Origin of the sequence: Psychrobacter sp. TAE2020, assembly GCF_018919485.1 — a bacterium.
In the GTDB taxonomy this organism is placed as follows: Bacteria; Pseudomonadota; Gammaproteobacteria; order Pseudomonadales; family Moraxellaceae; genus Psychrobacter.
This window is the reverse complement of sequence record NZ_JAHLMU010000001.1, coordinates 1,323,684-1,381,354: the sequence shown is the minus strand read 5'-3', so window position 1 is coordinate 1,381,354 and position 57,671 is coordinate 1,323,684. Positions and strand designations below refer to the sequence as shown.

46 protein-coding genes, 2 tRNA genes, 3 rRNA genes and 1 pseudogene (1 of these 52 only partly in view) are annotated in these 57,671 nt (G+C 41.8%); 38 read left to right on the top strand and 14 right to left on the bottom strand.

Annotation, left to right across the window (positions count from 1 at the left end; genetic code table 11):
* Positions 1 to 350: the 5' portion of a CoA transferase subunit B gene (locus tag KPY62_RS05505; protein WP_216581154.1), read on the bottom strand. The gene continues 280 nt to the left of window position 1, outside the view; only the first 350 of its 630 coding nucleotides appear in the window; it begins with the start codon at positions 348 to 350; its stop codon lies off the left edge, out of view.
* Positions 351 to 396: 46 nt separating this feature from the next.
* Positions 397 to 1,110 carry a CoA transferase subunit A gene (locus KPY62_RS05500; protein WP_216581153.1) on the bottom strand — a complete coding sequence of 238 codons (714 nt, stop codon included), beginning with the start codon at positions 1,108 to 1,110 and terminating at the stop codon, positions 397 to 399.
* 346 nt (positions 1,111 to 1,456) lie between these two features.
* Here KPY62_RS05500 and KPY62_RS05495 point away from each other — a divergent pair, with 346 nt between their 5' ends.
* From KPY62_RS05495 to lysM, 8 genes are all read left to right on the top strand, one after another.
* A complete protein-coding gene (locus KPY62_RS05495; RefSeq protein ID WP_216581152.1) occupies positions 1,457 to 2,938 on the top strand; it encodes a GntP family permease in 1,482 nt (493 codons plus the stop codon).
* A gap of 282 nt (positions 2,939 to 3,220) precedes the next feature.
* Entirely contained in the window at positions 3,221 to 4,540 is a 1,320-nt protein-coding gene (locus KPY62_RS05490; protein WP_216581151.1) for a short-chain fatty acid transporter, read from the top strand.
* Positions 4,541 to 4,858: 318 nt separating this feature from the next.
* Positions 4,859 to 5,449, top strand: coding sequence for a YceD family protein (locus tag KPY62_RS05485; protein WP_216581150.1), 591 nt, complete (start codon positions 4,859 to 4,861; stop codon positions 5,447 to 5,449).
* 341 nt (positions 5,450 to 5,790) lie between these two features.
* Entirely contained in the window at positions 5,791 to 5,973 is a 183-nt protein-coding gene (gene rpmF, locus KPY62_RS05480) for a 50S ribosomal protein L32 (protein ID WP_201623035.1), read from the top strand.
* Positions 5,974 to 6,421: 448 nt separating this feature from the next.
* Positions 6,422 to 7,387, top strand: coding sequence for an ACP S-malonyltransferase (gene fabD / locus KPY62_RS05475; RefSeq protein WP_216581149.1), 966 nt, complete (start codon positions 6,422 to 6,424; stop codon positions 7,385 to 7,387).
* Positions 7,384 to 8,112, top strand: coding sequence for a 3-oxoacyl-ACP reductase FabG (gene fabG / locus KPY62_RS05470; RefSeq protein ID WP_216581148.1), 729 nt, complete (start codon positions 7,384 to 7,386; stop codon positions 8,110 to 8,112). The genes fabD and fabG overlap by 4 nt, the downstream gene beginning before the upstream one ends.
* A gap of 265 nt (positions 8,113 to 8,377) precedes the next feature.
* Positions 8,378 to 8,614, top strand: a complete 237-nt coding sequence (acpP, locus tag KPY62_RS05465) for an acyl carrier protein (protein WP_201623038.1) — start codon at positions 8,378 to 8,380, stop codon at positions 8,612 to 8,614.
* A 230-nt stretch (positions 8,615 to 8,844) separates the two neighbouring features.
* Positions 8,845 to 9,354, top strand: coding sequence for a peptidoglycan-binding protein LysM (lysM, locus tag KPY62_RS05460; protein ID WP_216581147.1), 510 nt, complete (start codon positions 8,845 to 8,847; stop codon positions 9,352 to 9,354).
* A 292-nt stretch (positions 9,355 to 9,646) separates the two neighbouring features.
* On the opposite strand, the gene queG is transcribed toward lysM, so the two are convergent.
* Complete coding sequence (gene queG / locus KPY62_RS05455; RefSeq protein ID WP_228730736.1) at positions 9,647 to 10,777, bottom strand: tRNA epoxyqueuosine(34) reductase QueG; 1,131 nt, start codon at positions 10,775 to 10,777, stop codon at positions 9,647 to 9,649.
* A 281-nt stretch (positions 10,778 to 11,058) separates the two neighbouring features.
* Between queG and KPY62_RS05450 the strand changes: the two genes are divergently transcribed.
* The gene (locus KPY62_RS05450) at positions 11,059 to 12,897 is read left to right on the top strand and encodes an NAD(P)H-hydrate dehydratase (protein ID WP_216581145.1); all 1,839 of its coding nucleotides are present in this window, start codon (positions 11,059 to 11,061) and stop codon (positions 12,895 to 12,897) included.
* A 79-nt stretch (positions 12,898 to 12,976) separates the two neighbouring features.
* On the opposite strand, the gene KPY62_RS05445 is transcribed toward KPY62_RS05450, so the two are convergent.
* Positions 12,977 to 13,468: a DUF4124 domain-containing protein gene (locus KPY62_RS05445; protein ID WP_216581144.1), complete on the bottom strand. Its 492-nt coding sequence runs from the start codon at positions 13,466 to 13,468 to the stop codon at positions 12,977 to 12,979.
* A 1,068-nt stretch (positions 13,469 to 14,536) separates the two neighbouring features.
* On the opposite strand from KPY62_RS05445, the gene KPY62_RS05440 reads away from it, so the two are divergent.
* The 9 genes from KPY62_RS05440 (at position 14,537) to KPY62_RS05400 (ending at position 23,999) form a co-directional block, all read left to right on the top strand.
* The gene (locus KPY62_RS05440; RefSeq protein ID WP_216583162.1) at positions 14,537 to 16,249 is read left to right on the top strand and encodes an acetolactate synthase 3 large subunit; all 1,713 of its coding nucleotides are present in this window, start codon (positions 14,537 to 14,539) and stop codon (positions 16,247 to 16,249) included.
* Positions 16,249 to 16,743, top strand: a complete 495-nt coding sequence (gene ilvN / locus KPY62_RS05435; protein WP_216581143.1) for an acetolactate synthase small subunit — start codon at positions 16,249 to 16,251, stop codon at positions 16,741 to 16,743. Before KPY62_RS05440 ends, ilvN begins: the two co-directional genes overlap by 1 nt.
* A 149-nt stretch (positions 16,744 to 16,892) precedes the next feature.
* Complete coding sequence (gene ilvC, locus KPY62_RS05430; RefSeq protein WP_216581142.1) at positions 16,893 to 17,909, top strand: ketol-acid reductoisomerase; 1,017 nt, start codon at positions 16,893 to 16,895, stop codon at positions 17,907 to 17,909.
* A gap of 386 nt (positions 17,910 to 18,295) precedes the next feature.
* Entirely contained in the window at positions 18,296 to 18,715 is a 420-nt protein-coding gene (locus tag KPY62_RS05425; protein ID WP_216581141.1) for a hypothetical protein, read from the top strand.
* A 433-nt stretch (positions 18,716 to 19,148) separates the two neighbouring features.
* Positions 19,149 to 19,361 (top strand): cold-shock protein, encoded by a 213-nt coding sequence (locus KPY62_RS05420; RefSeq protein WP_201623046.1) that lies wholly within the window; start codon positions 19,149 to 19,151, stop codon positions 19,359 to 19,361.
* A 259-nt stretch (positions 19,362 to 19,620) separates the two neighbouring features.
* A complete protein-coding gene (locus tag KPY62_RS05415) occupies positions 19,621 to 20,199 on the top strand; it encodes a DUF421 domain-containing protein (protein ID WP_216581140.1) in 579 nt (192 codons plus the stop codon).
* Between the two features lie 361 nt (positions 20,200 to 20,560).
* The gene (locus KPY62_RS05410; RefSeq protein WP_216581139.1) at positions 20,561 to 21,310 is read left to right on the top strand and encodes an electron transfer flavoprotein subunit beta/FixA family protein; all 750 of its coding nucleotides are present in this window, start codon (positions 20,561 to 20,563) and stop codon (positions 21,308 to 21,310) included.
* 53 nt (positions 21,311 to 21,363) lie between these two features.
* Entirely contained in the window at positions 21,364 to 22,296 is a 933-nt protein-coding gene (locus tag KPY62_RS05405) for an electron transfer flavoprotein subunit alpha/FixB family protein (protein WP_216581138.1), read from the top strand.
* A gap of 497 nt (positions 22,297 to 22,793) precedes the next feature.
* Positions 22,794 to 23,999: a cupin-like domain-containing protein gene (locus KPY62_RS05400; protein ID WP_216581137.1), complete on the top strand. Its 1,206-nt coding sequence runs from the start codon at positions 22,794 to 22,796 to the stop codon at positions 23,997 to 23,999.
* A gap of 184 nt (positions 24,000 to 24,183) precedes the next feature.
* Here the strand turns inward: KPY62_RS05400 and KPY62_RS05395 are convergent, their stop codons facing one another.
* Together KPY62_RS05395 and KPY62_RS05390 are read right to left on the bottom strand one after the other, a co-directional pair.
* Positions 24,184 to 24,987, bottom strand: a complete 804-nt coding sequence (locus KPY62_RS05395) for a TrmH family RNA methyltransferase (protein ID WP_216581136.1) — start codon at positions 24,985 to 24,987, stop codon at positions 24,184 to 24,186.
* 131 nt (positions 24,988 to 25,118) lie between these two features.
* Positions 25,119 to 26,108, bottom strand: a complete 990-nt coding sequence (locus KPY62_RS05390) for a class 1 fructose-bisphosphatase (RefSeq protein WP_216581135.1) — start codon at positions 26,106 to 26,108, stop codon at positions 25,119 to 25,121.
* A 757-nt stretch (positions 26,109 to 26,865) separates the two neighbouring features.
* Between KPY62_RS05390 and KPY62_RS05385 the strand changes: the two genes are divergently transcribed.
* From KPY62_RS05385 to KPY62_RS05375, 3 genes are all read left to right on the top strand, one after another.
* The gene (locus KPY62_RS05385; RefSeq protein ID WP_201623052.1) at positions 26,866 to 27,933 is read left to right on the top strand and encodes an aspartate carbamoyltransferase catalytic subunit; all 1,068 of its coding nucleotides are present in this window, start codon (positions 26,866 to 26,868) and stop codon (positions 27,931 to 27,933) included.
* 105 nt (positions 27,934 to 28,038) lie between these two features.
* Positions 28,039 to 29,250, top strand: a complete 1,212-nt coding sequence (locus KPY62_RS05380) for a dihydroorotase (RefSeq protein ID WP_216581134.1) — start codon at positions 28,039 to 28,041, stop codon at positions 29,248 to 29,250.
* The gene (locus KPY62_RS05375; protein ID WP_228730582.1) at positions 29,243 to 29,749 is read left to right on the top strand and encodes a DUF2127 domain-containing protein; all 507 of its coding nucleotides are present in this window, start codon (positions 29,243 to 29,245) and stop codon (positions 29,747 to 29,749) included. The genes KPY62_RS05380 and KPY62_RS05375 overlap by 8 nt, the downstream gene beginning before the upstream one ends.
* 237 nt (positions 29,750 to 29,986) lie before the next feature.
* On the opposite strand, the gene KPY62_RS05370 is transcribed toward KPY62_RS05375, so the two are convergent.
* The 3 genes from KPY62_RS05370 to KPY62_RS05360 form a co-directional block, all read right to left on the bottom strand.
* A complete protein-coding gene (locus tag KPY62_RS05370; RefSeq protein ID WP_216581133.1) occupies positions 29,987 to 31,252 on the bottom strand; it encodes a cation:proton antiporter in 1,266 nt (421 codons plus the stop codon).
* A gap of 38 nt (positions 31,253 to 31,290) precedes the next feature.
* Complete coding sequence (locus KPY62_RS05365) at positions 31,291 to 32,904, bottom strand: DUF2254 domain-containing protein (protein ID WP_216581132.1); 1,614 nt, start codon at positions 32,902 to 32,904, stop codon at positions 31,291 to 31,293.
* Between the two features lie 110 nt (positions 32,905 to 33,014).
* Positions 33,015 to 34,604: a YihY/virulence factor BrkB family protein gene (locus KPY62_RS05360; protein ID WP_216581131.1), complete on the bottom strand. Its 1,590-nt coding sequence runs from the start codon at positions 34,602 to 34,604 to the stop codon at positions 33,015 to 33,017.
* A 253-nt stretch (positions 34,605 to 34,857) separates the two neighbouring features.
* On the opposite strand from KPY62_RS05360, the gene wrbA reads away from it, so the two are divergent.
* Positions 34,858 to 35,475: an NAD(P)H:quinone oxidoreductase gene (gene wrbA, locus KPY62_RS05355; RefSeq protein WP_201623058.1), complete on the top strand. Its 618-nt coding sequence runs from the start codon at positions 34,858 to 34,860 to the stop codon at positions 35,473 to 35,475.
* A gap of 115 nt (positions 35,476 to 35,590) precedes the next feature.
* Complete coding sequence (locus tag KPY62_RS13960; protein ID WP_324033851.1) at positions 35,591 to 36,217, top strand: hypothetical protein; 627 nt, start codon at positions 35,591 to 35,593, stop codon at positions 36,215 to 36,217.
* A 173-nt stretch (positions 36,218 to 36,390) separates the two neighbouring features.
* Here KPY62_RS13960 and KPY62_RS05345 read toward each other — a convergent pair whose 3' ends face one another.
* Complete coding sequence (locus KPY62_RS05345) at positions 36,391 to 37,146, bottom strand: DUF3108 domain-containing protein (protein ID WP_216581130.1); 756 nt, start codon at positions 37,144 to 37,146, stop codon at positions 36,391 to 36,393.
* Positions 37,147 to 37,759: 613 nt separating this feature from the next.
* Between KPY62_RS05345 and KPY62_RS05340 the strand changes: the two genes are divergently transcribed.
* On the top strand, positions 37,760 to 38,050 hold the full coding sequence (locus tag KPY62_RS05340) for a co-chaperone GroES (protein WP_201623060.1): 291 nt from the start codon (positions 37,760 to 37,762) through the stop codon (positions 38,048 to 38,050).
* A gap of 77 nt (positions 38,051 to 38,127) precedes the next feature.
* Positions 38,128 to 39,774 (top strand): chaperonin GroEL, encoded by a 1,647-nt coding sequence (groL, locus tag KPY62_RS05335; protein WP_216581129.1) that lies wholly within the window; start codon positions 38,128 to 38,130, stop codon positions 39,772 to 39,774.
* Positions 39,775 to 39,931: 157 nt separating this feature from the next.
* Here the strand turns inward: groL and yaaA are convergent, their stop codons facing one another.
* The gene (gene yaaA / locus KPY62_RS05330; protein ID WP_216581128.1) at positions 39,932 to 40,720 is read right to left on the bottom strand and encodes a peroxide stress protein YaaA; all 789 of its coding nucleotides are present in this window, start codon (positions 40,718 to 40,720) and stop codon (positions 39,932 to 39,934) included.
* Positions 40,721 to 41,187: 467 nt separating this feature from the next.
* Between yaaA and KPY62_RS05325 the strand changes: the two genes are divergently transcribed.
* The 6 genes from KPY62_RS05325 to KPY62_RS05300 all read left to right on the top strand — a co-directional run bounded on the left by KPY62_RS05325 (position 41,188) and on the right by KPY62_RS05300 (position 45,966).
* Complete coding sequence (locus KPY62_RS05325; RefSeq protein ID WP_216581127.1) at positions 41,188 to 42,342, top strand: NAD(P) transhydrogenase subunit alpha; 1,155 nt, start codon at positions 41,188 to 41,190, stop codon at positions 42,340 to 42,342.
* 54 nt (positions 42,343 to 42,396) lie between these two features.
* Complete coding sequence (locus KPY62_RS05320) at positions 42,397 to 42,786, top strand: proton-translocating transhydrogenase family protein (protein WP_416384027.1); 390 nt, start codon at positions 42,397 to 42,399, stop codon at positions 42,784 to 42,786.
* Between the two features lie 14 nt (positions 42,787 to 42,800).
* On the top strand, positions 42,801 to 44,183 hold the full coding sequence (locus tag KPY62_RS05315) for an NAD(P)(+) transhydrogenase (Re/Si-specific) subunit beta (protein ID WP_216583154.1): 1,383 nt from the start codon (positions 42,801 to 42,803) through the stop codon (positions 44,181 to 44,183).
* A 229-nt stretch (positions 44,184 to 44,412) separates the two neighbouring features.
* Positions 44,413 to 44,952 carry a thioesterase family protein gene (locus KPY62_RS05310; protein WP_216581126.1) on the top strand — a complete coding sequence of 180 codons (540 nt, stop codon included), beginning with the start codon at positions 44,413 to 44,415 and terminating at the stop codon, positions 44,950 to 44,952.
* A 209-nt stretch (positions 44,953 to 45,161) separates the two neighbouring features.
* Positions 45,162 to 45,371 carry a Fe-S cluster assembly protein IscX gene (gene iscX, locus KPY62_RS05305; RefSeq protein WP_201623065.1) on the top strand — a complete coding sequence of 70 codons (210 nt, stop codon included), beginning with the start codon at positions 45,162 to 45,164 and terminating at the stop codon, positions 45,369 to 45,371.
* Positions 45,372 to 45,456: 85 nt separating this feature from the next.
* Complete coding sequence (locus KPY62_RS05300; protein ID WP_216581125.1) at positions 45,457 to 45,966, top strand: GyrI-like domain-containing protein; 510 nt, start codon at positions 45,457 to 45,459, stop codon at positions 45,964 to 45,966.
* Between the two features lie 203 nt (positions 45,967 to 46,169).
* Here the strand turns inward: KPY62_RS05300 and KPY62_RS05295 are convergent.
* From KPY62_RS05295 to KPY62_RS05285, 3 genes and pseudogenes are all read right to left on the bottom strand, one after another.
* Positions 46,170 to 47,099: pseudogene (locus KPY62_RS05295) on the bottom strand (TonB-dependent receptor domain-containing protein); the annotation flags it as partial.
* A gap of 327 nt (positions 47,100 to 47,426) precedes the next feature.
* Complete coding sequence (gene dapE, locus KPY62_RS05290) at positions 47,427 to 48,632, bottom strand: succinyl-diaminopimelate desuccinylase (RefSeq protein WP_216581124.1); 1,206 nt, start codon at positions 48,630 to 48,632, stop codon at positions 47,427 to 47,429.
* A gap of 121 nt (positions 48,633 to 48,753) precedes the next feature.
* The gene (locus KPY62_RS05285) at positions 48,754 to 49,584 is read right to left on the bottom strand and encodes a 2OG-Fe(II) oxygenase (protein ID WP_216581123.1); all 831 of its coding nucleotides are present in this window, start codon (positions 49,582 to 49,584) and stop codon (positions 48,754 to 48,756) included.
* A gap of 140 nt (positions 49,585 to 49,724) precedes the next feature.
* Here KPY62_RS05285 and KPY62_RS05280 point away from each other — a divergent pair, with 140 nt between their 5' ends.
* The 7 genes from KPY62_RS05280 to rrf all read left to right on the top strand — a co-directional run bounded on the left by KPY62_RS05280 (position 49,725) and on the right by rrf (position 57,662).
* Entirely contained in the window at positions 49,725 to 50,600 is an 876-nt protein-coding gene (locus KPY62_RS05280) for a 23S rRNA (adenine(2030)-N(6))-methyltransferase RlmJ (protein WP_216581122.1), read from the top strand.
* A gap of 18 nt (positions 50,601 to 50,618) precedes the next feature.
* Entirely contained in the window at positions 50,619 to 51,500 is an 882-nt protein-coding gene (pssA, locus tag KPY62_RS05275; protein ID WP_216581121.1) for a CDP-diacylglycerol--serine O-phosphatidyltransferase, read from the top strand.
* A gap of 877 nt (positions 51,501 to 52,377) precedes the next feature.
* A 16S ribosomal RNA gene (locus KPY62_RS05270) occupies positions 52,378 to 53,916 on the top strand.
* Between the two features lie 76 nt (positions 53,917 to 53,992).
* Positions 53,993 to 54,069, top strand: a tRNA-Ile gene (locus tag KPY62_RS05265).
* 8 nt (positions 54,070 to 54,077) lie between these two features.
* Positions 54,078 to 54,153 (top strand) — tRNA-Ala (locus KPY62_RS05260).
* A gap of 349 nt (positions 54,154 to 54,502) precedes the next feature.
* Positions 54,503 to 57,364: ribosomal RNA gene (locus KPY62_RS05255) — 23S ribosomal RNA — on the top strand.
* Between the two features lie 183 nt (positions 57,365 to 57,547).
* Positions 57,548 to 57,662 (top strand): 5S ribosomal RNA (gene rrf / locus KPY62_RS05250).
* The 16S, 23S and 5S rRNA genes sit together here with 2 tRNA genes alongside, the layout of an rRNA operon.
* Positions 57,663 to 57,671: the final 9 nt, after the last annotated feature.

Genomic DNA, 57,671 nt, shown 5'->3' with positions numbered 1-57,671 from the left:
ATCCAGTTAGCTAAGTCACCTTTCTCTGAAACTTCCATCGCCCCTAATATCGCAAGGTTAACGTGACCACCGCGAATCATTGCAAATGACTCAGAGCTGCTAAAGTAACTGGCACCTAGTGCCGTCGTAACAGTCTGCTTACCAGCATTTATTAGATCAGCATCGACATTTTCTGGCGTTGGGAACTCACCAATACCTAATAGGCCATTTTCTGATTGTAACCATACATCCATACCTTCTGGAATATAGTTAGCAACTAGAGTTGGCAGACCAATACCCAAATTCACATAATAACCGTCTTGTAGTTCTTGCGCTGCACGCTGCGCCATCTGCTCTCTTGTCCAAGCCATAGTATCTTCCTTAATTTTTATAATATTCACTTGTCTGTAGCATGAATTAAACGCTCTCAACCGCTTTAGTCGTTATCTTTTCAATACGCTTTTCAGGGCTGCTATTTAGCACAATACGCTGCACAAAAATGCCTGGTAGATGAATTTCGTCAGGGTCAAGTGCACCAATCTCTACGATTTCTTCGACTTCAGCAATAGTAATCTTGCCTGCCATTGCACAGTCTGGGTTAAAGTTACGCGCAGTTTTATTAAAGATTAAGTTACCTGCCTTATCTGCTTTTTGCGCTTTAATTAGAGAGACATCGGCACGTAATGAATGCTCAAGCACATAAGTACGACCGTCAAATTCACGGGTTTCTTTACCTTCAGCGACTAAGGTGCCGACGCCGGTTGCGGTATAAAATGCCGGAATACCTGCACCACCTGCACGCAGTCTTTCAGCAAGGGTGCCTTGCGGGGTGAGCTCCACTTCCAGTTCACCAGCTAAGTACTGACGCTCAAACTCTTTATTTTCGCCTACGTAAGAGGAAATCATTTTTTTTATTTGCCGAGTCTGTAGCAATAGACCAAGACCGAATTCATCAACTCCTGCATTATTACTGACGCAGGTCAAATCTTTAACCTCACTATCACGCAGTGCTTCAATCAATGCTTCAGGAATACCGCATAGACCAAAACCACCGATTGCGAGCGTTTGTCCGTCACGCACAACACCACCCAGCGCCGCTTCTGCGCTGTGATACACCTTTGATTGACTCATGCTTATCTCCTTGCAAGTCTCATTTTTATTATTTACATTGATTTATTATGGGTTTTGCTCATTCAAGCAAATACTAGATTACTAATTAGTCTTACATTTAAAGTAATAAATTTTATATCGCTATAGAATACAGAGTATAGCCGTAATAACTTAACATATAATTCTAGTAGCGACTAGAGGATAGTATGAAGCGCCTACAAGGTAGAGCAGCTTGATTAATATAGGGGAGGTAATTACACTATTTAGCTAGAATAACGTTGGATAAAATACGTTAAGTTTAATCTTATTGACCTATTTTTCTATGCACTGCATACTCTCAGGCTTAACTTAGCCAAGGAGGGCGGTCATGTTTAGCACACTTGCTATCGTAATTACTTTGTTATTATTGATGTTCTTTGCCTACCGCGGTTATTCAGTGCTAATTCTAGCACCGATTATGGCTGCTTTAGCCGTCTTATTTTCAGGTGATTTTTTAAGCAGTATTCCTGCCTATACTGATGTCTTTATGGGCGCATTGAGTGGTTTCCTACTCAAATTCTTTCCTATATTCTTACTGGGTGCACTGTTTGGCCGCTTGATGGCAGACTCTGGAGCGGCAACAGCGATCGCTAACAGTGTAGTCAACAAACTGGGCGCAAACAAAGCTATTCTTGCCGTAATTTTGGTTTGTGCCATTTTAACTTATGGCGGTGTCTCTCTATTCGTTGTAGCCTTTGCCATCTATCCTATCGCTAAAGACCTATTTAAAGCTGCTGATATTCCTAAACGCTTGATTCCAGCCGCTATTGCCTTAGGCTCGTTCACCTTTACCATGACGGCACTACCAGGTACACCAGCGATTCAGAATGCTATTCCTATTCCTTACTATAATACCAACGTCTTCGCCGCGCCTATCTTAGGCATCATTGGTGGGACGATTATGTTTATGCTTGGCTGGTTATGGCTACAGTCACGGGCGCGAAAAGCCAGTGCTATGGGTGAAGGCTACGGTGAGCATAATGACGATGCAGATTTGGGTAGTATTGATATTGAAAAAAAATCTGCTAACGATATGCATAATAACGATGTCAAAAATCATAATGTGCAAAGCAATCCAGCAGCTACTGCTGAAGCACGGGATACTCATCACACTTCGTTCATAGTTGCTATGATACCGCTAACACTAGTCATTATTCTTAATGCTCTTCTTACTTATGCCCTCTTTCCTTCAATGGATTTCAGTGATTTGCAAACTCAGTTCCCTGATCTTAATATCGCAGGATCACTGGGACTATGGTCTATTATTATCTCGTTGGTCGTTGCCTCTATAGTATTGATTGTGATGCGTATCGGTCATTGGAACGATCTACAAAAAACCATTAACCGTGGTACTTATGATTCAATGCTGCCTATTTTTAACACGGCCTCAGAAGTGGGTTATGGTGCTGTTATTGCCTCACTTGCTGGTTTCATTATTATTCGTGACAGTATCTTGAATTTAAGTCCTGAAAACCCGTTAATTTCAGAAGCGGTAGCAATGACCACTCTTGCTGGTATTACTGGTTCATCTTCTGGTGGTCTAAGTATTGCGCTATCAACGTTAGGTGAGGATTATTTGCAGATGGCGCTCAAAGCTGGTATTGATCCAGAGCTCATGCACCGCGTGGCTGTCATGGCCGCAGGTGGACTTGATACCTTACCGCATAGTGGTGCAGTTATCACTTTGCTAGCCATTTGTGGCTTGAGCCATAGACAGTCTTATCTCAACATTGCTATGGTCACTATGGCAATCCCGCTTGTTGCCGTAGTGGTAGTGATTACTTTAGGTACGCTGTTTGGTTCGTTTTAACTATCAACTGCGTTTTACAGCCTATATAAATAAAAAATAGTTAAATAAAAAGTATTTAGATAATGATAGGTAGCTAATTACTATCTGTTCTTATATAAGAATGACTGCAAATGTTTGCAGAGCAATATAACTCTACAAAGACTTTTTCTGTTGAAAGATAATAAGGGTAATTTGAGAAGTCAACCTAGTGTTAGAAAAACGAATTTTTATTGAATAATTAGTAATAAAAAATTAGCCAGCACTAACAAGGAAGTGGCAACTTTGACAAAAGGGAGTTAGGAAATGAAAGGAATTACACGGTTCTCAAATAATTTGATGGAAAGGTATTTACCGGATCCTTTCTTATTCGTCATTATTTTAACGGTAGTCATCTTTGGGTTAGGCTTAGGCTTAACCGATTCTTCAGCTGTACAGATGGTGGCTTTTTGGGGTGAAGGGTTTTGGGCGTTATTGGCGTTCTCAATGCAAATGGTGCTGGTGCTAGTTACTGGTTTTGTCTTGGCAAGTAGTCCAATATTTAAAACAGGATTAGGCAAATTGGCAAGTTTCGCCAATTCGCCAGGTAGTGCGATTATCTTGGTAACCTTAGTATCGCTTGCAGCGAGCTGGATCAACTGGGGGTTTGGATTGGTTATTGGTGCGTTATTCGCAAAGGAATTAGCGAAGCGTGTTGAAAATGTCGATTACCGTTTGTTGATTGCCAGTGCTTATTCTGGATTTATAATCTGGCATGCTGGGTTTTCCGGATCGATTCCATTGTCCATTGCGACAGAAGGACATCCGTTCGTTGATAAGATTGGTATCATTCCAACAAGCGCAACCATTTTTGCTAGCTATAACTTAATCATCGTTGTTGTATTAGTTATTACTGTACCCTTATTAAACCGTTTGATGATGCCGAGCAAAGAAGATACGGTCACAGTAGACCCCAAAGTCCTTATGGATCCAGTCATTGAGGAACTCCCTACAAAATCGGCTATGACACCAGCAGAGCGTATAGAAAACAGCTGGGTCTTATCAATGCTTATTGGCGCAATGGGCATTGCTTTTATCATTTATTATTTTGTGCAAAATGGATTTGCGTTAACGCTCGACTTAGTTAACTTTATGTTTTTGTTCCTAGGTATTATATTCCATGGAACGCCTCGCAAATATCTGATTGCGGTTCAAGAAGCGGTCAAAGGAGCGGGCGCCATCATCGTTCAATTTCCGTTTTATGCCGGAATTATGGGTATGATGACAGCATCCGGTTTGGCCGGAGTCATGTCAGACGCGTTCGTCAGTGTTTCGACAACGGACACCCTACCGCTTTTTGCCTTCCTAAGTGCAGGACTCGTCAACTTCTTCGTCCCTTCAGGTGGTGGACAGTGGGCTGTTCAAGCACCCATTATGTTAGAAGCTGCCGAAATGCTTGGCAGTGACCCGGCGAAAGTTGCCATGGCTGTTGCATGGGGCGATGCTTGGACCAATATGATTCAGCCGTTCTGGGCCTTGCCAGCACTGGCAATAGCTGGACTCAAAGCCAAGGATATCATGGGATTTTGTGTGATTGTACTGGTTGTCAGCGGAGTAATCATTGGTTTGGGGTTATTGTTTTTATAAATAAATACTAGCGTTTTAGCCTTGCCTATTTTATGGGTGAGGCCTTTTTGTGAATATAAATTGATATACAGAAAAAAGTAGTTTGATTCTAAGCTTTGTGGTCTAGATTTTAAAAAACCAGCGCTATCGCTAGTTAATAAAGTAGTAAAATCAGGAAGCAGTACTATCTAATAATATTGAGCTGTAACTTGTCCTTATAGCCTGAAATCAGCCACTGTCAGTGGTAAAAATCGTAACATACTAGCGCTAGCGTCAAGAGACAGTTTCCGTTAGTATGGCAGGCAATATTATACTCCTTTTTGATCGTTGAGACCGCTTATGTCAAACCCTAAAGCTAGCATTGCAGCTGATGTTCGTCCTGACAGCAGCCAAGCGCTTGACTCAGCAACTATGCCTGAAACTATCTCGTTAGATAAGTGGGCAGATAGTGGATTTGAGTGGACAGGAGAGGTAGCGCCTGCGACCTTTAGTCGTCTTACCACGCTATTAAGTGATGAGCACCAACAGAGCAATTTACAACTAAACGCGACGCTATACCGTCGTAATAATGTGCTGCACTTGGCCTTCACCTTAACTGGTGAAGTATGGCTTACGTGTCAGCGTTGTCTGCAACCGATAGCTATAGATCTGACTGATAACTACAATATCGCGCTGTTGGATGATGAAAGCCAAATAAACATGGTTAATGAAGAGCAAGATTACTTAGTGCTAGACGAAGTCATTACTGAGCCTGCGCCTGAACGTTTACTGCCCTTTAAAAAGTTAGTCGAAGATGAAATATTGCTTAAAGCACCAATGGCCCCCAAGCATGACGATTGCGAAATGGGTGTCGAGCAAGTAGGTGATATTCCTGAAGAAGAGACCGAAAATCCTTTTGCCGCTCTAGGAGCACTAAAAGGTAAGCTATAAGCGCTATACTTCGATTTACTACTAGCTAATAAAGTCTCGAGAGACCTTTTGTCGTCTTTCTATAAAAGTGTTGCTGGCAGGGCTTTATTATTTAGTTAAACATGCGTATAATGTCCGGTTTATTGCATACTGACAATACCCTGTTTGCCAAGCACTACTGATTGAACGGATTTATCCATAGAGTTTAGATTCGATCAGCGGTTTATTGCAAGTAGTCACCCTTTTAATTCAATGGTAGGTCAGCTGGTGATAATTGTGATATAAATTATCATATAAGCCCAAGCCAATATCCATTAAAGCTGAATTTCAAGCTTACCCTTTTTAAGCATAGGAGCTATATCATGGCTGTTCAAAAAAGTCGTAAAAGCCGTTCTCGTCGTGACATGCGCCGTTCACATCACCGCATGGAAATTGCAGAGCTAAGCATAGATGCCACTACTGGTGAAAAACATCGTCGTCATCACATGACTAAAGATGGTTTCTACCGTGGTCGTCAATTGTTTAAAGTCAGTCAAGAAGCTTAGTTTATTGACTTAACGATAGTCTAGGCGGTTAGTTCATAAGGTGTCTATCATCATTTGTAACTGCTGCTTATTACTATAGTAAAGTCATAGCTATTGAGCTAATAAAAGCCAAGTTATTTCGCTACCATATATTATGTGGCTGGATAACTTGGCTTTTTATTATGTTTAATTTGTCCCCTTTAGTATTTATTACCGATACCTAGTTATTATTGTTACTATCATGAATAGTAGGTGCAGGTCATAAACAGCGAATTTTTTATATAGTTATTGTTCCTAGGCTAGCTAGACTAGGAGAATAGCGCTCAGCAGTGTATAGTTTGCTACTAAGCAGTTACTATAATTCTCTTGCACCTATCTCGTTAATTGTTATACCTAAATATGCAGTACACCTAATAAGATAGCAGATCTGTTCTAGTTATCTGCTCAATTTACTTAAGGAATATTGGCTATGGCATCGGCACTCGATACAGCACTACCGGCACCACGCATTGCGGTAATCTTCCCTGGACAAGGCTCACAAGCTTTAGGAATGACTGCCGAGTTGAGCGAACTTTACCCACAAATTAAGGAAACATTCGCTGAGGCCAGCCAAGCGCTTGGTGAAGATTTGTGGGCGATCTGCCAAGATGAAGAGCTACTCAATCAAACTCAATATACTCAGCCAGCCTTACTAGCAGCTAGTATTGCCATTTGGCGAGTTTTGCAAACTAAAATGACTGAAATGCCATGCTACTTTGCTGGGCATTCTTTAGGCGAATATAGCGCGCTATGTGCCTCTGGAGTAATCTCTTTTGCCGATGCGATACAGCTAGTACATAAGCGTGGTCAGTTGATGCAAGACGCCGTTGTCGGTATTGATACAGCGATGGCTGCAGTATTAGGCCTTGAGGATAGTAGAGTTGTCACTTTATGTGAGCAGGCTACTGAACATGTAGAAGAGGCTATAGTCGGGGCGGCGAACTTTAATAGTCCAGGACAAGTAGTGGTTTCCGGTAATACCGCAGGGGTGAACGCCGTTATAGATAAAGTGCAGAACACTGGCAAAAAGGCTATAGCGTTAAAGGTAAGTGTGCCTTCACATTGCGCCTTGATGCAGCCCGCAAGTCAAGCACTCGCTGAAGCTTTGGCTAAAATAAAATTTGATCAAGCTACTATTCCCGTTATTCAGAACCGTCACGCTCATGTTGAAACCAGCGCTGCAGGTATTAAGCAAGCCTTAACTGAGCAGCTTAGTGAGCCGGTATTATGGTCGAAAACTATGCAAGAGCTGGCTGATAAGCAAATTAATATTTTAATAGAATGTGGCAGTGGTAATGTGTTGAGTAACTTAGCTAAGCGCCAAGCTCATCCTATCGCCAGCTACCCAACCGACAAACCTGTTCGCTTAGACAAATTAATAGAGGTATTATCATGAGTCGTACGATCACATTAGTTACTGGTGCCAGTCGTGGTATCGGAAAAGCAGTGGCCAAACGCTTTGCTAAAGAAGGTCATTTTGTTATAGGTACTGCCACCAGTGAGAAAGGTGCAACGCTTATCAATGAGTATCTACATGATTCTGGTGGTATTGGTCGAGTGTTGGATGTGCGTGATGGTGCTCAGATTGAAAAGCTGTTCGAAGAGATTGAAAGCGTTTATGGTGCGGTACAAGTACTGATTAATAATGCAGGCATCACTCAAGATGGCTTGTTAATGCGCATGAAAGATGAAGATTGGGATAATGTCATCGATACTAACTTATCATCAGTATATCGCATGAGTAAGCGTGCTATCCGTGGCATGATGAAAGCGCGTCGTGGTCGTATTATTAATATCAGTTCAGTAGTTGCCCAAATGGGTAATGCTGGCCAAGCTAACTATGCTGCTACTAAAGCTGGTGTCGAAGGTTTCAGCCGTACGCTGGCTCGTGAAATCGGTTCACGCCAAATCACCGTCAATAGTGTGGCTCCTGGACTTATCGAAACTGATATGACGGATGAGATGGATGAGCGTTTGCTCAACTCTATGCTGGACGCTGTGCCTATCGGTCGTTTGGGGCAGCCAGAAGATATTGCCGCTGCAGTGTTATTCTTAGCCAGCGATGAGGCTAGTTATATTACTGGCGCTGTAATACCAGTCAATGGCGGCATGTATATGTAGAGTGAATAACAAGTTACATTCAATCAACAAAAATTTGTGTGAACGAGTGTAAACTATAAACAATGGTGATATAATAACGGACACTTTTATGTCAAACCCTGTATTATAACAAGGTCTCAACTGACATCAAGTGTGCCATAAAACCGTTGAAGCAAGTTGAGATTATTAATCTGACATAATTTGCCAAATTCTATATATGCCATCGACTCATCTAAGCAGTCAGATGGTTATTTTTAAAAGTGATAAATAAAAGGGAGTTACCTATATGAGTAATGATACTGAGCAAAGAGTAAAGTCTGCAGTAGCAGAACAGTTAGGCATGAATGTTGAAGATATCAGCAATGAAGCTTCTTTTATGGAAGACTTAGGTGCTGATTCATTAGATTTAGTTGAGCTAGTTATGTCATTCGAAAGTGATTTTGGCATCACTATTCCTGACGAAGATTCAGCAGAATTAACGACTGTTCAAAAAGCAGTAGATTACGTACAAGCACAACTGTAATAACTTAATACTTTAGTAACTAGTACTAGACCGCTTATCTTTATAGATAAGCGGTTTTTTTGTGAGAAAAATATTATCCGCTTTACGTTTATCCTAATTTTACTACCGTATGAGTTAAATTTCCTTAACATTATTCAACAAACACCTACTATGTAATTTTTATTGGTTTGTTATACTTATTGTCAGGACAAGCCACAAACTTCAATAACAACAATTTAAGGAATAATTTAATGGGAATTTTTAGTTTCGCAAAGGACATTGGTGATAAAATTTTTAATCGTGATGATGCTAAACACGATGCCAAAAAAGAAAGTAAAGCAGATTCTAATACGCCAGTAAAAGATAGTGAGCCTTCTGCTCAGTCAGTAGCCAATATTTTGTTACGTCGTATTCAACAACAGAACCTTAGCATCACTAACTTAAAAGTTAAGTATGATGGATCTACTGATACTGCTGAAATCAGTGGTAACGCTAAGACTCAAGCAGATCGTGAAAAAGCTATCATTGCTATTGGTAACGTACAAAACGTTGCTAAAGTCATTGATAACATCGATATTGAAGAAGATGCACCTGAATCAACTATGTATACCGTAAAATCTGGTGACAACTTGTCTAAGATTGCACAGAGCGTATATGGTTCAGCTAACGATTATATGAAAATATTCGAAGCTAACAAGCCTATGCTATCTAGTCCTGACAAGATCTATCCAGGTCAAGTACTACGTATTCCTAAGCCATAAGATTTTAAATAAAACTATTTTTAGTATTAATTTTTTTAAATTAGTTACTACAATGCAAAAAGCGCCTCTTAATAGCTAAGAGGCGCTTTTTTACTAAATAGCTTTATTAAAGGAGCTCTATTAAGTAATTTTTATCAAATGTATTTTAATAGTAACTATTAGTTAAGGGGTTTTATTAACATCCTTTATTCAATTTTTTACTACTTCTTTTATTAATTGACGATTATTAACCATGAGTAATAAAAAATCACAGATAAAGGATTAAATAACTCTTTATTTGATTAATAGCCAGTTAGTCACTAGTGCTTATCTTTGCTTGCTGCTCTAATAGAGCCCAATCAATATGCTCATCTAGCAAATCACCATGAAAACCTAATTTAGCTTGTAATTGGTTGATGATCTCAGGATTACCAGCGGCATTGCCTAGACCGATAGCAATATTGCGCAGGAAGCTTAGGTAGCCAGTACGTCTAAGTGGGCTACCTTCTGTATAACGCAAAAAATCCGGCTCTTGCCATTGCCAAAGCTCAAGCAGACTGCTGTTATCTAGCCCATGCCTAGGTGCAAAGTCGTTGACGGTTGTCAGCTGGGCATAGCGATTCCAAGGACAAATAAGTTGACAGTCGTCACAACCAAATACTCGATTGCCTATGGCACGGCGATATTTTATATCGATACTGCCTTTATGCTCAATGGTTAAGTAGGAGATGCAGGCGGCAGCATTGAGTTCATGAGGGGCAACGATTGCTTGGGTAGGACAAATATCGATACAAGCGCTACAACTGCCGCAATGAGGAGCAACAGGCTTATCATCAGGTAGCTCTAAGCTCATAAACAGCTCGCCTAATACAAAGAAGGATCCCGCTTGTTTGTTCAATAATAAAGTATGTTTGCCCGTCCAACCAAGCCCTGCGGCATCCGCTATCGGACGCTCAAATATAGGGGCAGAGTCGCTAAAAGGTCGAAACACAAAGTCGCTATCAGCACCAATAGCCAAATGTTGCCATTCAGGGAGCATAGCTTCTATCTTTAAAGCTAATTGTTTGAGTCTGGCACGCATAGTTTTATGGTAATCACGACCGCGGGCATAACGCGCAATGATGCCGTGATTGGGGCGATCATTATCCTCAACAGTACGTGATTTTGGTGCTTGAGACAGGTAGTCCATCCGCACACTAATGATAGTTTTTGCCCCAGCCACTAGCTGATCAGGATGAGCACGTAGCTCATGGTTTTGATGCATAAACTGGAGCTGACCTTCATATCCTTTAGCTAGCCAGCGCTGTAACTGTTCCATCTGCTGGGCAAACAGTGGATGATGTACAGATAAAAACCCACAGTCGCCAAAGCCTAAGGCTTGCGCTTGTGCTTTTATCCATAGCTTGACATCATCGGCTGTCGCAAATGCGCCTTGATTGACCATTATAATATTGTTTTCTACATCTGTTACTGTGGGCTTAATAGTCATAGTGGGTAATAAATAATAGCGTGAAAGAACAAAGTTAAGATCATTAAATGTATGCCATAGTGATAAGCTGCATAGCTTAGATGACTAGTGGTGTGAGTATAGCAGCTAATAATATAACCGCTAATAAATAGTCATTCATATTATTAGACAATATCATGTATGCTTAGATCAGCTTGTTAAACTATCAGATAGCCGCTTAGAGATAGCCATTTTAAACCAGTCATTAAGGACTATTTATGCCTACTAAAAAAAATCTATTAATTAGTGACCCAACAATGGCGATGGCAACTACTAAGTTACCTGTCAGCTTGTATGATAGTAAACAGCTCTATGCTATGGAACAGGCTTGGTTCGCACAAGGTTATGATAGTTTTGCGCTTATGCAACAAGCAGCTTGGCAAATGACTCAGCATATTATTCAACTTGAAGCGCAGCACTATCAACAGCTAGTTACTGCTGCATTAAAACAGGAGTACCTTTATGCTGTTGTTGATAGAACGCCAAGTGCAATTATCTGGGTTGGTCATGGCAATAATGGCGGTGACGGTTGGCTAATAGCTTGTTATCTGCAACAAGCAGGCTGGCAGGTAACCGCACTGACAGTAGCTATTGATAGCCTTAGTCATAACCGTAATGATGAACAAGAGGGAGATAAAACTTATAAAATTGAACCACTGCCAGACGCCATAAAAGCTCAGCAGCTGGCTTTAAGGGCAGCTGTTCCTTGTCAGCGCTTTGAGGATCAGCAAGCTAACGATATGGCATTTGCCTCTAACTTATCGGCTGATGTCTTTGTCGATGCGCTATTCGGTATTGGTCTAAATCGCTCACCAAGCGGTATTTATAAACAAGCTATTGAGTGCTTTAATAAAGCTGCTAAACAGCACCATAACTATGGTGAAGCGCTAGTAGTGGCTGTAGATATTCCTAGTGGTTTAGTAGCTACAACTGGCCAAGTATTCGAGCGCTTAGCTATCGAAGCTGACGTAACTTTGTGCTTGATAGCTCGTAAGTTTGGCCTACATACTAAAGATGGTAAGGACTATGCGGGCGTCATCATCGATATCCCGCTGATACCTTATGGCAAACTAACAGCCGCCGCTACGTTATTGAGTACCGCACAGCGATTATCTGCGCGTCGCCAAAACAGTTATAAAGGCAGTTATGGTCATGTGTTAGTGATAGGCGGTAATCAGATAGAGGGCTCACAAGGTATGGGCGGAGCTGCTATCCTAGCCTCTGCTAGTGCTATGGCTACTGGGGCCGGTAAGATAACAGTCGCTTGTCATACCGCATTTCATGGGGCGCTACTAACCTCGCTACCAGACGCTATGACTATTGACTTACATGATATAGCAGGAGTCAAAAGTCTCATTAAAGAGGCGAGTGTAGTGGCGATAGGGATGGGGCTTGGCCGTGATAAAAGCGTAGAAAATCTATTGGTTCACTACCTACAAGCAATAATGCAGCAAGATCATGCCATAGTAATCGATGCTGATGGCCTTTATCATTTGGCTTCATTACACAAACAAGGCCATAAAATAATTGCTCAGCTAAAACACTACTCTGTTACTCACCAAGTTTGCTTGACTCCGCACAGTGGCGAAGCAGCACGTCTATTAGATAAAGATATTGTGGCTATAGAGGATGATCGACTAGCGGCGATAAAACAATGCGCGGCTACTTATGGTGGTGATTGGGTATTAAAAGGTGCAGGTTCTTTAGTTTTAGAAAAGGGGCTAGGGCAGTTATCAGAAACACAGAGTCAAGTTTATGTTTGCGCAGTTGGTAATGCAGGTATGGCAAGCGCTGGCATGGGTGACGTGCTGTCAGGGGTGAGCGCTGGGTTGTTGGCTCAACAAGACTTGAGCGATGAGCAGCGTAGTCTACGTCAAGCAGTACTTATTCATGGCCTGGCAGCAGATTTATTAATGAACCAATTATCTTATAAAGATGATAATGGTTTAAGCTGTACTGCAAACTTAGATAGACGACCCTTGATAGGACAGCGCGGCTTACAAGCACAAGATATGCCTGCGGCTGTTCGACAAATTATAGCGCTAATTAGCCTTTAAATCTTGGCAAAATGTAGGCTAATGATATAGAGGGGCTAGTAGTATTAGCTATTTACTCTAGCCTAGGTAGCGTCATAGATTAACTGCAATATTGACCGATAGCTTGTTGTACTCGCTCACGTTTTAGTTCAATTTGACGACTGTCAAGATATTCACGCTTGCCACTAGCATCCGTCTCATAGATAGGGCCATTGGCATTGAGGTTAGTTAAGTTATTACGTAGTGTTTGACAGCGCTGAGCATTGGCTTGCGCTTCTTGATCTTTAATACGAGCTTCTAGCTGAGCCACCCGCTGTTGTTCAGCGCTTTGGCTATTATCAGTTTGATTAGCATCAGTTTTACCGTCCAGCTGCCCTGGAGTATTCTGGCGGCCATCACTGCGAAACTCTATCGTTTCGATGCTCTTACCGTTTTTTGGCGGATGTTGACTATATTTGACTTCGCCATAACTGCCAATCGATTTATAAACTTCAACAGCGTGGCTAGCATTTATTGATAGTGCCCACATACTAATAGCCATTAATAGCATAAATAGTTTAGTCACATAATTCATCATAGATACTGCTGCCATAATAGCTGTCCTGTCGATTTAATATTAAAAGTATGGTAACGCCAAGGCCTACAGCCAGTTATCGATTCAAGCAATAGTAAGCCAAGCTTAGGAGTAAAACCTTAGGGCTTTGCATAGCCAATGCTTATATACTAACTATTGATTCTAACAAAAAATACTTATCAATAGATATTATTTAATAACCATTAGTTGGGTATAGGCTTTATAACTTTTTCTTGACAATAGGAGCTAAACCGTTGAAACTAATCCTAGTTGGTTGGTCAGTGAGCGGCATTTATAATATTGCCGTAGCACTTGAAGATAAAGCCTATTTGGCTACTTATCGGTAGCTCTATTGGTTTACCTTCTTTGTGGCAATAGCACAGTAACGATAATCGTCATCATGACTATAGTTATCAGCAGTGTTATTTGTCTCCGGACTTATCGGTCTACAATGACTAAGATAAACTTATTATTTACCATTATTTGTACTACTCATTAGTCATAGCTATATCTGCTGGTTGTCATCGCTGACATAAGCCTATATTAGGATAATGGTTTTTGCTAATTTGATAGATAGGATAGACAGCTTTGATGATAGTCAATAGGCTACAGTTAGCGATAGTGTAATCTACAATGATTGCTAGCTATATAGGACTGTTATGCTTCTCTACTTTATCGTCGAATAGTGAGTGTTCAAAATAATAATAAGCCTCTTTTCTTTTGTAGATGCGCTCGCATCTTGTCACTGTATCCGATAATATCCCATCACAAAGCTGACCCTATAAATTGTTATGTGAAAATAGCAGGCTAGCTTATACAGTAGCGCTACTTTTACATAGTGGGTACATATTCTTATATGGACAACGACGAGCACTATTTTTAGGTACTTTAATTACGTCCAAGCCATAACTGACGTCATTATAAATACCGACAAAACTCTGCTAGTCTGCGCCGTAAATAAAGGTGATGACAGTGACGCAAACTACTCAAAGTCCAAATATGACTGGACATACTCAAACGGCTAATGCCGCCAAAAATTTCCAAGAGAAACAAAAACTGCTTGCTGAAGGTGGTAACGAACCAGTAATGATGACTGGTGCTGAAATGTTAGTGCAGTCGCTCATTGACGAGGGTGTCAAATATATTTTTGGCTATCCAGGTGGTGCGGTTTTACATATCTATGATGCGTTATTCCAACAAGATAATATCGAGCATATTTTAGTGCGTCATGAGCAAGCAGCAGGTCACATGGCCGATGCTTATTCACGAGTGACTGGTGACACTGGGGTAGTGCTAGCGACATCAGGTCCTGGTGCGACTAACACGGTTACTGCTATAGCTACAGCTTTTATGGATTCAGTACCGATGATAGTGATTGCTGGACAAGTGCCGAGCAGCCTGATTGGTGAAGATGCCTTCCAAGAAACTGACATGATCGGTGTATCGCGCCCTATCGTTAAACATAGCTTCCAAGTGCGCCATGCTAGCGAAATCCCAATGATTGTCAAAAAAGCTTTTCATATTGCTAAGTCGGGCCGTCCAGGTCCAGTAGTTATCGATGTGCCTAAGGATATGACCGCTCCGAGTGAGAAGTATGCTTATGAGTATCCAAGCGAAGTATTTGTCCGTTCATATCAGCCATCGATAAAAGGCCATAGCGGTCAAATCAAGAAAGCGGTTGAGACTCTACTCGCCGCCAAACGCCCGGTTGTTTATTCTGGTGGTGGAGTAATTTGGAGTAATGCTCATCACGAGCTTAGAGACCTTGCTCATCGCTTGAACTTACCAGTGACTAATACCTTGATGGGTTTAGGTGCTTTCGATGGTTTCGATGAGCAGTTCCTAGGCATGCTCGGTATGCATGGTACTTATGAAGCCAATATGAGCATGCATCATGCGGATGTTATCTTAGCTATTGGTGCGCGTTTCGATGATCGAGTGACTAACAACGTCAAAAAATTCTGTCCTGATGCTACTATTATCCATATCGACATCGATCCTACCTCTATTTCGAAAACTATCTTTGCTCATGTGCCTATCGTTGGTGATGTAAAATCTGTACTAACTGACATGTTAGAGCTGATTGGTACTGATAATCAGCTAGATCAGCCGGCATTGTTAGATTGGTGGTCGCAAATTAATGAATGGCGTAAGCGTCATGGTCTACGCTATGATACTAGCACCGAAAATGGCATCAAGCCTCAGAGTGTAGTACAGGCAATGTGCAGAGTAACCGATGGCAACGCTATCATCACTAGTGATGTGGGTCAGCATCAAATGTTTGCTGCGCTTTATTATACTTATAGAGAGCCACGCCAATGGCTAAACTCAGGTGGCCTTGGTACTATGGGCGTTGGCTTGCCGTATGCTATGGCTGCTAAGCTGGCGTGTCCGGATCGTGATGTGGTTTGTATCACTGGCGAAGGCTCTATTCAGATGAATATTCAAGAGCTGTCAACTTGCTTACAATACAACATACCAGTCAAAATCTTAAATATAAATAATGCGCAGTTAGGTATGGTCAAGCAGTGGCAAGACATGCTTTATGAAGGTCGTCATGCGCAGTCTTATATGAACTCCTTACCCGATTTTGTAAAATTGGCCGAGAGCTACGGTCATGTGGGTATCAAAATTACTGATCCTCAGACTATGGAAGCACAGATAGCTGAAGCAATGGCTATGACTGACAGACTAGTATTCATTGATGTCTATGTCGATCGTGATGAGCATGTTTATCCAATGCAAATCGCTGGACAGACTATGCGTGATATGTGGTTAACTAAAGGAGAGCGTACCTAATGCAACAACATCTGATTTCGGTATTGATGGAAAACGAAGCGGGGTCGTTGTCGCGGGTCGTTGGTTTATTCTCCCAACGCGGCTATAATATCGAGACTCTGAACGTCGCACCGACAGACGATCCTACTATTTCACGCTTGACCTTGACGACTATTACGTCACCTGAAAAAATCGAGCAAATGACTAAACAGCTGCACAAGCTGATAGAAGTAGTCAAAGTCCTTAATTTATCTGATACTGTACACGTTGAGCGTGAACTGATGCTGATTAAAGTTCGCGCAGTTGGCAATGTACGTGAAGAGATTAAACGCAGCGCGGATATTTTTCGGGCGCAAATCGTTGATGTTAACGCTAGTATCTATACCCTTCAAATCGCTGGTGATACTGCCAAGCTTGATGGTTTCATAGATGTGCTTGGTCGTGAACGTATTTTAGAAGTGGTACGTTCAGGTGTCATCGGTATCGCTCGTGGTGAAAGAACGCTGAGTGTTTAACCAGTACCAAATTTTCAAATTTCAATTTAAAAATTAACACTTAGAATTTAACATAACGCTTATACAGCGCACTTTTTCTTATAGAAATAGTGCGCTATAAGTATCTTACTATCCATGGCTCTCCATGATTGAGGAAAAGGACTCTACCTATGAACGTTTTTTATGACAAAGATTGTGATCTATCTATTATCCAAGGCAAAAAAGTTGCTATTATCGGTTACGGCTCACAAGGCCATGCCCACGCTTTAAACCTACAAGAATCAGGTGTAGAAGTAACAGTTGGTCTACGTGCTGATTCTGGCTCATGGAAAAAAGCTGAAAATGCTGGTCTAAAAGTTGCTGAAGTTGCCGATGCGGTAAAAGCGGCTGACGTCGTCATGATTTTGACTCCCGATGAGTTCCAAAAAGCGCTATATCAAAACGAGATTGAACCTAATATCAAAGAAGGTGCAACTCTTGCCTTTGCTCATGGTTTTGCCATTCATTACAACCAAGTAGAGCCGCGTAGCGATCTTGACGTTATCATGGTAGCGCCAAAAGCACCAGGTCATACCGTACGTAATGAGTTTGTAAAAGGCGGTGGTATCCCTGATCTTATCGCTATCTACCAAGATGCGTCTGGTCAAGCCAAACAACTAGCGCTATCTTATGCTGCTGGTGTTGGTGGTGGTCGTTCAGGTATTATCGAAACCACTTTTAAAGACGAAACTGAAACCGATCTATTCGGTGAGCAAGCGGTACTTTGTGGTGGAGCTGTTGAGCTAGTTAAAATGGGCTTTGAAACCCTAACTGAAGCCGGTTATGCTCCAGAAATGGCATACTTTGAGTGCCTACATGAGCTTAAGCTTATCGTTGACTTAATGTACGAAGGCGGTATCGCTGACATGAATTATTCAATCAGTAATAACGCTGAATATGGCGAATATGTTACTGGTCCTGAAGTAATCAATGAGCAATCTCGCGAAGCTATGCGCAACGCTCTTAAACGTATTCAGTCTGGTGAGTATGCGAAAATGTTCATCTCTGAAGGGGCAACTAACTATCCTTCAATGACTGCACGTCGTCGTAACAATGCTGAGCATCAAATCGAAATAACCGGTGCTAAATTGCGCGGTATGATGCCTTGGATTGGTGGTAATAAAATCATTGATAAAGACAAAAACTAATTAATAATTAAATAATTTTTTGCTTAGCAAAACCCAGTTACTAATAATGATTAGATCCGTGACTTACAACCCATGTTATTAAATTGATAGCATGGGCTTTTATTTATTGGCAGTTCTGTTTTGTCACTATTACTCTCATGCCAATCCCTTAATAATAAAATTACAGCAGTAAACACAAGTAGATATAGGCACAAAATTGAGCTATATTTTTTAATTAAGTTAATCACAATGGTTGAAAATCAATAATAGCAGCCCAATTTAAGCAACCGGTAGAGTGCTTGTTAGCCAGTAGAGCTACCTAATAAAGGGCTATTTAAGATATTGTCATTCTTTGTTCCCCGTTGTTTTATTTTTTCTTTTTATAAACTATAGGTTGTGTCGCACTAATGTCTTTTCCAGAATGGTTGAATCCACAGTTTGCATATATAGGTTGTAGTGCGGTAGTTGCTGTACTTATTTTGATAGAAGGGGAGATGCTTAAGCGTAATAACGGCAAGCTTCCTAAATCATTATTTTTCCGAGTCAGCTCACTATTAGATACGGCTTGGTTCTTTATTTCAGTAGCTATGCTATATGTGATTGAGCTGACCCCGTTAGCAGTTGCTGTTCCTGCTGCTTATGGAATTTATACCGTATTTGGCTGGGTATACGGCACTCGTTTGCTCAAGCGTACAGGCATTCCTGATTCTACTGAAGACTTAGTAGTACCTTCTAAGTATATAGCTTATAGCCAATCTTTTGCGCTAGTATTCTTTGCCTTATGCCTGTTAGTATTATCCTCACCTTGGCTAGCACTACCTGCTTAATGATCAAGTATTTGCTAGTTTAACTAAGTGCTGTTTGGCTTTGATGGCTTTTCTATAGCTGCAATGTACCTTTTGCTTTAGGTCACTACTATAATACGCTATGTAAACCTAAGGGAGTTTATATAGCTTTAAAGCTACAAAAGGCTTATTAATAAAGGCTAAAGTTAAATTTAATAAGCACTGGTTTCGGTGGTGTTTACAGCTTTTAGCACTAGTAAAAAACTTTTACAAAACTCCTTAATTTAGTCTATCATTGATTATAAAAACTGCTATAATAATGTTGTACTTAAGAGGTTTGCGACAAAAATAGTGCAATATCACTGTGATAAAGCGTTATCTAGTTTTAGCATTCTGCTAACAAATTAATTAAGTATTCATCAATCAATAGGCAACGACACACGTCTTGCCAACAGTTAAAGAGTTAGGAAAATTTATGTCTGATAAAGTTGAAGGCACTGTAAAGTGGTTTAATGAAGCTAAAGGTTTTGGTTTTATCGCGCAAGATAACGGCGGACAAGACGTATTCGCTCACTACAGCGCTATCCAAGGTGGTGGTTTCAAGACTCTAGCCGAAGGTCAAAAAGTGTCTTTCGTTTTAGGTGAAGGCAAAAAAGGCCCACAAGCTGAGCAAATCGAAGCTATCTAATCTTATAGGTCAAGCTCGATTGATTTATCAATTAGCTTAATTATATAAAGATTAATGTGTTAATAGATTACTTTGTTTGTTAAAACAAAAAAAATATTGTTTAGACTGTATCGCAAAAGCAACCACTTATTGGGTTGCTTTTTTTTGGCTAAAATTTAGTCAAAGATAGGTAAGGCATAGAAAAAAAGCAATATTTTTGGATTAGCTGATGATCTATACTGGTTAAGATAAATAATTTGATAACTACTGAGGGCGGACTATGGATTGGCAAGCTTGGTTATGGATGGATTGGCAGCAAATCGTTGGCATAACTCTATCTGTTATTGGTTTTTATTTGTTTTTGATAATATTTACTCGTATCGTAGGTTTGCGAAGCTTTTCTAAGCTGTCAAGTTACGATCTTGCCATGACCGTTGGCATTGGTAGCATTTTAGCCTCTACAGTGCTATCAAAATCGACCTCGCTATTACAAGGTGTTTTTGCAATTGGCATGTTGTTCCTGTTACAAGCGTTGCTGTCTATTGTCAGACGCAAATTTAAACCCATCAAATCGCTTATAGACAATCAGCCCATTGTTTTGATGGCTAACGGTGAATATCTTTGGGATAACTTAAAAAAAGCCAAACTAAGTACTAATGATATTAAACAGATTTTACGCAAAAACGGTATCAAGGCTAAGTCTGAGGTTTTTGCCGTGATTATGGAAACCACGGCCGATATAAGTGTGATAAAGAATAATGAGGTTGTTCCTGACTGGTCATTATTTGATGATATCCGTGATAAGCAAGTATTAATGACTGCTTATAGTAGTAATATCATCCAAAAATCTCAGCTTTAGATACTATAGAATTAATCATAAAACCTTAAGTAAATAAGCACTTGGCTGTGATACAAAGCATAACTATTATAATTATTATGACTATATATAATTATCTATAACCAAAGGTTTTAAGCTTATATTAGCTATTTTTCAGAAATAGTGACAAATTTATGACCCATTATTCACGGCGTCATCTTGACCTTATAAGCGCTCTCACGCAAGATAGTCTAGTCTAATAAGTACAGCTAAGCACTAACCATTATGTGCTATAAGCTAAAACTGTTAAATATAACTTTGAACGACCGTAAAGCTTTACTTTTTACTTATAGCAATTTTTTATTTAATACTTTTAAAGTCACATATAACAAAAGAGGAACTTATGAAAGCATTAGTCGCGGTCAAGCGTGTCATTGATTACAACGTAAAAGTTCGTGTAAAAGCTGATCACTCAGCGGTTGATTTATCTAACACCAAAATGTCTATCAATCCTTTTGATGAAATTGCGGTTGAAGAAGCGGTTCGTCTAAAAGAAGCAGGCGTTATCGAAGAGATTATCGTGGTCTCTATTGGTCCTAAAGAAGCGCAAGAGCAGATTCGTTCGGCATTAGCTTTAGGAGCTGACCGTGGCGTATTGGTACAAACTGACGCTAAGCCTTATCCGTTACAAGTGGCCAAAATCCTAAAAAGTATCGCTGAGTCTGAAGGTACTGATATTATCTTGTTAGGTAAGCAAGCCATTGATGATGATAATAATCAAACTGGTCAAATGCTGGCGGCATTGATGGGCATTGGTCAAGGTACTTTTGCTTCAGAAGTTAAAGTAGAAGGCGATAAAGTAAACGTCACTCGTGAAGTAGATGGCGGTGCACAAACAGTAGCATTGTCTCTACCAGCAGTAATCACTACTGACCTACGTCTTAATGAGCCACGTTATGCCAAGCTGCCTAACATCATGAAAGCCAAGAAAAAGCAACTTGATGAAAAAACGCCTGCTGACTTTGGGGTAGATATGACCTCTAAACAAGAGGTCACCAAAGTTGAGCCACCTGCTGAGCGTAAAGCGGGTATCACGGTTAAGTCAGTAGACGAATTAGTCGACAAGCTAAGAAATGAAGCCAAAGTCATTTAGGCTAACAGCTGACCATACGAATAGATGATACGAATAAACAAAGGACAAAAATCATGGCTATTTTGGTATATGCAGAACATGACAATGCCAGTCTAAAAAAGGCAACTTTAAACACTATCGCCGCCGCTAAACAAATAGGTGTCGATGTTCATGTATTGGTTGCTGGTAGTGGTAATCAAGCGGTAGCTGACGAAGCTGCGAAAGCTGAAGGGGTGACTAAAGTCCTATTAGCAGATAATGCAGTTTATGAGCATCAATTGGCAGAGAATATTGCGTTATTGGTTGCTGATATTGCTAGTGACTACAGTCATATTTTGGCTCCTGCAACCAGCACGGGCAAAGGCTTTATGCCACGTGCAGCAGCGTTACTTGATGTGAGTATGCTGTCTGAGATCACTGCAGTTATAGATCCACAAAATTTTGAACGTCCTATCTATGCAGGCAACGCTACTGCTACTGTTAAGACAACAGAAGAAAAAGTTATGATAACAGTACGTGCCACAGCTTTTGATCCTGTGGCCGCCGAAGGTGGTTCGGCTACTGTCGAAACTATCGATAATGTACAAGAAGCTGGTAAAGCAACTTTCGTTAATGAAGAGATGGCTAAGTCTGACCGTCCTGAATTGACTTCAGCATCAATCGTAGTTTCAGGTGGTCGTGCGCTTGCTAATGGTGAGAACTTTACTAAGTATATTGAACCGCTTGCTGACAAGTTAGGTGCTGCTATTGGCGCTTCACGTGCGGCAGTAGATGCAGGTTATGTTGCTAACGATATGCAAGTTGGTCAAACTGGCAAAATCGTTGCTCCAGATCTATACATTGCCGCTGGTATTTCAGGTGCCATCCAGCATTTAGCGGGTATGAAAGACTCTAAAGTTATCGTAGCTATCAATAATGATCCAGATTCACCTATCGCTAGCGTGGCTGATTACTTCTTGGAAGCGGATTTGTTCACAGCATTGCCTGAATTAACTAGTAAGATTTAAGTATTTTTAAATTTTGATAAGTTAATGGTTGATAATAGGTTATTGATAACCTATTAGCAGCTTGCAAGGGATAACAATAAAAGCCTCCAACCAATTGGTTCGGAGGCTTTTTTGTCAAATCATCTTAGTCTCAAGTGAGGGGTCATACTGTTAAGCATTAGTGTGCTAACGATCAATCACTTATATTGTATAAAACACTATTTCTTAATAGAGTAAATAGTAGCCCTACCGTCTACTATTGATCTGTCTAATATTAATCTACTAAAGTAAAGAGTTATGAGCTAGTAGGCCAGTGATGATAGTACAAAAAATATGCCATACTTAAGTCTTTACCAAGCCGCTATTATCTGATGGCTATATTTATAGTCATGTTTTACAGTCTATATTTTATTGCCTGATAAGGTTAGTCTTACTAAACTGATTAATTGACAGCGACTTACGCTATAAACCACATAATATACCGATTAATTAGTACATTAAAGGATTAGGAGATACTAATGAGTACAGTACTGAATACCACAGAACGCTTGCCCCAAGACTGGGATGATTGGGTGACAACGAATATAATGCGCGGTGTGCAAGCAGAGACAATCGCTCAGACATTGAAGGAAAATAGTTTTTCGGATGCGCAAATCAAAACAGCATTGAGTACCCACTGGACAGTAGCATCAAATGATAGCGAAAAGTCTATTGATACGCTTGCAGATAACTGGAAGGAGTGGGTAGCGTCTAATTTACTTGAAGGGACGAGTAAAAACAGCATTGCGCAAGTATTGTTGCAACAAGGATTTAGTAACGCGCAGATTGTATTCGAAATAGAAGCCGCCTATAAAAGTCCTTATCTACAAGCAGGTATTAGAGCTGCTAAACTGCTAAAAAAACGAGAATGGCTGCTACAAACTTGTGATGATTTGGCTAGATTAGATCCAGGTTATAATCAGCAGATTGAGGTGATCGATACACCGCCGCTTGAGGTGTTCATTAAAGACTACTATAGTAAACATAAGCCTGTAGTCTTAAAAAAGGGTATTGATCACTGGCCAGCACTCAAAAAGTGGAGTCCTCAATACTTTGCAGACACTTTAGGCGAGGCTGAGATTCAAGTGCAGTTCAACCGTGAGAGTGATGCATTATTTGAGCGTAACTCTGAGCAGCATCGTAAGTCTATGCGCATGGCTGAGTTTGTAGACATGATTGAAAATGGCGGTGATAGCAATGACTACTATATGACGGCGAATAATACCCAGCAAAACATTAACGCTGTAAGACCAGCTTTTAAAGATTTAGGTGACTTTGGCGAAGGTTACCGTATGCTCACTGATGATCCTACTTTTAATACTTATTTTTGGATGGGACCAAAAGGGGTATTTACCCCAATACATCATGATTTAACCAATAACATGCTAGTTCAGGTTTATGGCAGTAAAAAAGTGACGTTGATTCCAGCGTGGCAAGTGCCTTGGATGTATAACGATTCGCATGTATTTAGTCAGGTGGATTTTCCTAAAATCGATTTAAACACACACCCGCTTATGCAATACGTGACCCCAGTGGAAGTCACTATCGAGGCTGGTGATGCTTTATTTATACCTATTGGATGGTGGCATTGTGTCAATGGATTAGAAAAATCTATTAGCATTAGCTTTACCAATTTTAACGCGCCAAATAATTATGCTGAAAGCTTTAAAGAGGTAGGTACTTAACCGCTGGTTTTATAGTAGGCAGACTATAATATTTACTTGATAGCTGTTTCAATGAGTAAGGACTGAATAACGGATTCAAAGGATCATGTTATTCAGTCATTTTTTTGCTGCAAAAATGCTTATTAAAATATTCTACTTAATTTCGCCTAATATTCTAACTGTAGTACCCTTATAGCAAATCCAACTAAGAATAACTTCTTTGACGCAAAGTTTCATACAGACAGAGCGCTCCAGCAATAGCGACATTGAGGCTCTCTTGACCATTAGGCTGAGGTAAGGCGATAGGAGTAGCACATTGCATGAGCTCAGCGCAAACCCCTTGACCTTCGTGACCCATAATCCAAGCGGTAGGCCGGCGTAGATCATGCTGGTAGATTAAGGTATCGGTATGCGAACTCGTGGCTAAGAGTGGTACTTGTACTTTATCTAAAATATCTGTCACGCTTAGCCCTTCATAGATAGTCAATGCAAACTGCGCACCCATGCCTGCCCGTAAAGTCTTTGGTGACCATGCTTGAGCCGTGCCACTAGTACAAAGTATAGTATCAATGCCAACAGCAGCAGCAGTACGCAGTAAAGTACCTACGTTACCGCTGTCTTGGACGTCATCTAATATCAAACAGTCAGTAGTAATCATCGGCAGAATAGGAGCTGGTATCTTGACTATGGCCATAACATCGATACCTGAGCCTAGACTACGAATGCTCTTATATAACGAGTCTGACATGATTAAAACACTAATATCAGTAGTCAGGCGGCTTAATATTTGCTGCACTTCAGGGTGCCCATGAGCGGATTCTGCTACTAGTATTTGTTCGAATGGATAATCGCTGCGTAAAGCGGCGTCAATTAAATGTATGCCTTCAAGTACAGTCTGCGCTTGCTTATTACGTTGGCGTGCTTGAGTTAATAAAGCTTTGGCCAGCTTTATCGTTTGGTTCTTATCAGAAGTAACTAGTGGGTTTAGCTCGTTTGAATATAATGTCATAATAGACCGCTTAAAAATCAATATAAAGTTGCGCGGCTTAACCGTTTAACTGGCTAAAAATTAGTAGTTAAAAAGGTAAACCCAGTCAAGGTCATTTATGGATGACCGCCTATTACAGACGGTTATCTAAGTTAGCCCTGTTTATTAGCATGCTGTAAATGTAGCTCTCTGACATAATTGACTTCGTTTTTGCTACCGAGGACTACAGGCACCCGCTGATGAATATCTGTAGGCTCGATATCAAGGATACGGTTGACGGCATCAGTAGCACTACCACCAGCCCGTTCAATTAGTAAGCTCATCGGATTAGCTTCGTACATCAAGCGTAATTTGCCAGCTTTATTGGCATACTTAGTGTCAAACGGATAAGTAAAGAGACCGCCGCGGCATAAAATACGGTGCACATCACCGACCATGGCTGCTACCCAACGGGTATTAAAATCACGCTCGCGCACACCAGCTTCACCAGCGATCAACTCATCTATATATTGCTGCATAGGCGCACGCCAATAGCGATAGTTGGAGCTGTTAATCGAGTACTCGCTAGTGTCTGCATCGATTTGGACTTGTTCTTCAACCACGATATAATCTCCAGTATCAGGATCGAGACTGAACATAACTACTGTATCAGTGATAGTCAGCGCTAGCATCGTAGAAGTGCCATATAATAAATAGCCAGCTGCTAGCTGTTTAGTGCCTGGCTGCAAAAAGTCTTGATCTTTGCTCGCTTGGCCTTGACGATTATAAGGAAGGATGGAGAAAATAGTTCCCACCGCCATATTGATGTCGATGTTAGAGGAGCCATCAAGAGGATCAAATAATACTAATAAGCTACCGTCTACATTGGCAGGAGTAGCATGATCTAGTTCTTCTGAGGCAACCCCAGCGCAATGACTGTTTTGTGCTAAAGCGTCTAATAATAAATCATTGGCTAAAACATCGAGCTTTTTTTGATCTTCGCCTTGAACGTTCTGATTGCCCGCTTCCCCTAAGATATCTGCAAGCGCGCCCTTCCTTAATAGCTGGGCAATGGTTTTACCAACGTCAGTAACAGTGGTGATTACTTCGCTAAGCGCAGCGTCGCAAGAAACATGGTTTAAGTAGTCGGTCAAAGTGGTCATAAAGCTTCCTAATAAGTAGGATTATAATAAAAGTGTTATCATAAAAAAGTGATAAAACAACTGGGCTATAAATCTTAACTGAATCTTTAATAAATAGTGATTAGGCAATGCATTACAGTATTAATTATTAGCTATTAAAGGTAATAATAGCGGTTAAAAGCTATTGATAAGCTGGATAAAAAGTTATATTAAGAGAGCTTAGCGTATTTTTAGCGGTCAAATAATAGCTACATACATAACTGCGCTAAATTAGTCAGAGCGTTATGTTTATGACTATGACAAAATCAGCTACACTATGGCTAAGGCATGTCCTCATTTAATAGGATGGATAGTTAGCGGCCTTAAAATAGCTATCTCTCTCTATTAATGTGACCCTTTGAGCGTTTATAAACAATAAGATGATATTCTCTACAACAACTATTTTGATTGACGAAAATCTATCGCATTTTTATCGTCATTCGCTAATTAATGAGCCGTCTTAATGTCGTTGGCGCTGATAAATTTTGGTACAACCGTCATTAAAAGAGTTGATAATAGCCTTAAGTTGTAACATTCATTATCAGTAGTCATTAGCATTATAAAGTTATTGCGGTAAAGTGTAGCAAATAAGCGACAAAATGTCCTTATTGCTAGACGGTTAACTAAGTGTTTTAAGCAAAATACCAATGATTATAAGTATAATAACCTTAGCTGTAATATTCAGTTTGAATCAGTAAATTCAATCCTAAATATAAACCTATCATAAAGACTTGCCATTATGCCAAATACTCACGATACCAAGAATAACGTTTCCCCTTCTGAATACGCCAAGTTTGATCCTAGTACTATTCATCAAAGACTCAATACTTCGCTTAGTCGACCACAATTAAATAGTGATGGTAGCATAAGGCATTTTTTGGGAGTGGAAGGTCTTAACAAAGCGCAATTGCAAGCTATCATTGCCAAAGCTGAAACTTTCTTCGATGAAAATGGGCAACTGATTAATCGTCCTGAGTTGGAAGGTTGTACGGTGATGAATCTATTTTTTGAGCCATCAACTCGTACGCGGACTACCTTTGAGGTCGCTGAAAAACGTCTTGGTGCTAATGTGTTGAACCTTGATATCGCCAGCTCTAGTGCGAAAAAAGGCGAAAGCCTACGCGATACGCTGTGGAATCTACAAGCAATGACTGCTGATATTTTTGTAGTACGTCATTCCGCTTCTGGCGCTGCACATTTTATGGCTACTGAGGTGACCCCAGATATTGCTATTATTAACGGCGGTGACGGCTGGCATGCACATCCTACTCAAGGTATGCTCGATATGCTCACTATTCACCGTGAAGCGCCGCGTCCGTTTGAAGAGTTGTCAGTGGCTATCATTGGCGATGTCAAGCATTCACGAGTAGCTCGATCCGATATCAGTGCCTTGCAAACCTTAGGTGTCAAAGATATTAGAGTGATAGCGCCACGTACGCTGCTACCAAAAGGTATTGAGCGTTTTGGGGTGCAAGTCTATGAGGATATGAACAGCTGCGTGCGTGACTGTGATGTGATTATGGGGCTTAGAATACAGAACGAGCGTATTGGCTCGCCTCTACTAGCTTCATCGAGTGAATATTATAAGCAGTACGGCATTACCCCTGAGCGGGTAGCGTTAGCCAAACCCGATGCGCTAATTATGCATCCTGGGCCAATGAATCGTGGGGTGGAAATTGCCTCAAGCGTGGCTGATGGCCCGCAATCCGTTATCTTAAAGCAGGTGAGTAATGGGGTCGCTATACGTATGGCAGTATTGGCTTTGACTATGGAAGGGCAGCGCGCTCACCAAGCGAATAGAGGATAATTGCTAGCAGTAGATTAGATTTTGATGTGATACTAATTTAGCCAATGGCTGTTGGTTAGTTTTTGTCTACTTTCCTATTTAACTTATTTACATGGTACCCAGCTCATGATCGATAATAATAACACTACAGCACAGATAGTCGACCTATTGCCTACCGCTTTTAGCCAATCACTACCCAGTTCAGTGAGTGAGCAGTTGACTAATAACGCATCAGATCATCAAATGTGGCTACTACCGCCTTTGGTTGATTTGTGCGCCCGCTTACGTGAACCAGGCTTGCAGCAGCATGGAACGCTGGCATCAGAAGGCAGCGCAGCACTGGCTAACGGGTTTTTGCATGTAGTCATTCCGCCTGATACTAATCCTATATTAGAGAATGGCTCATTGCTAAAGGGTTTGCGAGAACGAGCGTTAGAAGATGGCGGCATTCACTTGCATATCTTAGGGGCACTGACGGCAGGGTTAAAGGGTGAGAGACCTTCTAATATCGCCGGCCTCAAAAAAGGGGGTTGTATTGCAGTTTCTAATGCTCGTCGACCTTTTGAAAATGATTTAGTCCAGTTGCGTACCTTGGAGTATGCCGCTACCTTTGGGATGAAAGTATTCTTCTATCCTGATGAGCCTAGCTTATCTGGCGATGGCGTAGCTCACGAAGGCTATATCGCTTCTTATCATGGTTTGCAAGGTATTCCTTGGATTGCCGAAACCGTAGCTTTATCAACGCAATTACTAATGGTTGAAGAGACCGGTATTGCCGCTCACTTTAGTCAGCTGTCCTGTAAGTCTTCAGTGGAGCTCATGCGCTGGGCTAAAGATAAGGGTTTACCAGTCACTTGTGATGTGGCGATGCATCAGTTGCATTTGACTGATGATAATCTAGAAGGCTTTAATGCTATGTCATATGTGCTGCCGCCATTACGCAGTAACACTGACCAGCAAGCGCTACGTCGTGGTCTTAAAGACGGCACTATCGATGCCATTTGTAGCCATCATGAGCCGCTTAACGTTACTGCCAAAAAAGCCCCCTTTGCTGAAAGTATCCCAGGTATCTCTAACTTCGATACTTTTATGGCGCTGGCGTGTCAGCTAGTGCGTGATGAGGTTTTAACGGTAGAGCAACTAGTGGCTAAGATTTGTCTCAATCCGGCAAAAATTGCTGGTATTGAAGATCAATATCTAGAAACTGGCGGAGCTATATTAGTAGACCCTGATATGAAATGGCAAGTAACTGCTGAAACTATGCTGTCTAACGGTAAAAACACCCCTTTCTTCGGCCAACAGTTACAAGGTCGTGTCGTGGAGACATTCTTTGGCTAATCTATCTAATGCCAAGCTGCCTATAAAGGTGAGCGCAGCTAGTCAATCTAGTGAGTCGATCAAGGCAGTAGCTATCTATGAGATAGTCAAAGGTATTGGCGCGCTGCTAGGAGCAGCTGCTTTATGGCTATGGCACAAAGATTTAGATCAGTGGCTAGCGACTGCTACTAATACTTGGCAGCAAAACTTTGGTCAGCTGTTAGCAGCGCAAGTAGAAAGCATAGTACAGCTAGCGCAAAAAGCTAGTCACAACTGGACGTTATTCTTATTGTTGATTTTTGCTTATGCCAGCTTGCGCTTCATTGAAGCTTACGGCTTATGGCAAGATAAAACTTGGGCCTATTGGTTTAGCGTCATCGGATACGGTGTTTTTATACCTATAGAGCTGTACTATCTGTTCGCTAGTACATTCGATGGGTTTAAATTATTTATATTGCTATTAAACGTGGTTATCGTGATCGTGGTTTATCGAAATATGAAGCGTAAAGGCTTGATTTAGTTCTGCTAATTATTGGTACCAAGCTGATCATTAATAATTTTTAGTGCATTAGTTAGTCACATATAAGCAGAGACTATCTTATTTATCAGCATTGTCTAATAGCACTGTTTAACAGCACAAATAAAACCGCCAAAAGACATTCTTCTTTGGCGGTTTTATTACTTAATAAGCTAGCTTTTTGGTTTATTAGTTTATTAGTTTATTAGTTTAATAGTTAATGGCTTTGTAAGGCTCCCTCTAAAGCTCGTTGATAGGTTTAATAGTTTTGGCAACTTTACCGATACTTAAGCCTTGTACTAGGATTGAGAATACTACTACCGCATAAGTAAGGGCTAATAAGATATCACGCTCGGCACCGGCTGGTAGCTGCAACACTAGCGCCACGGAGATACCACCACGTAAACCACCCCAAGTCAGTACTTTCCAAGCACCTACTGGTAAATTGAGTTGGTGTCTAAAGGTCCTAGTGGTCATGCCGACTACGATAAGTCGTGCTAATAGAGCAATAATAATAGTTAAGCCCGCAGCGATAAATAGATTACCTGAGTACGCAATCATTACTACTTCTAAACCGATTAATACAAACAAAATAGCGTTCAATATCTCATCGATTAACTCCCAAAATAGATCGATATAGTGGCGGGTCTTATCACTCATTGCTAGCTCGCGACCGCGATTACCAACCATTAGTCCCATCATTACCATAGCTAACGGCCCTGATAGATGCCAATGGCTGGCGAGCGCATAACCACCAATCACCCCAGCTAGGGTCAATAGCACTTCTTCTTGATAACTATCAATACTCTTGAGCATATAGTACAAAATAGCACCGAGTACTAAACCGAAGACGATACCACCGCCAGCTTCAACTGCTAGCGCATGAGCCACATAATTGACTGTCGGGATGTTACCACTAGTCAAAATGCCGAGAAGAATGACAAAGATTACTACCCCAATGCCATCATTAAATAATGACTCGCCAGCGATTACCGTTTCGATACTCTTTGGCGCATTGGCTGAAGCTAAGATGCCTATCACCGCAATCGGATCCGTTGGCGATATCAAAGCACCAAATAGCAAGCACCAAATAAAAGGCAGACCAAAGTCAAACAGCGGCAGCATATAATAAATAGCAGCAGCAATAAGCACGGCTGATACTATCGTCCCTATACAAGCAAGGATACCAATGGGTAGTTTATAACGTTTTAGATCACCGATATTGACATGCAAAGCACCAGCAAATAATAGCATTGAGAGCATGCCATCTAACAATACTTCAGTAAAATCCAGCTGGTTTAGTAGGCTAACCTCATAATCAATCAGCTGATCAAAGCCTAAGAACCCCAAAAATATCGCTATAATAGACAATAAGATAGAGATGACCATCACGCCTATAGTAGTCGGCAGACCAATAAAACGGTGATTAAAATAAGTCAGCAAAGCAGTGATCGATAAAAATATGGCGCTGATTTCGAGTACGGTTAGACTAGTTGCAGAGGCCATAAAAAATTCTCAAATATATAAAATGGAAGTTAAACAAGCTAGCTAGCTTGAGTCTCTAGCGCCTTACGAATATGAGCATTAAATTCACTAACATATTCAAAGTGTAAGTGCTTAGCGTTATCATCATGGATAAACTCTCTTGCCTGTAGACACATGGCTTGCAAGTCGGCGGTGAGCTCGCTATAAGCTAAGTTTTGTTGTCCAGCGCGTTCAATCAGCGTTAGTTCATGCAGTAAGGTCTGACGTTGAGCGCTATTAACTCTAGCATAATTCAGATCAGTAATCGCCTGACACAGCGCTTTTAGCACCATCAAATCTGCCGTAGCATAACGCCGTATTTCACCTAATGAGGTATCGATAAAGTCCGATATCTTAGGGGTCTTAGTAATGAGTGCTAAGATTGCGGGTACTGGCTGGTTGACTGCAATATCGTCAGTATTGCTATCATGTGATGGTATATAGAAGTGATAGGAGCTGGGAGGCTGTCGACGCAACATGATACTCAAGCAAGTAGTCAAAGATTGCACACAGTTTACTGCTGTTTTAGGGTCATTAATCCCCGGAGATAAAGCACGTAGCGCAATCTCAGTCATTTGCCCTAAGCTGTAGGCGATATCATTTGAGTGTGACAGTCTAGCGTCAATAGCTAAGCCTGCCGCAAAGCGCTGCCAGAATAAACCATCAGGTCTGCGTGGTAGAAGTGCTAAGTTTGAGGTTTTAGTTTTTTGTAGTAAGCTTGCATGATCATCTGGGCTTTGATAGAAGTGCCCTATAACATTAGCATCAGTAACGAAGTTGCCAAGATTAGTATGCAATTGGATAACGCCACCATAGTCACTAGCTAGCGCTATTAGCGTTTCTACATATAATTGTCTTAGATATCCTGAAGCTGGAGCATAGAGGGGAGTCATTGGCCACTGGTGATAGCGATCAATATCTTTGGCAGACATATTTTGTTGATGTTGCAGATCACAAGTGGCACTGTACCAATAATTAATGTTGTTAATGGCGTCGTTGCTGGCATCTTGAATGACATGTGAGGCCTGAATTGCATGTACCATATGCTGGACAAAATACACTAGCAATAGCGCGCAAATGACCGCAAGAGCAATAGCAAAAGTAACTGCTAACTGCGGCACACCAAAACCAACGTCAAACTTATGAATAGCCTTCAGTACTAATAAGCTATAGCTAAAAGTACCCAAAAAGATACCTAGAACAAATTGGTTAGGAGTATCGGTTAAAAAGTTACGTAGTAGCCGTGGGCCAAATTGTGATGAAGCCATCGATAGTACGGCAATAGTAATAGAAAACGTGGTGCCTGCTACTCCTAATATCGCTCCGGCGATTGCTGTCATAATAGCCCGCGCAGCATCCGCATCACCAGTAAATGCAAAGCTAATGTCTCTCACCATTTCACGATCAAAGTGCTGATCAATAGACAGCAATAGTGGCGCTAAAAGTATGCCTAATACTATGCAAGCGATAGGAATAAACCAATAAGAGCCAAGCAGCCTTTGCCAAATGTTTTTTAAACGATCAGGCAAATTGGTCAGATTTTCAAATGACCAGCGCTGCCTAAAATCTTTTAACCAAGCTATTAGTGTGGCAAAGACAGAGGCAGACAGATTATCTTTAGAGTGGTCTTTCACCGGCACGAGCTCCGCAATATAAGTAGAGGTTTTTTTATTAAAGCCAAGCTCAAATATAGAGCGTAACTTGAGTGCTAGCTAGGTTAATAACCCTATTTAAGCGCTCAAGCTTACAGCGACGCTGCTGGATTATCGGCTTCAGTAATGATGTTGGCTTTGCTTGGGATAGCTGCGGGTTTACTAGTAGTAGGGTTAGCGTTAAGATTTTTGCTTATAGCATCAGCTGGATCACCATTTGGAATGACGATGTCATGGTTATTGTTGTCATGGATAACTTCGCTGTCTTTATCGTAAGCCTCGGCTTCAAAGCATGGGGTACTATTATCGTCGCTATGACTATTGCTGTCATAGCCATTCCGATCATAGCCATTATGAGCAATCTGGTTTTGCTCACTTATAAGGCCGTCATTGGAATGCTGCTCGCCATCTGCAGAAGTTTTTTTCCGCGGTTCACTATGAGTAAAGATAGTCGCTAATGACAAGTCCAGCTGTTGTTTGGCACAAGCTTCAGTATTGACAAAACGGTTGACCAATAAGCTGAGCCAAGGATATTGGCTGCCACGCTTCATTTCATCCAGTTCATCTTTGATAGGTAGCGGATAGGGCAAGGTGCGGTAGAAGTCCCATAGAGTCATCCGATTTAAGTCTTTTTTAAGAACGTATTCATCTTTTTCAGTAAGAGTAATCAAGTTACTATCTTGCAGATAATTGATATAGGTATACCATTTAGGTAGCTCTTTACGACCCAGCACATTACGTAAGTCTTGTTCACTGACAGCGTCACCCTCTAAGTGATGGCTATAAACCAGATTTAGCATATCTAACAGGCTTAGCAATGGATGGCGGGGATAAACTTCTTTGGTTGCAAAAATTGTTAAAGTATAGCTAATCTCAACCCCCAGCAAGATTAAGTTCCACGATAAAAAAATCCACAGCAAGAAAATCGGTAGCGCCGCAAAGGCGCCATAAATAGCCTCATAGCTGGTAAAGTTGCTCATAACTGTACCGAAGACATGCTTTAACAGCTCAAAGATAATCGCTACAAAAATCCCAGCAATAGCGGCATTTTTGAAGGGGACTTTAGCTTTTGGTATAAACCAGTACATAGCAGTAAAGCCAGCAACGGTAACACCTGTAGATACCAGCTGAATCCAAAACCCCCAGTCAATACCATAACCATTTATCTGCCGATTCAACAAGCTAAAGCTCTGTACTGCACTCGATGCCAGAAATGCTGTTCCTAATACTAACGGCCCTAAAGTCACTATAGTCCAGTAACGCAGCATGCTCTTCAGACCGCCTGACCTGTCTTCAACTTGCCAAATCTGGTTAAAAGCGCGTTCAATAGTGGTTAAGGTCATAATAGTAGTAACCAGTAAAATCATCGCCCCAATAATAGTTAAGTTAGATGATTTTTCGGCAAAGCTATTAATATACTTACTAACTTGTAGGCTCGATTGTGGCAGCAAATTACTATAAATTACTTCGTAAATCTGTGCTCTAACTGATGATAGTGCTGGTACTGAAGATAAAATCATCAACAGCACCGTCAGCATAGGCACAATTGACAGCATAGTAGTATAAGTAAGCGAAGCGGCTTTTTGCTGACAGTTATCTTGAAAAAAGTGCCGAACCAAAAATCTTAAGAACTGAAACCAATGCTGTTGTAAAAAGGGCAGTTTTTTTAATAAGTTTTCCATATCGGCCATTTAATAGGGGTTAAGATACGATATTGTAACAAAATTAGCAGTTTAGTATCTTCTGATTATTTGTGTCAAAATGCATAGCTGTAACCGTAAGTTTTAACGCTGTTTAAGAGTGCTAAGTCACAGCTTTGCCTGTAAGTGCTTAACGGCTGCATGGTATAATCAATCATTGCGACTACTCACTACCGCTAATTGCTAATATCTTTTAATACTGATGATAAGAGCAACTTTAAAAGGAATGTTATTAATGAGTCAAACGACCCCTTATGTGTTAGTGCTTTATTATTCTAATCATGGCACTACCAAAACTTTGGCTTATGCTATCGCTCAAGGTATCGAGGATGCAGGACTAGTTGCTAGGATTCGTACGGTGCCGCCAGTAGCCCCTGAGACTACAGCCAGCCTGCCGTCTATTCCTGATGAAGGTGATCTCTACTGTACGATGGATGATCTGAAAGATTGTACGGCCTTGGCACTAGGCAGTCCTACTCATTTTGGTAATATGGCAGCGCCGCTAAAGTATTTTTGGGACAATACGGTTACGATATGGCTGGCTGGTAATTTACAGAATAAACCTGCTGCAGTATTTACCGCTACTGGCTCTATGCATGGTGGACAAGAAACTACATTACTAACTATGATGCTTCCCCTGATTCATCATGGCATGATGATCGTAGGTCTGCCTTATGCAGAGCCGGCGCTGAATCGTACTCAGCGAGGTGGCACGCCTTATGGCGCTAGCCACGTTAGCGGCGCAGCGCACGATAAGCTAGTTAGTGAAGACGAACGTGAATTGGCGATAGCTCAAGGTTATCGTCTGACTATTGCAGCCACCGCTTTGGCTCAAGCCAAATGGAAACGCTAATAAGCTTGCTCAGTCGAAGAGAGCTTTATAGAATACTATCTAAAAGATGGTGTTTGAGTGTAACTTTAAAAAGCACCTTCGATAGCAGCCCTTAACTAGGAAACAGACCTCTCTAATGGCTACTAACAATCCTAATAATGAAGCCCAGCGTTCAGTATCTACCAATGATTTAGCTACGCTTGATAGCCAAGCTGAGATAGCTACTAGCGTTATAGACAGCACTGAAGCTGCTGATATTACTGACTCTAATATTATTGCTAGTCCAAGTGTGGCGAGTGCTACTCCTGTCGCTAACACTAGCAAAAAGTCAGTTAAAGTAGACAAAGCCAGTAAGCCTATAGCTCCTATGCATAGACTTTTAGTCATGACTTGGCTGCTATGGCTGGCTTATCGACTATTGGCAATGCCGGTATTGATCAGTATCGTCAACCCTACTAGTCCCGATATTGTCGGCGGGATAGTGTGGTATGGCTTATGGCTTATCCCAGCGTTTATATTGACCCCAGCCATATTACGTGGCCGTTCCCCTTATATATTGCTGGTTGGTAGTATGCTGACCTTAGTCTATTTAGGGGCTAGCGGGGTTACACTATTCATTCGAGTTTATGGCAGTGGTTGGGCTGAAATTCTCCTTTACCTGCTGGATTTCGTTTTATTACTGTCCATCAATGCTTGGTTGTTTTTATTATTAAAACGTTTGCCATCAATGAATAACGTGGTCAAGCAGCCCCGTGCTCGCTAACTTAGAATAGAGCGATGGTTTTTAATATGCACTAGGATTTTGGTCTATATTTTACTCAATAAAAAAGCTGCCCTCTAAATCTAAAGGGCAGCTTTTTATTGGTTTTAACTAAGTTTTAACTAATAAGCGATTTATCGACCAAGGCATTGATAAGATAAACTATAACTAGCAGCTTAGTTGATTTTGGTTAGCTCTAGATCCATTTTTTTACCTTCATTTACTTGGCTAACTTTCACTGGTAGATAGTCTAAGCTTGGTGCTAGCCAAAAGCTGGTTGAGCGACTATTATCATCGTGGATACGGTCTATACGTACCGTATCGTAAGTACCAGCGGGAACAGTAATCTTAGCTTTGCCAGAATTTTTAAACGGGGTTTTTTCTATTTTATCTTTTTTGGCCATATAGTAGTTACCAGAGAATGTACCATTCAATAGGTCTTGGCGAATCTGAACTTCTAAGCTCAGGTCATCAAAAGCTTGCTGGGCCATACTCAGGTTAATAGTTTTACCTTTATAACTACTAGCAACTTGCTTTTTACCCGCATTAAAGCTGAGGTTATGAGTTCGACCAACTCCGAATAGCTTGTAAGTAGTACTTGCTTGTGTCGGTGCTACACTGTTGCCATTGATAACAAAGGTGCTTTTTTGAGAGGCACTAGCGACACCAGCAACCCGAGCATTGACATCGTATTTCCAGACATTGCCTGTTTTGTTTAAGGTGCGAGTAGCCGTACCTTTGTATTTATCTTCAACGGTAAAATCATAGTTAGCGCTAGAAGGTTGAATGGTTTTTGCGCTTGCAATAGTAGGGGCAGTCATACTTAATGCTCCGATAGCCGCAATGCTTGCACCCATAGTAAGAGCAGATAACAGCTTATTGCTAGATTTTGTTGGAGTAGAACCTTTATTTATAGCATAAAAAACGTTCATAGAATTCCTTAATTAATTTATAGTCAGCGCAAAAAATAAAGCTCATTTGCTTGCAGCAGGAGAGTATTGTTAAATTAATGCAAACATAGCCAGTATTTATTATAGAGTGGGCAGCACACCTTGGAGTTCTTTAGCTATTGTTTCATGGACTGAGCTTAATAGGTCAACAGTTATAATGGTCATATCCTGTTACATTTTCAAGGGTAGTAGCAGTGGGAGATGTTTAAATGCTGTATTTTATATTACTAATAAAGCTTAAGTCTCTAGTATCAGTAACAGCCTGTAAATAAAGCTACGGTTTTGAATCTAATAACTATTCTAATAATTCTAATAATTCTAATCACAGGCTCTAACTTTAGCTGTTACGATTTTTAATATTTGCTTGGTGTTTTTTTACATTATTAGCCAGTCACCATGAATAATATTGCATAATATTCTTGTAAATTTTTGGGCTTTGCACTTGAAGCTGTTTAACGATGCCCCCACTTTTTGGTACAAGCTCAATAGTTATCTTCTAAATACTAATAGTCACAATAATGGTTTAGGAAGTAGCGATATTGAGAACGCTAAATGAAATAACTTTTAACTCAAATAACCTATTGGAGTCAGATCGATGAATATCCGTCCTTTACATGATCGTATTGTCGTCCGCCGCATAGAAGAAGAAACAAAAACAGCTGGTGGCATTCTTTTACCAGGTTCAGCACAAGAAAAGCCGTCACAAGGTGAAGTGTTAGCGACTGGTAACGGACAAATCCGTGATAATGGCGACACTCGTGCGCTAGATGTAAAAGTTGGTGATAAAGTACTATTCGGTCAATATGCTGGTCAGACAGTTAAAGTTGACGGCGAAGAATTACTTATCATGAAAGAATCTGATGTATTGGGCGTTCTAGAAGCTTAATAACCCTTAATAACCTAAGATACAAGGTTACGGTTTCGCAAACTCTCAAAAATTATAAATAATTGGAGCAATTTAACATGTCAAAAGACGTAAAATTCGGCATAGATGCCCGTAAACAAATGATGGACGGTGTAAACGTTCTAGCAAACGCTGTAAAAGTTACTTTAGGCCCTAAAGGTCGTAACGTCGTTATCGATAAGTCATTTGGCGCACCAACCATCACTAAAGATGGCGTATCTGTAGCCAAAGAAATCGAGCTAGAAAACAAATTCGAAAACATGGGTGCTCAATTGGTTCGTGAAGTTGCTAGCCGTACTAACGATGTCGCTGGTGATGGTACTACTACTGCAACGGTATTGGCTCAGTCAATCTTGCAAGAAGGCATGAAGTCAGTAGCTGCTGGCATGAACCCAATGGATCTTAAACGTGGTATCGATAAAGCGGTACGTGCTGCTGTAGAGCAAATCCATTTGCTATCTACTCCAGCTGACGACGAAAAAGCCATAGCTCAAGTTGGTTCTATCTCTGCTAACTCAGACACCAAAATCGGTGAATTGATTTCGCAAGCGATGCAAAAAGTCGGTAAGCAAGGCGTTATCACTGTTGAAGAAGGCTCAAGCTTTGAAGATACCTTAGAAGTTGTTGAAGGTATGCAGTTTGACCGTGGTTATATCAGCCCGTACTTCGCTAACAAGCAAGACAGCTTGACCGCTGAGTTTGAAAATCCTTATATCTTGCTAGTTGATAAAAAAATCAGCAATATCCGCGAAATCGTGCCATTACTTGAGCAAGTAATGCAGCAAAGCAAACCTTTGCTAATCATCGCAGAAGATGTTGAAAACGAAGCATTGGCAACTCTAGTAGTGAACAACATGCGTGGCGGCTTAAAAACTTGTGCGGTAAAAGCACCAGGTTTTGGTGATCGTCGTAAAGCTATGCTACAAGACATCGCTACTTTGACTGGCGGTACGGTTATCTCTGAAGAGATTGGCCTAAGCTTAGAGACTGCTACCCTTGAGCAATTGGGTACGGCTAAAAAAGTCACTATCGGTAAAGAAAACACCGTTATCGTTGATGGCGCTGGTGAGAAAACGGCTATTGATGAGCGTGTAGACTCTATCCGTCGTCAAGTTGAAGAATCAACCTCTGACTACGATAAAGAAAAGCTTCAAGAGCGTATGGCTAAACTGGCTGGCGGCGTTGCCGTTATCAAAGTTGGCGCTGCTACTGAAACTGAAATGAAAGAGAAAAAAGATCGCGTTGACGATGCCCTACATGCTACTCGTGCAGCAGTTGAAGAAGGTGTTGTCCCTGGTGGTGGTGTGGCGCTAATTCGTGCGATGAATGCACTAGCTGAGCTAAAAGGCGATAACGATGACCAAGATGCTGGTATCAATATCTTACGTCGTGCAATGGAATCTCCATTACGTCAAATCGTAACTAACTCAGGTGAAGAAGCTTCAGTAGTAGTTAACGAAGTGAAAAACGGTAGCGGTAACTATGGTTACAACGCTGCTTCTGGTGAATATGGCGATATGCTAGAAATGGGTATTATTGATCCCGCTAAAGTTGCTCGTTCAGCACTAGAGAATGCTGCTTCAATCGCAGGTCTAATGCTAACTACCGAAGTGATGATCACTGACCTACCAGAAAGCGGTGACGCTATGGCTGGCATGGGCGGTGGTGGAATGGGCGGTATGGGTGGTATGGGCGGCATGATGTAAACTGTTTTTAAACCCTAATGTTATATAGCTGCTAAAGCTTTATAACATTGCTGTAAAAGAAAACCCCGATAGGCTTTGGCTTATTGGGGTTTTTTTGTGTTCGTATTTAAGGAGGGCAGACTAAATTTTATAGCCATTAAAGATTCAAAGAAATACGCTATTGATCCAGCGCATCCCGTCTAAACACCCACGTTTTATCATCAGAAGCTTCTTCTACATAATAATAGCCCGCCAAATCAAACTTCTTTAGCTGCTCTGCATTAGTCAACTTGTTATCAGCGGCATACTTCACCATTAGCCCACGTGCTTTTTTGGCATAAAAGCTAATTACTTTATACGTCCCGTTCTTCTCATCTTCAAATCTTGGGGTAATTATAGTAGCCTCTAGTGCCTTTTTCTTAACCGCTTTAAAGTATTCATTGGATGCCAAGTTGATCAATATTTTATCGTCACTATTTGCCATGCGCTCATTGATAGCCTTGGTAATCTGCTCACCCCAATACTCATATAGATTATCACCGCGCTCATTTTTAAGCTTAGTGCCCATCTCTAGCCGATATGGCTGCATCAAATCTAGTGGTTTTAGCAGACCATAAAGTCCTGACAGAATTCCTAAATGCTCATTTAAATATAGAATAGTGTCTTTATCCATGCTATAGCTATCAAGACCTGTATAGACATCACCATCGAATAGATAGCTTGCAGGTTTAGCATTATCAGCTGTAAATGGTAGGTGCCAAGCTTGATTGCGCTCAGCATTTAGGGTTGCCAGCTCAGATGAGATGCTCATTAATTCTTGCAAATCTATCGGGTCTTTCGCTTTCAAAGTTTTTATTAGCTGGGCTGAGTCATCGATAAGTGCTGGTTGACTGTAGTAGTGGCCAAGATTTAGCGGCACAGCATCGGTCTCATTAAGAGATTTTGCAGGAGAAAGCAAAAAGTACATCTTTATTCCTTACAGTAATTATAGTCGTTATAGTTTATTAATACACTGTGACTACCATAGCACAAAGCCCTTAGCGACTGCATCTCCCTTACCAAAACCTAGCATATACAAGAGGTGGTAAAGTCGATGTTTATAACTATCAATACAGGTTGGTGACAGGCATACGAAAATAAAATATTCGAATATAACAATAAAAGTTATACAAATGCAGCAGACCCCTAACTTTTTATTTACTTGCGAGTCATTGATAGTAAATGAATAGTGATAGATAAGTTCTCTATAATAAAAAGCGATGATGAGATGACAATAAGTATTTATTAAATCTATAGTACTTTACTTATAGCTTTTTATCCTATAAAACGGATAGTAGTGCAAATTTAATTAGTAAGCTTTTAGAAATAAGTCTTTAATCAAGACTTCATTAACTAAGATATTATGTAGGCAGTCAATAGTCGTAAGGAGACGATATGAAAATCGGTGTAGTTAGTGCAGATAGTGCCTATGAGAGTCGGGTAGCGATCACCCCAGATGCTGTCAAAAAGCTAATTAAAATTGGCTTTGAAGTAATAGTTCAATCGGGCGCTGGTCTTGGTGCTTATTACGATGATGCTATGTATCAAGCAGCTGGCGCTAGTATCGCAGCTACTGCTGAAGAGACTGCTACTGAGGCTCGTATTCTTACTAGCGTTCACGACTTGCCAGCAACTTTGATTGAGCAATTGACAGCGGGTCAAATCGTAGTGGGAATGCTTGATCCGTATCGTAATACCAATCTTGATAGCTATGCGACACAAGGCGTAACGACTTTCGCCATGGAGTTACTACCGCGTACTTTGTCACGAGCGCAAAACATGGATGTGCTGTCGTCACAGGCCAACCTCGCTGGTTATAAGGCGGTATTGCTAGCGGCTAACGAATATGCACGACCGTTTCCCATGTTTATGACTTCAGCAGGTACGGTCAAGCCTGCCAAGCTAATAATCTTAGGCGTAGGCGTCGCCGGTCTGCAAGCGATTGCGACTGCTAAGCGTTTGGGCGCAGTAGTTGAAGCCAGCGATTTGCGACCTGCTGCAAAAGAGCAAGTTGAGTCGCTCGGTGGTAAGTGGTTAGACGTACCTATGAGCGAAGACGAGGCACAAAAAGCCAAAGCAACGGGCGGTTATGCGTGGACACCCTCTGAGCAGTATATTAAAGATCAAGCCGCGGTAGTAGATAAAGCGGTTAGCGCGGCTGACATTGTCATTACCACCGCGCAAATCCCTGGCAGACAAGCACCGCGACTAATACATCAAGCAACCATCGCCAAAATGAAAGCTGGCTCAGTATTGATCGATATGGCAGCTGGCACGGGTGGCAATGTCGAAGGCAGTGTCGCTGATGAAACGATTACTACTGATAATGGCGTGCGCATCGTTGGTGCGGACAACATCCCCTCTATGCTAGCGGCACAATCTTCAGATCTGTACGCTAATAATCTAGTTAACTTTATTACTACGCTTATAGCTGCAGTAGAAGAGGGTTCCGTAACTAATGAATTGACGCTAAATCTAAACATGTCAGATGAAATTCAAGGCGCATTAGCGGTGACTCATGACGGTCAAGTACGTCTAGCAAAACGCTAGTTTTACTCGGGCTCACTTTATATGATTAGTAATGAATGAATTTAGGAGGATAAGATGATTGCGACTGTTTTAGTAGCAGCAACCGCTGGTGAAGTTATAGGTAGTACCCCTTTCGTTGCGATTTTTACCATATTTGTGTTGGCTATATTTGTCGGCTATTACGTGGTTTGGGGCGTGACCCCAGCGCTACACACACCGCTAATGGCCGTGACCAACGCGCTCTCTAGTATTGTGATAGTAGGTGCCATGCTACAGACCGTAACTATTGAGGGAAGTGCATTTACCGCTACTAGCTTGCTTGGTGCTTTTGCAGTATTTTTAGCGAGTGTCAATATCTTCGGTGGTTTTGCAGTAACTGAACGTATGCTATCGATGTTCAAACCTAAAGCCAAAAAAGCACCAGCTATCGCCTATGACGCTACTAACAAAGGGGGCAAAGTATGAGTAATTTAACCACTATGATTGCTGCTAATGCCGATTGGTTTTATTTAGTTGGGGCTATATTATTTGTCTTAACTTTACGGGGTTTGTCCAGTCCTAAGACTGCTATTCGTGGTAATCGCTTAGGTATGGTAGCCATGGCTATCGCTGTGGTGACTACTTTCTTCTTAGCAGAAGGGCCTATAGTATGGATGATCGTTGGTGCAATGGTATTGGGCGCGCTAGTCGGCTTATGGAAAGCTAGAACCGTTGCTATGACTCAGATGCCAGAAACGGTGGCTTTGATGCATTCGTTCGTCGGTCTTGCCGCTGTAGCTATTGCTTTAGCGACTGTGTTACATACCGAGGAAGCTTATAGCACTATTACCCGTTTAGAGCTATTTATCGGCTGCTTTATCGGGGCGATTACTTTTTCTGCCTCGTTCTTTGCTTTCGGTAAATTGGCCGCTAAGAGCTGGGCCAAAACGCTAGTTGGCGGCTGGGTTAAGCCAGTACAAGCGTTATTATTTATCGCTATGGTTGGTTTTGGGGCGGTCTATTTCATTACTGATTCACTACCAGCGTTTTATGCGATGACCGTATTGGCCATAGTGTTCGGTTGGATGTGGATTGCGCCTATCGGTGGTGGTGATATGCCAGTGGTAGTGTCGCTATTGAACTCATTCTCAGGGTGGGCAGCAGCAGGAATTGGCTTTACTTTAGGCAACTCAATGTTGATTATTGCCGGCTCGCTAGTGGGCTCATCGGGTGCTATCTTGTCCTACATTATGTGTAAGGCTATGAACCGTTCACTACTGAACGTATTGTTTGGTGGAATGGGTACGACAGCGGTAGCAGCGGGGAGCGATGACGGAGCTCCTAAAAACTATAAATCAGGCTCAGCAGAAGATGCTGGCTTCTTGATGGCCAACTCTAGCGATGTCATTATTGTTCCAGGTTATGGTATGGCGCAAGGGCGGGCACAAAACGCTGTAAAAGAATTGTATGAGTTACTAAAAGCTGAAGGGGTTAGAGTACGTTTTGCTATTCACCCAGTAGCTGGTCGTATGCCTGGCCATATGAACGTTTTGCTTGCTGAAGCTGACGTGCCGTATGATGATATCATTGAGATGGATGAGATAAACTCTGACTTCGCTGGCACTGATGTAGTACTAGTAATCGGTGCTAATGATGTAGTGAACCCTTCTGCTAAAGAAGATCCTAGTTCACCGATCTTTGGTATGCCGATATTGGAAGTCACTAAAGCGCAAACGGTTATGGTGATTAAGCGTTCTATGAATACGGGTTACGCTGGCTTAGATAACAGTCTATTCTATATGGACAAAACGATGATGATCTTTGGTGATGCGAAGAAAATGGTCGAAGAGATGGTGCGTAGTATCAATGGCGCAGGTCACTGATTTTATCTATAAGTCAGTAAGTGTTTTTTAAAAGGCATCAATGCTTAACAAGAATGCTTAACAAGGAAGTCACTGCGGTGGCTTTTTTGCGTTAACTGCTCTTGGCTATGACTGCTTTTTACTTATAAATAGGATTAACTTTAAATGCTGTTAGCCTTACATGCCTAAGACCCTAAATACAGTGATACTTTTTTAGCACCCCTTATACTAGTTAATAAGAATATTACTTATGAATATGTTACTGCGTTTTTTTATTATGACCAGCTTACTTAAGCAGCAATTAAGGCAGCAAGCTACTACTGAAAAACTAAGCATTGAAACTCTGACTGCACCAGTAGTACGCAGCTATCGAGTCTTGCCACAAGATATGGGCTTTCGTAATCATCTGCCCAATTATCGCTATTTGTCTTTTATTGAGCTCAATATCACTCGTTGGCTGCTGGCTTGTTGTCATCAAAAAGACACTGAGCGTCTGCAATGGATCATCGCCATGCAAGAGGTGATTTACCTAAAAGAGATTAAGTTCTTAGATAAAATGATGGTAAACAGTATGCTGGCAGGCTGGGATAGCAAATACGTTTACTTTGAACATCGTTTCCTAGTAAAAAATCAGCTGATGGCAGTAGGTATGACAAAGTTTGTGCTAATGAACAAGCAAGGTAAATGTGCTCCTAGTGTCTTAGATATGTTAGGGGAGCAGCTTACTGAGGTGATTAAGTCGTGGAATACCCACCAAGTAGCGGTCAAGGCGTTACCTAAAAGTCGTTAATACTCACAGCTGCTTTGTCAGACTTGCAAGGTCAATGAACTACAGTTGTTTATAATGACTTTTATATGGGACAAGATACTCTTCTCTCGGCTAGATGCTAAGCTTATCTATACAGCAGACGCTGAATTTTGTTAGGATGGTGCCTATCAATTTCACCCTATTGCTATTAAGCTATTTCTACCAAAGCTACTAACCTGTAAGGAGCTATTATGACCCCGCAAAAATTAAAATGGACAGACAGCTTAGATATCGCCATCGAACTCTATGAAAAGTTCCCTGAGACTGATCCACAGTATGTGCGCTTTACCGATTTGCATCGCTGGATAACTGAGCTTGAAGGTTTTGATGATGATCCTAATAAATCAAATGAAGGCATCTTAGAGTCTATTCAAATGAACTGGATTGATGAAGCTGATTAGTTATCTTTTTACTATTTTTGCTGAGCTCTAATTATTTTTTCACAATAAGCACTACTCTAAACAAAAAAACAGGATAGGCAACACCATGACTCCACAAATTAAAGAGTTAACCACAGCGTTGGCTTGTAAAGGTATCAGCATTCGTACTACCAACATCGCTGAAATCAGCCATGAAACGGCAAAATTAGGTCGATTATGGCAAAAGTTTTATCAAGATCAAGCTGGCCTTTTGATAGATAATGCCGATATCTATGGTATTTACCACGACTACGAGAGCGATGATGAAATCGGTGCTTTTGATGTCGTAGCTGGTTGGGAATTAGGTAGTCAAGAAGGTGAGAGCGAAGAGTCGGATACTGAGACTAAGGCTTATAATGGTACTAAAGTAGCAGTAACTATTCCTGCGGGCAAGTATTTGCTGTTCTCTGAAGAAGGCTATATGCCTAATACCATAATGAATGCTTGGGAGAAGGTTTCTGAGTATTTTAATAGCTCAAGCTGTGAGCATACCCGATCTTTTAACGTTGATTTTGAGCGTTATATTGATGGTAACTTAGAATATGGTCAAGTTGATCTTTATATTGGTGTTGAATAAGTTTATTAACCCCAGTAGAAGTAATCTTTACTGATTATCTGCAAAGCTTAACTACAGCTATTGTGAAGCTTATTTGTTCATCTAACCATCAACTTGACTGATGCAGCAGACTGGCTGTAATAGCAAAAGTGTCTAAGCATAAAAAAGCCGCAACTATTATTTTAGTCGCGGCTTTTTCATAAAAAACTTATTATTAATAGCCATTAAAAGGTTTTATTGAAGCCTAAAGTAAAAGTGCGTGGCAAATTAGGACGTGCACTATAAGGGTTGCGGCTGACGATGGCTTGTTTATCAGCGATGTTTTCAAATTTACCGAATATTTTAGTGTCATAACCTATAGGGAAGTGAGTGATAGCATCAAAAGTGAGTAGTGACTCAGTTTCGCTACGAGGCTTATTAGTACGCTCGCAGCCTACCGACTCACAGATGCCACTAGTGTATTTTGCAGTCAAGTAGGTATCCCAGCCTGAATCCAGCTCAATACCTGCGCGTAAGCTAGCTTGATTTTTGGGTACTAAAGTCAGGCGATCACCATCCAAGGTGCTTTTATAATCCTCGCTCAGCTCTGCTTGAGTATGGGTAAAAGTGGCATTGAGTGGAATGCTATAGCCGGACCTCTCAAAGCTCGTGCCTGCCGATAGCTCTAAACCAGCAATTACTGCTGAGCCACTCTCTTTTTCAGTACCCGAGGTTCGCGAATCACAAGGCGAGTTCTCAGAACAGTTTTTTAGGACGGAATCAAAGTCACTATAGAACCCAACGGCTTCTAGATAGTTATTACCCTCAATATAGCGAGTGCCAAGCTCATAGTTGATACTGACTTCAGGCTCATTAGCATCATTTTCAGATACCCCTGCGCCCAATGGACTGAAGCCTTTGTGTACTCCAGCTATAAGCTGCAGCTTATCATTAAGCTGATAGTTACCGGACAAACTCGGCAACAAGATAGACTGAGTATTGCTTATAAGTGCCTGCTTATCAGTGTTAACCCCTCTTATCTTTTCAGTATCAATACGCTCGTAACGCAAGGCAAGATTTAGAGTTAAAGGGTCAGTGACTTGCCAACTGTCAGTGAGCCAGAGGCTAATAGCATTAGCGGTCTCTTGACGATCATTACTAGCGCTTGGGGCTTTAGTGTTTTGATAGACTAAACGGCCATTAAAAAAAGTAGAGCTAAAATTTAGCTATTACTAATTATAACCAAACATTTGTAATAATAATAACAATAATCATTATCGTTATTGTTTTTAACTCGACAGCAATATTTAGCCATTCCAGTATTAATGGCCTATCCAAAAATTTAGTTGTCAATGGCTTAGAGGGAGGTATAGATAGGTATAGAGATGAAAGACATCATTAATGGGTGGGAAGGTTGAGATGAAACTGTAAAACAAACCATCAGCGCTCAGTTTGTTTTACAGTAGTTTTAACATCGACTAAACTAGAAACTAAAGAATGGTTTATCTATCTAATAGCAATCCTTTCAAAATTCCTTCATAAATCTGGGCAAGCTTACCCAAATCATCAATCTCAACTTTTTCATCGACTTGATGGATAGTGGCATTACGCACCCCTAACTCCACCACTTGCGCTCCGGTTGGCGCAATAAAGCGACCGTCGGAGGTACCACCAGAAGTGGAGAGGGTAGTGTCAGTGCCTGTTACTGATTTAATCGCTTGCTGGCAAGCCGATACTAGCTTACCTTCAGGAGTTAAAAAAGGCTGACCAGATAGCTTCCAATTGATTGCGTATTCAGCCTTACTATCTGCGAAGTGCTCATCAAATATCGCATGAGTCTTAGCTTTTAACTCATCTTCAGTCGTTTCAGTAGAGAAGCGAAAGTTAAATACCATCTCTAAAGTTTCAGGAATGACATTAGTAGCCCCAGTGCCACTATTGATATTAGAGATTTGCAGGGAAGTTGCAGGGAAATACTCATTACCAGCGTCCCAAGTCGCTGCGGTTAATTGCGCTAATGCTGGTAAGGCGGCATGGATAGGATTACAGGCTAAATGGGGATAAGCCACGTGACCTTGCTTGCCAGTTACAGTTAATACTGCCCCTAGAGAGCCACGACGACCGTTTTTGATAATATCACCGAGAGTCTCAGTACTAGAGGGCTCACCGACTAAGCAATAAGTGATTTTCTCTTGACGCGCCTCTAAAGCTTCTATGACTTTAACGGTGCCGTTGATAGAAGGACCTTCTTCATCGGAAGTGATTAAAAAGGCAATTGAGCCGTTATGCTGAGGATGATTGGCGACAAAACGTTCGGCGGCTACCGTAAAAGCAGCAATACCAGTTTTCATATCAGCAGCACCACGTGCCCATAAGTAGCCATCAGCTAAGGTTGGGGTAAATGGCGGATAAGTCCAATTATTTTCATCGCCTGTTGGCACGACATCGGTATGACCAGCGAAGCAAATCACCGGATCTGTAGTGCCACGCCGCGCCCATAAATTCTTGACTTCGGCATGCTCGCCAGTTTTATCTCTATCACCAAAATACATAAATTCGCAGTCAAAACCTGCCTGGGTAAGACGCTCTGATAAAATATCTTGGCAACCATCATCATCAGGGGTAACTGAAGGACGTTCTAGCAAGGTGATGCTAAGATCAACAGTGGCTTGTTGATGGGTTACTGCTTGCTTGTTAGTATTAGACATGTCGAACCTTTTATTTTTAAATGAAAGTGTTGATATACTCTAAATGACCCCGTTTAATTCGTGTAGTCTGGGTGCATAGCTCACTCTATGAATAATTGGTAGGCTGTGCTCAGTCCAGCATTTACAAACTGCCTTCTTCAATAAACGGTACTAAGCCGTCACGGCGCATCCAAGTCGCGATAGAGTAACGTTGGCGATGAGCGATTTGTACTTGATGACGTAAGTCGCTATCAAAAACTACCAAACTATTGGCAACGGGCAATACCTGATGATGAATTCCATGCTTGTCCACTATTTCTAAGGCACCACCGTCTTTGGGTTGCCAGTCATCATTGAGATAAAACACTGCTGATATAACACGCTCATTGCGATTAGCAGGATTATCTCTATGCCATTGATAGCCAAAACCGCTAGGGTAGCAAGCATAATGTGCTTCGCTATGGCGAATACCGGCGAATAAGCTACGGTTCAAAACAGTAGCTAGCTGGTTAATACTTTGTAGATAATAAAATCCAGCAAAGAAGTTTTCAGTGATCCAGCGAATCTTATCACCACGAATATCACTGAGGCGAATACCAGCAGTAAGCTGGGCTTGACGATAATCGACAAAACCACTCTCGGATTGTAGAGCCAGTAGCGCTTTATCAGCGAAAACCTTATCAATAACTATCCAACCGTTATTCACTAACTGATCAAGATGGCTATCGTTAAGATTGTTTTGCCAATCGACTAAAAAGTCAGAGCTTTGTAGTCCTTGCTGGGTAGGGTTATTGAGATTAATAGCTGAATTGGCATCAGCAATGAGCTTGCTATTGGAGTTAGGGCTAGGAGTAAGTAAAGGTGGATTATCAGCACCTATCGGATGATCAATAGCTAGCTCTATAAGATTTGCGTCTATATTATTTAAATTACTAGTTAACTTAGTAGTTAGATTACTGGCAATTACGCTCATTATTACCCTTGTTAGACCTTTATTTATCTCTAGAGGCATCAATCGATGCTCAATCACGCCTATTTACCAAAACCAGCGTTATCTTTTAGCCATCCTATGCTACCATAGATGCAATTTTTCTTATTTAAACTTTTGAACTTATGAACTATAAACACGCCTACCACGCTGGTAACTTTGCCGATGTGGTCAAACACATTTTATTAATACAATTGCTCAATCAATTAGGGCAAAAGAATAAGCCTTTTTATGTGTTAGACGCTTATGGCGGTCGTGGACTGTATTCGCTTGGCAGTGAAGAAGCACGCAAAACGGGTGAAGCCAAAGGTGGTATTCAAGCTCTAGTGAATGCTGATACTGAAAAAGCTCCTGCTGCTGTTAAACAGTATGTAGAAGGGGTTAAGCAAGCTCGTTTTACTTACGATACTAAAGTCTGTCCGGGATCACCGTGGTGGATTGGCCATCATATTGAAACCAATCCAGATGCTGGTGTACGCGGTGAAGCCTTTGAAGCCAAAGCTAGCGAGTATGATGCACTAAACTATCAGCTACATAGATTACCGATTGGTATTCAACATCGTGATGCTTTTGAAGGTATCACAGCAGTCATTCCACCAAAAGAAAAGCGTGGCTTAGTTCTATTAGATCCACCGTATGAGCAAGAACACAAAGACTTTACTCGTCTTATCGACTTATTAGTAACCGCTTATAACAAATGGCCACAAGGCACTTATGCTTTATGGTTTCCGATCAAGAACATTGATGCTGTTGAGCTGTTTTATAAGAAGCTAAAACGTACCGAGATGAGACGTCAGCTGATTTGTGAGCTTAATATCTATCCTAACGATATTGCTGTTGGTCTTAACGGCACTGGTATGCTTATTATCAATCCACCTTGGCAGTTCGATAATCACGCTCGTGAAATCTTGCGTTTCTTACAGCCGATACTAAAAGTTGCTGACGCGCCTAACTTGTCACCAGATAGTGCTACTAATGTGCGCTGGTTAGTCGGCGAATAGGCAAATAAGGATACGGTTATGAGCACTGAGCAATCACCCCATGACACTCGAAATAATATTAGTGATAGCGTGGCCACTCAGCCGCCTTTCATTAATGAGCATGAGTTCAATATACGCTTAGCAGATAACGATAATTATGATGGTCTGACCTTTGAGGTTATTGAGACTGAAGTCGCTGAAGGAAAGCCAGTAGTGAGTAGGGGTGTTTACTTAGCTCCCAATCTTATTACCACTTTATCGCTACTGTCCGGTTTTTTCTCTATTTTAGCCAGTACTAGAGGTGATTTTTATCCGGCTGCTTTAGCGATATTTCTATCGGCGATCCTTGATGGTGCCGATGGTAGAGTGGCGCGGATGCTTAATGCGCAAAGCCCGTTTGGTGAGCAGTATGACTCACTAGCAGATATGTTGGCTTTTGGCGTTGCCCCTGCAATTTTGGTTTATAGCTTTGCTTTAGAGCCGTTAGGTCGAATTGGTATAGGTTGTGCTTTTGTGTTTACGGCTTGTGGCGCCTTCCGCTTGGCGCGCTTTAACGTCCAAGTTGGCATAGTCGATAAAAAGTATTTTGTTGGTTTAGCCAGTCCGCTTGCCGCTATCTTAGTTACTGCGGCAGTGATGGTTGCTATCGATCACAACCAGTGGATTGGCCAGCAAGATAATTTAATCATGGCTGCATTCGCCGCTTGGATAGTAATCTGTGGTCTGCTAATGGTCAGTAATGTTAAATACTATAGCTTTAAAGAGTTTGATAAAAAGAAAGTCCCTTTTGTGGCTCTGATTATTGCAGTATTAGTACTGAGTATTGTGATCTACGACATACCCGTTGGTATTTTAGCTATAGGTATTATCTATGCGCTATCAGGTATCGTTAGTACTATGAAAGCTAAAGCTAGCAGTTAACGATAGTAGCCATTGTATAGACTTTAAAGCCGCTTATTAATAAGCGGCTTTTTTAGTTCTAAGGTTAGGATGTTAAGAGGTGCATAAAGGTTAAATGACTAGTGATTAATATATGGATGAGAAGATTGATTAGCAATAGTGAACTTTAAGCTTATAATAAAAACAGTTTAGACAAAGCCCTTGACCACTGAATAAAAACTAGTATAATGCGTCCCAGTCGGAACGGAAGAGCGGCTTTATGGGAGTGGTTTACCGCTTGGAGTAAAGTTAGCTAAATAACTTCTTGACACCCAGATTAAAGCGTCTATAATACGCACCTCAGCAAGACAAGCGGTAGCAATTAGGAAGTGATCAGTCACTTAATAATTAGCGCGTAAATCTACTGAAACGAATTAGAATAAAGGGTTGACAGACTATATAAACATGATATGATAGTCAGCTCGCTAAACAAGATAAGCAAATGTCTTTGATTGATTAGTGTAATAATCCTCTACTGGACGACAGCAGAGCGATACTATTTAAAAGCATAACTAAAGAACAACTTGTGTGGATTTTTGTTGATTCAGAATGTTAAAAAATAAAGTTGACTATCTTTTCTTTTTTAGTGTAATAATCCTCTACTGGACGACAGCAGAGCGATACTATTTAAAAGCATAACTAAAGAACAACTTGTGTGGATTTTTGTTGATTCAGAATGTTAAAAAATAAAGTTGACTATCTTTTCTTTTCGGGAAGATTATTAACTATAAAAATTATCATTTAAGACAGCAAGAAAACTCAAAGTTAATTCATTTAAATGAAAACATACGAAGAGCGTAATTGCCAGATTAGATGAGCCAAGTTTAGGAGCTTCTTTAAAGAGCTTCATAGCAAGATTAAACTGAAGAGTTTGATCATGGCTCAGATTGAACGCTGGCGGCAGGCTTAACACATGCAAGTCGAGCGGTAACAGGAGAAGCTTGCTTCTCGCTGACGAGCGGCGGACGGGTGAGTAATACTTAGGAATCTACCTAGTAGTGGGGGATAGCACGGGGAAACTCGTATTAATACCGCATACGACCTACGGGAGAAAGGGGGCAGTTTACTGCTCTCGCTATTAGATGAGCCTAAGTCGGATTAGCTAGATGGTGGGGTAAAGGCCTACCATGGCGACGATCTGTAGCTGGTCTGAGAGGATGATCAGCCACACCGGGACTGAGACACGGCCCGGACTCCTACGGGAGGCAGCAGTGGGGAATATTGGACAATGGGGGAAACCCTGATCCAGCCATGCCGCGTGTGTGAAGAAGGCCTTTTGGTTGTAAAGCACTTTAAGCAGTGAAGAAGACTCCGTGGTTAATACCCACGGACGATGACATTAGCTGCAGAATAAGCACCGGCTAACTCTGTGCCAGCAGCCGCGGTAATACAGAGGGTGCAAGCGTTAATCGGAATTACTGGGCGTAAAGGGAGCGTAGGTGGCTCGATAAGTCAGATGTGAAATCCCCGGGCTTAACCTGGGAACTGCATCTGATACTGTTGAGCTAGAGTATGTGAGAGGAAGGTAGAATTCCAGGTGTAGCGGTGAAATGCGTAGAGATCTGGAGGAATACCGATGGCGAAGGCAGCCTTCTGGCATAATACTGACACTGAGGCTCGAAAGCGTGGGTAGCAAACAGGATTAGATACCCTGGTAGTCCACGCCGTAAACGATGTCTACTAGTCGTTGGGTCCCTTGAGGACTTAGTGACGCAGCTAACGCAATAAGTAGACCGCCTGGGGAGTACGGCCGCAAGGTTAAAACTCAAATGAATTGACGGGGGCCCGCACAAGCGGTGGAGCATGTGGTTTAATTCGATGCAACGCGAAGAACCTTACCTGGTCTTGACATATCTAGAATCCTGCAGAGATGCGGGAGTGCCTTCGGGAATTAGAATACAGGTGCTGCATGGCTGTCGTCAGCTCGTGTCGTGAGATGTTGGGTTAAGTCCCGCAACGAGCGCAACCCTTGTCCTTAGTTACCAGCGGGTTAAGCCGGGAACTCTAAGGATACTGCCAGTGACAAACTGGAGGAAGGCGGGGACGACGTCAAGTCATCATGGCCCTTACGACCAGGGCTACACACGTGCTACAATGGTAGGTACAGAGGGCAGCTACACAGCGATGTGATGCGAATCTCAAAAAGCCTATCGTAGTCCAGATTGGAGTCTGCAACTCGACTCCATGAAGTAGGAATCGCTAGTAATCGCGGATCAGAATGCCGCGGTGAATACGTTCCCGGGCCTTGTACACACCGCCCGTCACACCATGGGAGTTGATTGCACCAGAAGTGGATAGCTTAACCTTCGGGGGAGCGTTCACCACGGTGTGGTTGATGACTGGGGTGAAGTCGTAACAAGGTAGCCGTAGGGGAACCTGCGGCTGGATCACCTCCTTATAGATGACATTCGGTTGACAAGAATTCACAACAAGTTGTTCTTTAGTTTAAGCTTACGTTTATTACAAGCGTAATTGGGTCTGTAGCTCAGCTGGTTAGAGCACCGTGTTGATAACGCGGGGGTCAGTGGTTCAAGTCCACTTAGACCCACCATTTTATATGGGGCCATAGCTCAGTTGGTAGAGCGCCTGCCTTGCACGCAGGAGGTCAACGGTTCGACTCCGTTTGGCTCCACCACTATAAACGGTTTGTAGGCTTTAGATGCTAATAAGTAAACAGAATTAAGTGATCGTCACTGATTATTTACTTCTGTTTTATACAGAATCTGTGACTCGATGAGAGCATAGAAACTATTTAAAAACATAGATATGAGTCTGGGTTAGAAAGGGCGTGTTCACGCGCACTTTTTAACCTTGATAATCGATTCCTTAACGACATCAGTTGTTATCCCAGGAATTGATTATCAAAAAGTAATAAGAGAACTGAATCAAGCGTATAAAATTAGGTGATATCGTTATCATAATTAGAGCGTATGACACTTTGAAGTCAAATCTTATTTATAGGATAAGACTACTTGGGGTTGTATGGTCAAGTAATGAAGCGCACATGGTGGATGCCTTGGCAGTCAGAGGCGATGAAAGACGTGACAGCCTGCGATAAGCTTCGGGGAGGCGGCAATATCCTGTGATCCGGAGATTTCTGAATGGGGAAACCCACTTAGCATAAGCTAGGTATCTCGTACTTGTACGAGAGGCGAACGAGGGGAAGTGAAACATCTCAGTACCCTTAGGAAAAGACATCAAATGAGATTCCCCAAGTAGCGGCGAGCGAACGGGGAGAAGCCGATTAGTACTAGAATAGAAGAACAGCGTGGGAAAGCTGACCGTAGTAGGTGATAGTCCTGTATTTTAAATTCTAGTATTAACATATTAAGTAGGGCGGGACACGAGAAATCCTGTCTGAAGATGGGGGGACCATCCTCCAAGGCTAAATACTCCTGACTGACCGATAGTGAACCAGTACCGTGAGGGAAAGGCGAAAAGAACCCCTGTGAGGGGAGTGAAATAGAACCTGAAACCGTGTGCGTACAAGCAGTAGGAGCCTCAATTTATTGGGGTGACTGCGTACCTTTTGTATAATGGGTCAGCGACTTATGTTCTGTAGCGAGGTTAACCATTTAGGGGAGCCGTAGGGAAACCGAGTCTTAATAGGGCGAATAGTTGCAGGGCATAGACCCGAAACCGAGTGATCTATCCATGAGCAGGTTGAAAGTGCCGTAACAGGCACCGGAGGACCGAACCCACTATCGTTGAAAAGCTAGGGGATGACTTGTGGATAGGGGTGAAAGGCTAATCAAACTCGGTGATAGCTGGTTCTCCCCGAAAGCTATTTAGGTAGCGCCTCGGACGAACACCATTGGGGGTAGAGCACTGTTTCGGCTAGGGGGTCATACCGACTTACCAAACCGATGCAAACTCCGAATACCGATGAGTGATATCCGGGAGACACACAGTGGGTGCTAACGTCCATTGTGGAGAGGGAAACAACCCAGACCGCCAGCTAAGGCCCCAAATTCCTAGTTAAGTGGGAAACGAGGTGGGAAGGCATAGACAGCTAGGAGGTTGGCTTAGAAGCAGCCATCCTTTAAAGAAAGCGTAATAGCTCACTAGTCGAGTCGGCCTGCGCGGAAGATGTAACGGGGCTCAAACTAGGAGCCGAAGCTGCGGATTTGAATTTGTTTTCAAGTGGTAGGGGAGCGTTGTGTAAGCCTGTGAAGGTGTGTCGTAAGGCATGCTGGAGGTATCACAAGAGCGAATGCTGACGTGAGTAACGATAATGCGAGTGAAAAGCTCGCACGCCGGAAGATCAAGGGTTCCAGTCCAACGTTAATCGGGGCTGGGTGAGTCGACCCCTAAGGCGAGGCCGAAAGGCGTAGTCGATGGGAAATCAGTTAATATTCTGATACTTGTTTATAATGCGATGGAGGGACGGAGAAGGTTATGTCAGCCTGGCGTTGGTTGTCCAGGTGAAAGGATGTAGGCTTACAGTTTAGGCAAATCCGGACTGTAATATGGCTGAGATCTGATAGCAAGCTGTACTTGTACAGTGAAGTGGCAAATACCATGCTTCCAGGAAAAGCTTCTAAGCAATAGTTATAAACGAATCGTACCCTAAACCGACACAGGTGATCAGGTAGAGAATACCAAGGCGCTTGAGAGAACTCTGCTGAAGGAACTAGGCAAAATGGTACCGTAACTTCGGGAGAAGGTACGCTGTTGATGGTGATAGGACATGCTCCTTGAGCTTTCGACAGTCGCAGATACCAGGCTGCTGCAACTGTTTATTAAAAACACAGCACTCTGCAAACACGAAAGTGGACGTATAGGGTGTGATGCCTGCCCGGTGCTGGAAGGTTAATTGATGGGGTTAGCGTAAGCGAAGCTCTTGATCGAAGCCCCAGTAAACGGCGGCCGTAACTATAACGGTCCTAAGGTAGCGAAATTCCTTGTCGGGTAAGTTCCGACCTGCACGAATGGCATAATGATGGCAGCGCTGTCTCCAGCAGAGACTCAGTGAAATCGAAATCGCAGTGAAGATGCTGTGTACCCGCGGCTAGACGGAAAGACCCCGTGAACCTTTACTACAGCTTTACATTGAACTTTGACCTGACTTGTGCAGGATAGGTGGGAGGCTTTGAAGCAGACACGCTAGTGTTTGTGGAGCCAATCTTGAAATACCACCCTGGTCATGTCGGGGTTCTAACTCAGGTATAACAGTACCGAGGACAATGTATGGTGGGTAGTTTGACTGGGGCGGTCTCCTCCTAAAGAGTAACGGAGGAGTACGAAGGTGCGCTCAGACCGGTCGGAAATCGGTCGTAGAGTATAAAGGCAAAAGCGCGCTTAACTGCGAGACCCACAAGTCGAGCAGGTACGAAAGTAGGTCTTAGTGATCCGGTGGTTCTGTATGGAAGGGCCATCGCTCAACGGATAAAAGGTACTCTGGGGATAACAGGCTGATACCGCCCAAGAGTTCATATCGACGGCGGTGTTTGGCACCTCGATGTCGGCTCATCTCATCCTAGGGCTGAAGCAGGTCCTAAGGGTATGGCTGTTCGCCATTTAAAGAGGTACGCGAGCTGGGTTTAGAACGTCGTGAGACAGTTCGGTCCCTATCTACCGTGGGCGTTGGAAATTTGAGAGGATCTGCTCCTAGTACGAGAGGACCAGAGTGGACGAACCTCTGGTGTTCGGGTTGTCACGCCAGTGGCATTGCCCGGTAGCTACGTTCGGATGGGATAACCGCTGAAAGCATCTAAGCGGGAAGCCCACCTCAAGATAAGATTTCCCTAAAGAGCCGTTGAAGACTACGACGTTGATAGGCAGGGTGTGGAAGTGCAGCGATGCATGTAGCTAACCTGTACTAATTGCTCGTTTGGCTTGACCATACAACACCCAAGTGGTTTGTATGAACCGCTCTAATTAATCTATCTTGTATAAGCGTAAGCTTATAGAATATATATATTTCGATATCACCTTTAACCTTGATTCAGTTAGGTTATAAGTTGGTCGACTAAAAGTTTATACTTGCAGTCAATAAAAACAACAACAGACTCATATCTAACCCCTTTGCTGACGACAATAGCATGATGGCCCCACCTGATCCCTTCTCGAACTCAGAAGTGAAACATCATTGCGCCAATGGTAGTGTGGCTCCGGCCATGTGAGAGTAGGTCATCGTCAGCTCTCTATTCT

Excerpts from the sequence above, each read along its gene's own strand:
- KPY62_RS05500 (WP_216581153.1), bottom strand. The coding sequence starts at position 1,110 with ATGAGTCAATCAAAGGTGTATCACAGCGCAGAAGCGGCGCTGGGTGGT.
- KPY62_RS05495 (WP_216581152.1), top strand. The coding sequence starts at position 1,457 with ATGTTTAGCACACTTGCTATCGTAATTACTTTGTTATTATTGATGTTC.
- KPY62_RS05490 (WP_216581151.1), top strand. The coding sequence starts at position 3,221 with ATGAAAGGAATTACACGGTTCTCAAATAATTTGATGGAAAGGTATTTA.
- KPY62_RS05485 (WP_216581150.1), top strand. The coding sequence starts at position 4,859 with ATGTCAAACCCTAAAGCTAGCATTGCAGCTGATGTTCGTCCTGACAGC.
- rpmF (WP_201623035.1), top strand. The coding sequence starts at position 5,791 with ATGGCTGTTCAAAAAAGTCGTAAAAGCCGTTCTCGTCGTGACATGCGC.
- fabD (WP_216581149.1), top strand. The coding sequence starts at position 6,422 with ATGGCATCGGCACTCGATACAGCACTACCGGCACCACGCATTGCGGTA.
- fabG (WP_216581148.1), top strand. The coding sequence starts at position 7,384 with ATGAGTCGTACGATCACATTAGTTACTGGTGCCAGTCGTGGTATCGGA.
- acpP (WP_201623038.1), top strand. The coding sequence starts at position 8,378 with ATGAGTAATGATACTGAGCAAAGAGTAAAGTCTGCAGTAGCAGAACAG.
- lysM (WP_216581147.1), top strand. The coding sequence starts at position 8,845 with ATGGGAATTTTTAGTTTCGCAAAGGACATTGGTGATAAAATTTTTAAT.
- queG (WP_228730736.1), bottom strand. The coding sequence starts at position 10,777 with ATGGTCAATCAAGGCGCATTTGCGACAGCCGATGATGTCAAGCTATGG.
- KPY62_RS05450 (WP_216581145.1), top strand. The coding sequence starts at position 11,059 with ATGCCTACTAAAAAAAATCTATTAATTAGTGACCCAACAATGGCGATG.
- KPY62_RS05445 (WP_216581144.1), bottom strand. The coding sequence starts at position 13,468 with ATGGCAGCAGTATCTATGATGAATTATGTGACTAAACTATTTATGCTA.
- KPY62_RS05440 (WP_216583162.1), top strand. The coding sequence starts at position 14,537 with ATGATGACTGGTGCTGAAATGTTAGTGCAGTCGCTCATTGACGAGGGT.
- ilvN (WP_216581143.1), top strand. The coding sequence starts at position 16,249 with ATGCAACAACATCTGATTTCGGTATTGATGGAAAACGAAGCGGGGTCG.
- ilvC (WP_216581142.1), top strand. The coding sequence starts at position 16,893 with ATGAACGTTTTTTATGACAAAGATTGTGATCTATCTATTATCCAAGGC.
- KPY62_RS05425 (WP_216581141.1), top strand. The coding sequence starts at position 18,296 with ATGTCTTTTCCAGAATGGTTGAATCCACAGTTTGCATATATAGGTTGT.
- KPY62_RS05420 (WP_201623046.1), top strand. The coding sequence starts at position 19,149 with ATGTCTGATAAAGTTGAAGGCACTGTAAAGTGGTTTAATGAAGCTAAA.
- KPY62_RS05415 (WP_216581140.1), top strand. The coding sequence starts at position 19,621 with ATGGATTGGCAAGCTTGGTTATGGATGGATTGGCAGCAAATCGTTGGC.
- KPY62_RS05410 (WP_216581139.1), top strand. The coding sequence starts at position 20,561 with ATGAAAGCATTAGTCGCGGTCAAGCGTGTCATTGATTACAACGTAAAA.
- KPY62_RS05405 (WP_216581138.1), top strand. The coding sequence starts at position 21,364 with ATGGCTATTTTGGTATATGCAGAACATGACAATGCCAGTCTAAAAAAG.
- KPY62_RS05400 (WP_216581137.1), top strand. The coding sequence starts at position 22,794 with ATGAGTACAGTACTGAATACCACAGAACGCTTGCCCCAAGACTGGGAT.
- KPY62_RS05395 (WP_216581136.1), bottom strand. The coding sequence starts at position 24,987 with ATGACATTATATTCAAACGAGCTAAACCCACTAGTTACTTCTGATAAG.
- KPY62_RS05390 (WP_216581135.1), bottom strand. The coding sequence starts at position 26,108 with ATGACCACTTTGACCGACTACTTAAACCATGTTTCTTGCGACGCTGCG.
- KPY62_RS05385 (WP_201623052.1), top strand. The coding sequence starts at position 26,866 with ATGCCAAATACTCACGATACCAAGAATAACGTTTCCCCTTCTGAATAC.
- KPY62_RS05380 (WP_216581134.1), top strand. The coding sequence starts at position 28,039 with ATGATCGATAATAATAACACTACAGCACAGATAGTCGACCTATTGCCT.
- KPY62_RS05370 (WP_216581133.1), bottom strand. The coding sequence starts at position 31,252 with ATGGCCTCTGCAACTAGTCTAACCGTACTCGAAATCAGCGCCATATTT.
- KPY62_RS05360 (WP_216581131.1), bottom strand. The coding sequence starts at position 34,604 with ATGGAAAACTTATTAAAAAAACTGCCCTTTTTACAACAGCATTGGTTT.
- wrbA (WP_201623058.1), top strand. The coding sequence starts at position 34,858 with ATGAGTCAAACGACCCCTTATGTGTTAGTGCTTTATTATTCTAATCAT.
- KPY62_RS13960 (WP_324033851.1), top strand. The coding sequence starts at position 35,591 with ATGGCTACTAACAATCCTAATAATGAAGCCCAGCGTTCAGTATCTACC.
- KPY62_RS05345 (WP_216581130.1), bottom strand. The coding sequence starts at position 37,146 with ATGAACGTTTTTTATGCTATAAATAAAGGTTCTACTCCAACAAAATCT.
- KPY62_RS05340 (WP_201623060.1), top strand. The coding sequence starts at position 37,760 with ATGAATATCCGTCCTTTACATGATCGTATTGTCGTCCGCCGCATAGAA.
- groL (WP_216581129.1), top strand. The coding sequence starts at position 38,128 with ATGTCAAAAGACGTAAAATTCGGCATAGATGCCCGTAAACAAATGATG.
- yaaA (WP_216581128.1), bottom strand. The coding sequence starts at position 40,720 with ATGTACTTTTTGCTTTCTCCTGCAAAATCTCTTAATGAGACCGATGCT.
- KPY62_RS05325 (WP_216581127.1), top strand. The coding sequence starts at position 41,188 with ATGAAAATCGGTGTAGTTAGTGCAGATAGTGCCTATGAGAGTCGGGTA.
- KPY62_RS05320 (WP_416384027.1), top strand. The coding sequence starts at position 42,397 with ATGATTGCGACTGTTTTAGTAGCAGCAACCGCTGGTGAAGTTATAGGT.
- KPY62_RS05315 (WP_216583154.1), top strand. The coding sequence starts at position 42,801 with ATGATTGCTGCTAATGCCGATTGGTTTTATTTAGTTGGGGCTATATTA.
- KPY62_RS05310 (WP_216581126.1), top strand. The coding sequence starts at position 44,413 with ATGAATATGTTACTGCGTTTTTTTATTATGACCAGCTTACTTAAGCAG.
- iscX (WP_201623065.1), top strand. The coding sequence starts at position 45,162 with ATGACCCCGCAAAAATTAAAATGGACAGACAGCTTAGATATCGCCATC.
- KPY62_RS05300 (WP_216581125.1), top strand. The coding sequence starts at position 45,457 with ATGACTCCACAAATTAAAGAGTTAACCACAGCGTTGGCTTGTAAAGGT.
- dapE (WP_216581124.1), bottom strand. The coding sequence starts at position 48,632 with ATGTCTAATACTAACAAGCAAGCAGTAACCCATCAACAAGCCACTGTT.
- KPY62_RS05285 (WP_216581123.1), bottom strand. The coding sequence starts at position 49,584 with ATGAGCGTAATTGCCAGTAATCTAACTACTAAGTTAACTAGTAATTTA.
- KPY62_RS05280 (WP_216581122.1), top strand. The coding sequence starts at position 49,725 with ATGAACTATAAACACGCCTACCACGCTGGTAACTTTGCCGATGTGGTC.
- pssA (WP_216581121.1), top strand. The coding sequence starts at position 50,619 with ATGAGCACTGAGCAATCACCCCATGACACTCGAAATAATATTAGTGAT.